Consider the following 49,931-nt stretch of genomic DNA (forward strand, 5'->3'; position numbering starts at 1 on the left):
TCCAGTTGAATAACTCAAATAATATTTTCCATTAAATACGTGTATCCAAGCTGCTTCAAAGAATCTTCTTTCATGATCTGAGGAAAGTAATAACTTACCCGCTTTGTCCACAATTTTCACATCCTTCAAAGATTCAGCCAATTCAATCATATTGCCTTTTAGTTTAGCAATTTTTGGCATTAATGCGGGAGAATCATTGGCTGGCTGAGTATCGTCTAGCTGATATTTACCAGACTTCCATCTTTGTAATTGACCACCCCAAATTCCACCCACATACAAATAATGATCTCCATTTTTATCCTTGAATACACATGGATCAATGCTGTAAGAACCTTGGATATAGTCTTTTTCTGCAATAAAAGGCCCTTCAGGCTGATTACTTTTCGCAACTCCAATTCGAAATACACCTTCTTTATCTTTGGCAGGAAAATACAAATAATAATGACCATCCTTTTCTGCTGCATCGGGAGCCCAAAGCATTTTAGATGCCCATGGGATATTTTCAAGAGCCAAAGCAACCCCATGATCTTGTACTGATACTTGTGGTGAACTTTGAGAAAAAACATAGTAATCTTTCATGGCAAAATGACTTCCCATGTCATCTTCTTTAACTCCTGCTTCAATATCATGCGAAGGATAAATATAAATTTGACCATTAAAAACATGTGCAGAAGGATCCGCTGTATATAGATGTGTGACCAAAGGTGGATGTTTGGGATTACTATATTTAACTTGACTAAAACTGGTGATTGTAATTAATCCTAAGACAAAAAATAAAAGGTATTTCATTGGTTAAATTATTTATTTATAAAGATATTAATTCTTTAATTTTACCCTTCAATTTAACGAAAATATATTAAAATGAAAGATCAGCTAAATCTTATCAATACAGCTTTATTATCGTTTGGAATGTCTGGTAGAGTTTTTCATGCACCTTTCATTCACCTTCATCCAGGTTTTGCTTTATTGGGCAGCTGGGAAAGAAGTAAAAAAGCCATTCAAGAATATTATTCAGATGTGGAATCCTACGAAAGTTTAGAAAAAGTCTTATCAGATGCATCCATCGAATTAGTAATTGTAAATACTCCCATATATACACATTTTGAATATGCAGAAAAAGCACTAATGGCAGACAAACATATTGTAGTAGAAAAAGCCTTTATGTGTAATTCGGAAGAAGCCATAAAAATCAAAGAATTAGCCCAAAAAGTAAATAAACAGGTTTTTGTGTATCAAAACAGGCGCTGGGATTCTGATTTTTTAACGGTTAAAAAAATCAAAGAAAGTGGCATATTAGGCGAAATCGTGGAAGCAGAATTCCATTTTGATCGTTTTAATCCCAATTTGTCCCCTAAACTACATAAAGAATTGGAGGGACCTGGAGCTGGTATCGTCAAAGATTTAGGAGCCCATGTGATTGATCAGGCATTATCTATATTTGGAATGCCGGATAAAGTTTATGCCGATTTAAGAAAATTAAGAGTAAATACCCAAGCTGAAGATTATTTTGAAATACTCTTATTTTATCCTCATTTAAGAGTACGACTAAAAGGGGGATATTTCATCAAAGAGGCAGTTCCCTCCTTTCAATTGCATGGTCGATTAGGAAGTTTTGTAAAATCAAGAGCTGATAGACAAGAAGCTGATTTACAAAGTGGGAAAATTCCTTTTGGAGAAAATTGGGGAATGGAAACTGAAATTGATTTTGGTGTGTTAAATACTGAAAAGGAAAGAACCAAAATTGTTTCGGAAAAAGGGGAATATATGGCATTTTACGAAAATGTATTTGACACGCTCAGAAAAAATGGGCAGGCAGCCGTTTCAGCACAAGATGGAATCAATTGCTTAAAGGTCATTGATGCAGCATTTTTAAGTAATCATGAGCAGAGGGTGATTGAGTTGAGCTAAGAGGTAAGAGGTAAGAGGTTTTCTCTTTTCTCTTTTCTCTTTTCTCTTTTCTTATTGTTAAAAAAAATAGAAATAAAACTGAAGATAATGACAAACAAAACGGAAACCTTATTCAAGCAATTTGAGCCAGAATTGATGAAAAAAATCCAACAAGTTGGTTTAGTTAGGAAATTTAAGGCAGATGAATACTTAATGAAAACAGGACAAAACATTCGTTCTGCTGTTTTGGTATTGAGTGGAATTATCAAAGTATTTAGAGAAGATGATGAAGGAAATGAAGTATTCATGTATAATATTCATCCAGGGGAAGCCTGTGCCATTTCGATGACATGTGCGGTCAGAAATTTGTCTAGTCAAGTGATGGCCAAAGCCTTGGTCGACACAGAGGTTTTAGCCATACCTGTAGAATTAATGGATGAATGGTCAGGTAAATATAAATCGTGGTATCAATTTGTTTTAGAAACTTATCGCTCAAGGTTTGAAGAATTATTGGATACTTTAGATCAAATCGCATTTAGAAACTTGGATGAACGTTTGCTTTGGTATCTAAAACAACATCAAAAAAGTCTAAAAACCAATATATTAAAGGCTTCATTTACGGAAATTGCGCTTGAGTTAAACTCTTCCAGAGAGGTAATTTCCCGTTTAATGAAAAAATTAGCAGAAAAAGGACATATTAAAATCGATAAGCAGAACATTGAGATATTGAACTTGAATATTTAAAAGAGGTAAGAGGTAAGAGGTAAAAGCTAAGACCCGATGGCTGAGCGGAGTCGAAGCCAGAGTGTGTAAGAGGTAAAAGGTAAGGTAATAGGTAATAGGCTCTCTTCTCTCTTCTCTCTTCTCTCTTCTATCTTCTCTCTCCTCTCTCCTCTCTTCTTAATGTTTAAAAAAACAGAAAACTGAAATAAAAATTACTCTGTGATAAAAATCACGAATTAAGCTAAAAAAAGGGTTGAAATTTGTGTCAGCAAAAACAAAAAGTAGACATGGAAATAATTGGATATTTAGCTTCATTACTCATTGGGATTTCTCTGGGACTTATTGGGGGTGGTGGATCCATATTAACAGTGCCAGTTTTAGTGTATCTTTTTGGTGTCAATCCAGTACTAGCCACAGCTTATTCATTATTTATTGTTGGTGCGAGTTCATTGGTGGGAGCCTTCCCCAAATACAAACAAGGATTAATCAATGTTAAAACTGCTATCATTTTTGGAATTCCTTCCATAGCAGCAGTTTATGCAACTCGAAAATTCATTGTTCCTCTAATTCCCAATGAAGTTTTCAGCATTGGTGAATTTGTGGTAACAAAACCCCTATTGATGATGGTCTTATTTGCCATTTTAATGGTGGCAGCTTCTATTTCTATGATTCAAGGGAGATGCGAACAATGTGAAAAAGAAAAATTAGGAACTTATGTAGCTGAAGAACAAGTGTTTAATTATCCAATGATTTTATTGGAAGGAACAGTTGTGGGCATGTTGACAGGCCTAGTAGGTGCAGGAGGAGGATTTTTGATTATTCCCGCCTTGGTCATGCTGTCTAAATTATCCATGAAACAGGCCATTGGAACATCGTTGATGATTATTGCAGCCAAATCATTGATTGGTTTTACAGGCGACTTAGGTCATCAGATCATCGATTGGAAATTATTATTAACCGTAACAGGACTTGCTATTATAGGTATATTCTTGGGAGATATTTTAAGTAAAAAAGTAGACGGAAATAAATTAAAAGTAGGATTTGGGTGGTTTGTATTGGTGATGGGTATGTATATACTAATTCAACAATTAGCCTTTCCAATGAAATAAATTAGATAAACGATTCAGACAAATTAATACAATGAAAGTAGAACAAATTTATACCGGATGTTTAGCACAAGGTGCTTATTACATTGAAAGCAATGGAGAGGCGGCTATCATTGACCCACTTCGCGAAGTACAACCCTACATCGAAAAAGCGCAACGTAACAAGGCTACCATTAAATATGTATTTGAAACGCATTTTCACGCAGATTTTGTTTCTGGCCATATCGACTTGTCTAAAAAAACGGGGGCTCCTATCGTTTACGGACCCAATGCCGCATGTGCATTTGATTGTATTTCAGCGACTGATGGCCAAGAGTTCCCATTAGGTGATGTGAAAATCCGTGTAATTCATACCCCTGGGCACACCATGGAGTCGACTTGTTTTTTATTAATTGACGAAAATGGGAAAGAAACGGCATTATTCTCAGGTGATACTCTATTCATTGGAGATGTAGGCCGTCCGGATTTGGCACAAAAAGTAAAAGCAGATTTAACAGAAGATATCTTAGCAGGACACTTATTTGATTCTTTACGAAACAAAATCATGCCTTTAGCAGATGATATCATCGTTTATCCTGCCCATGGTGCTGGTTCTGCGTGTGGAAAAAACATGAGCAAAGAAACAACGGATACTTTGGGAAATCAAAAGAAAACGAATTATGCTTTAAATCTAGCTTTGACAAAAGAAGCATTCAAAAAAGAAGTTTTGACAGGTTTAGTGGCTCCTCCATCCTATTTCCCATTGAACGTTTTGATGAATATTCAAGGATACGATTCCATCGATAAAGTATTGGAAAGAGGGCAACATGCATTGAGTCCAGAAGCTTTTGAAGCAGCAGCCAATGAAACGAATGCGTTGATTTTAGATACTAGAGAACCGCAAACTTTTGCGAAAGGATTTGTACCCAATTCAATCAATATCGGCATTGATGGTTCATTTGCGCCATGGGTTGGTACAATGATCCCTGATATTAAGCAAGAAATACTATTGGTAACCGATGAAGGGCGCGAAGAAGAAGTAATCACACGTTTAGCTAGAGTAGGTTATGATTTCACCATTGGCTATTTGAAAGGCGGATTTACTTGCTGGAAGAATTCGGGAAAAGAATATGATCAAATTGAATCCATTGACACCAATGATTTATTAAAAAGAGAAGCTGCTGGTGAAGGAATTATTTTAGATGTTCGTAAAAACAGTGAATATTTATCTGAACATTTGGTGGATGTTGAAAATGCTCCTTTGGACTTCATCAATGACAGTATGTTGAAAATCAATCGAGATAAAACCTATTTTGTGCATTGTGCAAGCGGTTATCGTTCAATGATTTTCATTTCTACCTTGAGAGCAAGAGGTTTCACTAATTTAATAGATGTGAAAGGTGGCTTTAAAGCCATCAAAGAATCAGAAAAATTCAAATTAACAGATTACGTTTGTCCTTCAACTTTATTATAAAATGGATGATTTATTAAAAGATCCATCTACTACGGTAGTGGATGTAAGAGAAACTGGTGAATTTGCGAGTGGACATTATTCAGGAGCGATCAATATCCCTTTAGGCATTATACCCTTGCGATTAGACGAATTCAAAAGCATGAAAGGTCCAATTGTGGTGTATTGCAGAAGTGGAAACCGTTCTGGAATGGCGTTGATGTTATTAAAACAAGCAGGCATTGAGGAAGTTTACAATGGTGGTGGAATTAACGACATGCTACAATACGAAGACTAAAATGTGGACTAATTATATCAAAAAATGGGGTTTAATGCGTATTATCCGTCTTGTAATAGGCGGATATGCGCTTTATGAAGCTATTTTGGCGCATGATAGCATGATGGGCCTTTTAGGATTTGTATTAGTAGGCATGGCACTTTTAAATGCAGGTTGTGGAGCACAAGGTTGTGGAGTCCCTACTAAGCCTCAAATCAACAAGGATTCAACGGATGAGCTGGAATTTGAAGAGGTCCGTTCAAAATAAATTTTATATTTACTAACTTACCAGATTATTAACAAAAGAAATATTAACTATATGATCGAATCAATCTTGCAACCCTGGCCATGGTACACGGCAGGAATTATTATCGGACTGATTGTCCCTACCCTATTAATTTTAGGAAATAAACATTTTGGTATTTCAGCCAATTTAAGACATGCTTGCGCAGCCTGCTTTCCAAGTAACATTCCTTTTTTCAAATACGATTGGAAAAAAGAAAGTTGGAATTTGTTCTTTGTTGGGGGTATTTTTATTGGTGGCGCTATTTCTGCCATTTACTTAAAATCGGATGCTCCCATTATTGTTCATCCGGATTTAGCGAGCGAATTAGCCAAATACGGAGTAACTGATTTTTCGGGTTTGGTCCCTGCACAATTATTTTCTTTTGAGAGTTTGTTCTCGCTGAAAGGATTCATAATGATGGTAGGCGGTGGATTTTTGGTAGGCTTTGGAACAAGGTATGCCGGAGGGTGTACTTCTGGACATGCGATCATGGGACTAAGCGATCTTCAGTGGCCTTCATTAATTGCTACAATCAGCTTTATGATTGGTGGATTCATCATGGCTAATTTCATTTTACCCTTCATTTTAAGCTTATAATAATGAAAACGAAACAAGAAGAAACAGATTTTGAAGTACGTTCATTGGATACGATGTGTGTCAATGAATCAGAATTAAATCACCCTTGGTACTATAATTTCAAATACGCTGCAGTTGGAATCATCTTTGGAATTGTGTTTGTTAAAGCCGAAATCATCTCTTGGTTTAGAATCCAAGAAATGTTCAGATTACAAAGTTTTCACATGTATGGCGTAATTGGAACAGCGGTTGTGGTGGGTGCTATTTCCGTATATTTAATCAAAAAATTAAAGATAAAAACGATTTACGGGGAAGAAATCACCTTCACTCCCAAAAAATTTAATAAAGGTCAAATTTATGGAGGACTCCTATTTGGTTTGGGTTGGGCAGTAACAGGTGCTTGTCCAGGACCACTTTTTGCCCAAGTAGGAACAGGAGCATTTGCTATTTTAATTGTCATTCTTAGCGCCATAGCTGGAACTTGGGTCTATGGTAAGTTTAGAGATAAATTACCGCATTGAGGTAAGAGGTAAGAGGTAAGAGGTAAGAGGTAAGAGATAAGAGGTAAGAGGTTGCACTTTTCTCTTTTCTCTTTTCTCTTTTCTCTTTGCCATAGATACTGATAAATATCATTTTTCTAATCATCAATGACACTCAACTTATTTGATCAATCCATTGAACAATTCAGAAAATTACCCTTTCAAATTCCCCATTTGGAAGGGTATTCTTATTTATGGAATAATGAGTTAAATGGTTATGATATTCAAATTCCACAAGGTGAATTATTTTATTCGGAAGGATTTTTCAATCAAGCCATAAGCGATAAATATTGGGATTATTTATTAGAATTAGAGGGGAAAAATACAAACAAGGTTGATTGGCGGAATAGAAATCTAAATGAATTGACGTTTAAGAATATTCAATGGAGCCAAGATGTCTTGAAAATGTATGGAAAAACCATTTTAGCTCCCAGATATTCTGCTTGGTATGGTGATGAGGGTAAAAATTATTCCTATTCAGGTTTACATCTCACTCCAAAATCATGGAATGAGGGTCTACTCGATTTAAAACGACCCATTGACAATATCGCACAAACCACGTTTAATTCGGTTTTATTAAATTGGTACCGGGATGGAGAAGATTATATGGGTTGGCATTGTGACGATGAAAAAGAATTAGGCCAAAATCCAATCATTGCCTCATTAAATTTAGGTGCGACAAGACGATTTTTATTTAGAAAGAAATCAAATAATTCAGAAAAAATTGAATTTCATTTAAAACATGGCTCATTATTAATTATGAGAGGTGAAATACAACATTTTTGGCAACATGCTGCCCCGAAAGAAAAAGCAGTTAAAGAAGCTCGAATCAATCTGACATTTCGAGTAATCAAATAATTATTCGTATTATTAGGTGATTTTATCATCACAGCAAGCCATCATGAAGTCGATCAATTTTAAACAAGTAATAATTTCTTTCAGACGTCCTTTAAGGGATATCTTATTTGTTACCATTGGTGTATTTTCTGCTGCGTTTGGATTCAAAGGTTTTTTATTGACCAACCATTTCATAGATGGAGGTGCTACTGGAATTTCACTATTGATTTCAGCCATCACAGAAATCCCTCTTTCTATCCTGATTTTAACCATTAATTTTCCCTTCGTCATCCTAGGTTACAAAATAATGGGGAAACAATTTGCCATAAAAACAGCCCTGGCAATCGCCGCATTAGCATTAGTACTCGCAACCATCAGCTTTCCTAACATCACTGACGACAAATTACTTGTGGCGGTCTTTGGTGGATTTTTTCTAGGAGCAGGTATTGGATTTGCTGTTCGAGGTGGTGCTGTGATTGATGGAACCGAAGTGCTTGCTATCTTTTTAAGTCGGAAATTAGGTACCACATTAGGTGATATTGTAATGGTGATCAATATCATAATCTTTGGTGCAGCAGCCTATTTCCTTGGAATTGAAAATGCCCTCTATTCCATGATTACCTATATCTCGGCATCTAAAACGCTTGATTTTTTGGTAGAAGGAATTGAAGAATACATTGGCGTAACCATAATTTCTACCAAAAGCGAAGAAATCAGGAAGATGCTTATCAATCAATTAGGACGTGGAGTAACTGTCTACAAAGGACAAGGTGGATTTGGAAAACGAGGCGAACGCAACGAAATTGACATCCTTTATTCAGTATTAACTCGTTTGGAATTAAATAAATTAAACACCGAAATAGAAAAAATTGATGCAGAGGCCTTTGTTGTGATGCACAGCGTGAAGGATACAAAAGGTGGAATGCTAAAAAAACGTCCACTGAAACATTGAAATATAAAACAATTTGTTTGTTTGATCGTTTATTAATTAAATTGATTCAAGATGAAGTATATCGCAATTAGTCTATTTCTCGTGTTAAGCTTTCAAGCTTGTAGTCAAACAAAAAAAAGCAATAACGATTCAATTCGCCTAAGTAAAATGACAAAAATACCACAAACCGAAGCCGAGTGGAAGGCCAAATTAAGTGAAGAAGAATACTATATTTTGCGTCAAAAAGGTACAGAAAGACCATATACTGGCAAATTTTTGATGCACAACGAAAAAGGTGTTTATACTTGCAGAGGTTGTGGGGCTCCTTTATTTACCTCCGATTCTAAATTCGATTCCCATTGTGGATGGCCAAGTTTTGATAAAGAAATCAAAAAGGGAGTCATCAAAGAAACCGTTGATAACACCCTCGGCATGCGTCGAATTGAAATTACCTGCGGAAAATGCGGTGGTCACCTTGGCCACGTTTTCGACGACGGCCCTACCGAAACAGGCCTAAGATATTGCGTCAATTCCGTTTCAATTGGGTTTGAGAAAGCAGAGAAGTAAGAAGTAAGAGGTAAGAGGTAAGAGGAATGAAGAATGAAGAATGTAGAATTAAGAATGTAAAAATTACATCTTACCTCTTACCTCTTACCTCTTACCTAATACCTCTTACCTCTTACCTAATACCTCTTACCTCTTACCTAATACTAAAACTCCCTCCCCAATTCCTTACGCAGACGCTCATTTTCTTCTTCTAGCTTCTTAACGTATTTGATCAAATATTCGTCAGAGTGGTAATGCACGGAACTAGCTTTTGTGCCGATTCCTTGAATGACATTGTTATTATTAACATTAAAAACCTGAGTTGCGTCAAAGTTCATCAATTGAGAAAGCTCCACGCCTAAAATTCCTGCAATTTGTTGGATTCTATTCAATGTAACGTCTATTTCACCTCTTTCCAACTTAGAATAACCACTTAAAGAAAGGTCCAAATCTGAGGCCATTTGTTGCCGAGAAATGTTTTTCATTTCTCTAATTCGCTTGATATTCTCGTAGATTTTAGGTTCGGTTTCGAAGTTATCTTCCATGATTTTAGCACTTTTAGTGTACAAAAAGTAATTTGAGAGTTAAATTAATCAGTTTATTTTAAATTAAAAACTAATAAGAAATATTTGCTGGGTAATTATCACTAGACAAATTCCCTAATTGACATAATTGGAAGTTCGACACTAAACAAACACGAAAAAAAACAGATCAATAGTAAAATTATTTATCATTTTAAGATATTAGTATTTCTAGCTCTTTTACGTTTTTGCAGGGATTGCTTTGCTAACAACAATGGACTGACCTCCTCTTGAATGGAGAAAATTTTCATCACATAGAGCAAATCCAAAACCCTCAAAACTTGTATGAGCGTTGGAACTGTAACTGATTCTCCTTTTTCAAGTAAACTCAAAGTAGATCGACTAATATTAGCAGCCAGAGAAACATCCTCTTGAGTCTTGTTTTGCAACAAACGATGATGTTTTACAAATGCCCCAATGGTCTTCGCCAATGAATAATCACTCATTTCAACGCACTCTTTGTATTGAATATCATTCATAAAATAACATTTAAATCTTTAATGACTGATTTACCATACAAATTTAGCTATAAAATTTACATATTTCAAAAATAGATTATTTTAATCGTCCAAAAGCTTTGAAATCATTAGAGATTGCCCAACTTCGAAGCCCTCTACATCAAATTCCATAAAATCCTTCAAAGTAGCAACAATTAAAAGCCTCAATATGCGCCATATCAGCCAAAATATCAATTAAATGATATTTTTTTAGATTTTATTTCATAAAAACCAAAAAAAATATACCACTTATATTGAATAAATAGTATTTTTAGTGGTAAAATAGTCGTATTTTATGATAAAAAACAGAGAAAAAAATGGAAAATTTGTAAAATCTATTTTTTAATAAACCTCACTAATAAATTTTTCTTTGTATTGATTCATTATTGCAAATGTTTTATTCAATCATAAATTAAATGCATAATAATTTATTTAAATAATTTCCAAATGAGTAAAAAAAATCTTTTAACGGTTTCAGATTTATTTTTGGGCCTTTTAGCAATTTTATTAATAAGTGTAAGCTTTTATCAAACATGGCTTGGCTTAGATCAGATATTTGGTACAGCATCCTTATTAATTTCACTTGTTTTATCATTACTTCTTTTATACCTCTTATGGGAAATTAGACAATCAAAATTAAACGGACAACCCACTTCAAAATTAAAAGGTATCTACATATTTGTAGCACTTTTTTGTTTTATAGCAAATTTTAATGCTTTGTATACAAGATTTATGCGAACAGATATTTTCACAACTGAATTGAGGACAATTAATGACAAATTCAACTTTTTAGATGCTGATGTAAAGAAAAAATTAAATTATAGTATAACTGACCAGAAAAAAAGACAATTAATTGTTTCAAAGACGGAACAATTAATGATACAAATTGCAGATAAATCGAATCCAGGTTTTGGTGAAAGAGCAAAACAATTAGCATATGATATTGAAAAATTACTTGGTCAAAAGTTAACCTTATTAAATGTTTCAAAAGGAGATTATGAAGATTTAGCAAATCGAATGGGGAGTCAAATAATTGATATGATGGATCAACTTTCTCCAGCGGAAAAATCACTAAAAGATGATACTGAAAACGCCAAATTATATTGGAATAAGCAAATAGAAAAATTATTATTAATGTCCAAAAAGGATATTGACGATATTGCTCAAGGAGAGATTGATAAATCTTTACAACAATATAATGATTTAGTGAACAAGGCAAAAACAGTACTTGGAGAAGAGAAAATAAAAATAGAATCCTATACTTCTCAAACACAGGAAGTAGGTAAAATTGGATATGCATTTGGGCATGCAATTAAAAATTTTGGCATGTACCAATTTGTAGTTTTATTAGGTTGTTTACTATTAGACTTCGTAATTCTATTTATTATAGATTTGACTACTAAACCTTTAAACCAGAGAAATTCTACAGTTTTTAATGGTAATTCTGAAACAATTATTTAATTAATTATGAATAATATAAACGATGAAAATAACGAATTATCATTTGATCAAGATGATAATGCTCCCAAACCATTAACATTAAAAAGAATAAAGCGTTTAAAAAATGAATTGGGTGAAAATTTCGATATACCCTCAAATGACCATAATAAAGACAATTTGGAAAATTTTGTTCCAATTGAAACCTCGAATCAAAATCCATTTATACAAGATAATAATAGTAATTATGTTTTCTTTTTTGGCACTGCTTCATCAGGCAAATCTGTCATATTATCTTCTATGCTTTATTATTTAAACTCTCAAGCTGGTGTAATTAGGCCAAGAGCTGATAGACCTATGGAAAGGGATGCCAATGTTTTATTTTTTGATTTTCTAGAGAATTTAAAAAAAGGAAATTTACCAAGTAGAACAGTTAGAGATAAGGTTACAAGATTAGATATGGTTTTTGAGCCCAACAATCAATCAAAGAAAACTCCACCTATAAATTTATCATTTTTAGAAACCTCTGGTGAAAATCATTATGAAATCAGAAGAGGAGGTGAATTTCATAGCAGCATTGATGATTATTTAAGTGCAAATATTCCTTTAAATATAATAATTGTCACAAGTTATGATACTGCTCACCAAGATGATTCTTTGATAAATTCATTTTTTAATAAGCTGGAAGTAAAAAGAAATAGTTTAAAATCTGCAAAAGTTTTATTAGTTATATCTAAATGGGATTTATCTGGAAATAGAACAGTCGCAAGTGAAGAGTTGTTGGATAAGTTTGTCCGAGACCGATTACCGATGTCATATAGTCGCTTAAATACGTATAACATTTCAAAATCGTACTATACAATAGGTAATATTGAAAAAAATGAAATTGGTGAGGAAAAATTAAGAACATTAAACTTGCATACAGCTGGCTTATTATCAAAATGGTTATATAAAAGTATCACTGGATATGATATTGATTTTGAAGGTACTATTGGAGAACGAATTAAATGGGCATTTTCAAATATTTCTTTAAAAGGATAAGTAAACATGCAAAATATTGATTTTTTATCTTTCGGAACATTTGGTTCCCCTAATGGATTTAATCAAACATCATCTAATAATTTAACATATAAGAGTTTTGATTTAAACCCCAATGCAATAAAGTTATTCCCAAACAGTATTTTATATTCAATAAGGAAAGAAGATACGCAAGGGATTAATTCATTGGCATATAGTATTTATACATTTGCAAAAGAACGAAATTCTGACCGATCTGGGACATTTATCGGATCTAGCTTTATTTTTAATGGAGAAATCCCATCTGAAATTCAGATAATAAATGGACTAAATAACTTTCACCAAAATATTATTCAGAATGAAAAGAATGTAAAAGGAAATGTAATTCAAGTAAGTAGTTCAAATGATTTAGAACAATTTGAACCAATAAATTTTAATGAACTTATTAGTAATCAAAAAATTGTAAAAAATTTAAACTATTCTAAATCTAATAAAGATTTTGCAATTTATATTGAAGAATATGATAATAGATTAATTAGTTTATTAGAAAATTCAATTGAACTTTTGAATGAATATGACACAATATTCTTCACTAAAAGCAAAGAAATTGCAAAATACATTCAAGAAAAAAATTTAATTGAAATTACTAACAACGATGGATTTTATAAAAAAATTGATTTTTATCGTGAAAAGAAGAAAGAGGAAATACTACAAAAATTAAATCAAGGTATTAATCAATTAGAAAGAACAAAAAACATCATAAACTCAGATTTTGAAAAAATAATTGAACAAATAGATTTAAACATAAGAAATCACAAAAAAATCTTTCAAGAAAATCAAAGTATATTACAAACAAATCAGCAACAGTTAAGATTAACAGAAGAGGAAAAAGCGACTGCAAAAAGAAACTCAGAAAAGTTAATAGAAAAGATTGAAAATAGCCTAAATGATTTGAAATCTGGAAAATTAGGTTCAGAAAATATTATTTCAATAAATGAAAAATATAAAGCTGAATTTGAGAAAATTAAAAATAGCATATCTCCATATAGAGTCGAAAGAGTAACTTCCTTTCAAAAAGAACAAGAGAAAAATATCTTTAGAGAAGCAGAAAAAAAAAATCATAGACCTGTACAAATTGAAAATCCTGCAAAAAATGAAAGTTCTTGGTTAATAATATTGGTATTTGTTTTTTTATTCATTTCCATTATGTTAAATGGTTATTTTTTCCTTAAAAAACTTGAATTAGAAACTAAAATAGAAAACTATAGTGACTTAATTGAAGAAAAAGATATAATAATAAACGAACCTAATCAACCCATAGAAGTTGAAAAACATGAAAATGGAGACATCTGGAAAGATCCAAATTCTACTTTGAATTCAAATGACCTTAAAAAGGTCAATAACAAATTAACAAAGAATGAACCCATACTAATTGACAGTGTTATTGAAATAATATTTAAATTAAATCCAACTGATATAAATAAACCATACGGTCAAAATAAAACTCAATATCGAGACCTATTGTTAAATAAAAATCCAAACAGTTTTCAAAAAAGTGACAATAGTTTTTATTGGAAAAATGAACTTAAGGAAGTGCCAATTTATAAAAATAATTAATGAAACTAATTATTTCAATATTTCTAATACTATTATTTGGATGCACTCATCCTGAAAGTGAAGAATATAATCGTGATCGGAAAACCTATAAATTCAATTCTTCTAGTAGAGAAGAGATGAAAAAAGACAACTTTTCTGAAGAAAATTTAATTAGAAAAGCATTAGAAAATCAGAAACAAGTATCAGTGATTAAAATGAAAAAAAAAGGAGGAGTCTATTTCATTCCTGTACTAGTTAATGGTGTCGAAATGTCATTCATATTTGATACAGGTGCAAGTTCTATTTCAATCTCTGAAACAGAGGCAAAATTTCTCTACAAACAAGGTAAAATAACAGAAAACGATATATTAGGATCATCAAATTTTTCTGATGCAAACGGAGACATTTCAGAAGGTATAATTATAAATTTAAAAACAGTACAGATTGGTGATTTCATAATTAAAAATGTTGAAGCTTCAGTAGTACTAAATCAAGTAGCACCGCTTTTATTTGGGCAATCGGCATTATCTAGGTTTGGAAAAGTTTCAATTGATTATAATAATGAAGAGCTAACGTTAGAATAAATCGTTTTAAATAAATTTTAATTATTTAAATCTAAAATTTAGCTTCTCATAAAATTCCAAGTTGTCTAATTCAATAAAGATAATAAGTACATTAAATGAAAAAACTAATCTTACTCATATTACTCCTGTTCTCATTTACATCCTTCTCCCAATCCTACAACTTGCAATCAGGGATAAATTATTTAAAGGAGCAGAAATACGATGAAGCTATGTCTTTCTTGAAAAAAGAACTAGCACAAAACCCGAAAGAAGGAGTAGCACATTATTACATTGGACTCATCCATGTCAAGAATAAGGCTTACTCACAAGGTTTGACTTCGATTAATCAAGCTATCTCATTGTTAAATCCCAATGATACACTTATTTCTAATGCATGGAGTTTAAAAGGAAATATTTATTATCAAATTGAAGATTATGAAAAATTTGAAACGAGTTTCGCAAAAGCATTAGAGCTAAACCCTACTGAACCATTTATTTTATATGGAAGAGCTTACGGCTATGTCAAATTCAACAAATATGAAAAAGCCTTGGCAGACCTATTTAAAATCATAGAAATCAACGAAGAAAATATCGTTGCGAGAGGTCTAATTACACGTATTTACTTAAAACAAGAAAAATACGAAGATGTCTTTAAAAATTGTGACCGAATCCTAAAATTAGATCCTGACTTTACGGATGCGTATGAAATTAGATCTTATGCTTATTTCAAATTAAGTAAACACGATCTAGCAATTATCGATGCTTTTGAAGCGATGAAATTAAATGAAAATGATACTCGTATACAAAGTAATTTTATCAGATACACCAATAAAAACCTCACTTTAGGCCTTGCCAAAATTTCAACGTTAATCAAAGAATTCCCACAAAAAGATAGTTGGCTATATGTCCGTTCACAAATCTACCGAAACAAAAAAGAGTACAAAAATGCCTTGGCTGATTTTGCAAAGATTTTTGACATGATTCCAGAAACGGAAAAAAGTTACTATTTGAGTGAGCGCGCCGAATTATATGGAGAAATGGGAATGCATGACAAAGCAATCATTGATTTTACCGAATCAATAAAATTGGATTCAAGCTCGGCGTACGATTTTGGACACAGAGGTGATGAATACCGTTTATTAGGAAATTATCAAGCAGCAATATTGGACTTTGATAAGGCTATTGAAATTAATCCTGAAGAACCTTGGTTTTATTACAGAAGAGGTTGGGTTAAGGATGAATTTTTAAAAGATCCCGAAGGTGGATTAGCCGATTATACCTCAGCTATCGAAATTGATCAGAATTATGCTTATACATATCTAAATCGTGGAAGATTATATGCAAATCACTACAAAGATACTTTACATGCAAATGCCGATTTTAGAAAAATTGTAGAATTAGACACAATAATTTCTCATCAAGGAAATGCTCGTCATTATGCATACCTTGAACTTGGAAAATACGATTTGGCAAAATCTTGGAACAATAAAATTCTACATGAATTTCCAGAAGAAGGAAATTATTATGATGCAGCTTGTCTTTATTCTAAAATGAAATTACCCACACAATCCATCGCATACTTGGATACAGCCTTCAAAAAAGGTTATCGGGATTTTGAACACCTATCGAAAGATGATGATTTAGAAAACATACGAAATTTGCCAGAATTCAAATCTCTTATTGCGCGTTGGAAAGCTAGTTTTGAAGTATCTAAGCCTAAAAATTCAAATAATGAAAATTCAGGGAATAAAATCATTGGCACCTACGTTATTCCTTTTAAACCCAAAGGGGGTGGAACCTATGAAGTAGAAAGTAAGATCAATGGTTTACCATTAAAAATGCTGTTCGACACAGGAGCTTCAGATATCTTAATATCTCAAATAGAAGTAGACTTCATGCTAAAAAATGGGTATTTAAAAGAACAGGATTTCATTGGTAGTGATAATTATTATACAGCAAGTCAGGAGAAAATTGAAGCAAAAACGGTTATGTTACGCCAAGTTGAAATAGGAGGCCTAACACTGAAAAATGTTCGTGCAGCAGTAATTGAAAACCGAAAAGCAGGTATGCTTTTTGGTCAAAGTGCTTTGAGTCGGTATGGTAAAATCACCATTGACAATCAAAAGAAACGAATTATCATAACGGGGAATTCTAAATAACATCTCAATTCCCCCCACCTACGCAAACAACATCGCTGCACCGAATACCCCAGCGCTGTCGCCTAGTTTGGGCTTGACAATTTTGGTGTGAACTTCGCCGGAATTAAAAATGTATTTCTTGATGCGCTCGTAGCCTTCTGTGTAAAGTAAATCAATATTGCCTACGCCTCCTCCTATCACAATTACTTCAGGATCTATCACATTGATCAACGTAGAGATCGCTCTGCCAAAATATTCCAAAAGACGATCTATCGTTGCCTCCGCGTGTTTATCTTCTTTGGCCTCCGCCAATCGCAGAATTTCTTTTAACTTTAATTTTTGACCCGATTTTTGCTCATAAAATTGTTCCAAAGCTGGACCAGAAATGACATTTTCTACACAACCTGCCTTGCCACAATAACAAGGCGTCCCTCCTTCTTCCAAAATATTGTGTCCCCACTCGCCACCTATTCCATGCAGGCCATTTACTATTTTACCATGCACCACCAAGCCTCCACCTACTCCTGTTCCCATGATCACTCCAAAAGCGGCTTCCGCATTGGGATTAATCTCTTTCACTGCACCTAGCAAGGTTTCAGCCAAAGCGAAGGAATTGGCGTCATTGGCCAATTTTACTTCTACGCCTAAAATATTCTCCAAATCCCTCGCCAAATACTTTCCATTCAAACAGGTTGTATTGCAATTTTTCATGGTCAATGTCCTTGGATTCATTACTCCTGGTGTCGCGAATCCAATTTGCGTCGGCTGAATGGCTATTTTTTCAATTACTCTGTCCACCAATACCTTAATTTGATGCAAAATATGCTCATAACCTTTGGCGGATTCCGTGTCAATTCGTTCCCGAATGATCACTTTTGATGGATCTTTTTTATCCAAAACCGCACACTCAATTTTTGTCCCTCCTAAATCAATGCCCCAAAGTAAATTTTCCATAGTTTTTAATAGGTTTATCTTCGATTATCATCATTTTCCAACATACTCAAATAACTCATGTACCTGCTGGCAGCTATTTCTCCTTCCTCCACCGCTGCTCTTACTACACAACCTGGCTCACTCAAATGCATGCAATTATTGAATTTACACTCCCCCAACAAGGCACGCATTTCAGGGAAATAATGTGCTAATTCATCTTTTTCAATCTCTAAAATACCCAATTCTTTGATACCTGGACTATCAATCAAATAAGTATTTTCTCCCAACTCCCACATGGTAGCGTACGTAGTAGTATGCACTCCTTTTTGCGCAAAATCTGAAATAGCTTTGGTTTTAATATTCAAATCAGGTGCAACAATATTCAATAAACTGGATTTCCCTACCCCAGAATGACCTGACATCAATGAAACTTTCCCTTGAAACATTTCTTTGAATTCGTCAATACCCTCATTATTGGGTATAGAAGTGAACAAAATGCCATACCCTAATTCTTGATACAATCCCGCCCATTCAAATACTTGGTTCTTTTCATCTTCGTCCAACAAATCCATTTTATTAAAAACAATTTGAACGGGTATTCGAAATGCCTCTGCTGTAACCAAAAAACGATCCAAAAAGCCCAATGAAGTTTTCGGAAATTTATAGGTCATGATAAAAATAGCTTGATCCACATTCGCAGCCAATAATTGTCCTTGCCCTGTTTTATGCACCGATTTCCGAATCAAATAATTCGTTCTTGGTAAAATTTCCTCGATAACAACCGTTTGATTGGCCTCATCTTCAATGAAAAATCGAACCCAATCACCTACCGCTATGGGATTAGAAGTCTGAGGACCTTTTAATTTAAATTTGCCCTTTAATCGGCCAGAATAGACTTTACCTGCTTCTGTTCTGATTTCATACCAAGACCCAGTGGAGCGAATAATTAATCCCTTTATTAAATCATTACTCATATATTAACCTCTATAAAGTTCATAATTTGATCTGTCGCACCAATATTTTCCTGAATATAAGCGATCGATTTCTTTTTAATCAATTGCCTACCATCATCATTCTTGTTCAATGCTTCCAATTTCTCTTTCAATTCCTCCGTATTTTCAATGGGAAAAGCGATACCTAAATCCCTTAAATCGCATGCCTCTTTAAATTTGGTGTAATTTTTATTCCCAAAAAACAAGGCTGGCCCAAATACTGCTGCTTCTAAGGTATTGTGTAAACCTGCTCCAAATCCTCCTCCAATGTAAGCGAATTTTGCTCCTTGGTAGAGAGAAGATAATCGTCCAATCTCATTGACTATCAATACTTTATTAGATGATAGATTGCTTAAATTTTCTCCTTTGGAATAGATACTCGAACTATTCAATTGATTTCTCCAAGCTTCCAATTCTTCAGGATGGATTTCATGAGGAACAATGATCCATTTTAAGTCCAATTGCGTCTCATTAATAATTGGAATGAGCACTTGCATATCCGCTTCCCATACAGAACCTAAAACAACAAATTCAGATTGATTCAAAAATTTGTCCAATAAATCCCAAGATTCCACTTTTCGGGCTAATTGATTCACCCGATCAAAACGCGTATCACCAGCCACCACCGTATTTTCGATGCCGATCTTTTTCAATAACTCTTTGGAGTAAAAATCTTGCAGGAAAAGTTGAGAATAACAATGAAGCATCTTTCGATGTAATCCTCCATACCATTTGAAAAACACCGAATCTTCCCTAAAAATGGCTGAAACGAGAATGGTTGGTATATTTCGCTTTTTCAAACTTGTTAAATAAAAATACCAAAACTCATATTTCACAAAAACAGCAAAGTCTGGACGAACAATATCTAAAAATTTATTTGCGGCAGATTTATTGTCCAAAGGCAAATAACTCACAAAATCGGCCAAGGGGTAATTTTTCCTAATTTCATATCCCGAAGGAGAAAAAAAAGTCAATAAAATAAAATGATTCGGATATTTTTCACGAAAATTTTCGACAATCGGTCTCCCTTGCTCAAATTCTCCTAAAGAGGCGGAATGAATCCAAAATACGGGTTTTTGATTGTTTTGAAGATGTTTTATTAAACCTAACCACACAATATCCTGACCATCCGACCACAATTTAGCCTTCGCGTGGAACTTTGAAACAAGCCTAAGGGTTTGTCGATATAAAAACAAGCTAAAAGAATAAAGCCAAACTCTCAAGTTTTTCTTAAATTTGATGTTGAATCAATAAAATTACAAAATAAGACCAATATCCGCATCATCCTTATGAACTGGAATAATTTAACAGAAGAAGTACAATTGGATGAAATCATCACTGATTCACATCAAAAGCCTATCCTTATCTTCAAACATAGCACCCGTTGCTCGATATCTTCTACTGCACTTAATCGCTTAGAAAGAGCTTGGACTGAAGAAGAAAGTCCAGCCTATTTATTAGATTTAATTTCTTACCGCCCTATTTCACAAAAAATTGCTGAAATTTTTGAAATTGAACATCAATCGCCTCAAGTTTTGGTTATCTCAAATGGAAAATGTAGTTACTCAGCTACGCATTGGGATATATCTTTGGATGAAATTAAACCTCATTTGAATTAATTTTATGAAATCTAGCATTCCATTTTATTTTTTGCTACTGTTTTTCCCATTGCTTGTCAATGGTCAGAGAAAGACAGTCCAGGTTGAAGCACCCAGTGTCAGCAAAAACAAAATAAATAATGCTAGCAACAAAAAAAGCAATCAGCAAAATGTAGCCATTCCACCTACCGAAAAAAAGGTATCAGATAGAATCAATACTTGGGCTATCGGAGTAAGCACCGCTACCAATTCTGGATTAATTGGCGGGATGAATGTCCGAAAAATTTGGGGCAAAAGAAATCAGAATTTGAATGTTTTGAACCTTGATTTAGCCCATATCAGAGATTACAGAGAATTCAATTCTCCTTATTCTTACAATGGACAAACGTACACAGAAGGTAAATTGAATTATTTATTTACTGTGAGGCCTGAATTTGGCAAAGAAATTACTTTACTCAAAAAAGCTAGTCAGGGTGGCCCCGCATTAAAAGGCATATTTTCGACAGGCCCAACGTTAGGATTGCAAGCTCCTTACATGGTTGATGTTGCCACTTCGACCAATAATCCATACGGCAACCAATCAACCATTTCTGTTACGATGAAAGATTTTTTGGAGAACAAATATCCTAGTGCTGGAGTTGTAAGAGAATCTGGAATGTTTACAAGTATTGGGAAAAGTAAATTTGTACCAGGCTGGCATGTTAAATCAGCATTTAATATTGAATTTAATTCAGAAAAAAGTAGTTATATGGCAATTGAAGTAGGATTTATTATTGATATTTTCAATAGTCCTATTGAAATGCTAAACCAAAGTACCCAAAGGCCTGTTTATACAACTGGTTATTTAACTTTTTTATTAGGCAGGACTAAATAGAAATTATTTCTTAGCAACATGATTGAATTACCTCAAATAAATCCAAGTACCAATACCAACCGCAAACCAGATTGGTTGCGTGTTAAATTGCCTATTGGCGAGAAATACACCAATGTTCGTAAAATTGTCGACGAATACAAATTACACACCATTTGCCAATCAGGAAATTGTCCAAATATGGGTGAATGCTGGGGTGAAGGTACAGCAACTTTCATGATTTTGGGAAATGTATGCACGCGCTCATGTACTTTTTGTGCAGTAGCAACCGGAAGACCTCAAGAATACGACGTTGATGAGCCTCGACGTGTCGCAGAAGCGATCCGATTAATGAAGGTGAAGCATGCGGTAATCACCTCAGTTAATAGAGATGAATTAAAAGACAAAGGTGCAGAAATTTGGTACCAAACAGTTCGTGCGGTAAAAGAAGAATCCCCAAGTACAACCATCGAAACCTTAATTCCAGATGTCAAAGCGAATTGGGATGCTTTAATTCGCATGATTGAAGGTGGACAAGAGGTTGTTTCGCACAATATGGAAACAGTAGCTCGTTTATACCGTTATGTTCGCCCTCAAGCCAAATATGAAAGAAGTTTGGAGCAAATTAAACGAACCAAGGAGTTCGGAAAAAGAAATAAATCGGGTATCATGTTAGGTTTGGGTGAAACTAAAGACGAGGTTTTTCAAGCAATGGATGACTTAGTAGCCCATGGTTTAGATGTTTTAACATTGGGCCAATATTTACAACCGACTAAAATGCATCATGAAGTTATTGAATGGATTCATCCAGATACTTTTGCCATGTATAAGGAAGAAGGTTTAAAACGAGGATTGGCCTATGTAGAATCAGGTGCTTTAGTCAGATCAAGTTATCACGCAGAAAGACATATATAACAATATGCGATTACCAGCTCCCCATCAAAACGAATATGTATATATCATTGCAGGTGCAGGCTTAGCAGGATTATCTCTTGCTTATTATTTGAGCAAAAGTACCTTAGGAAATGTAAGTGTTTTAATCATAGACGAATTTCAAAAGAATACCAATGACAAAACCTGGTGCTATTGGTCTGATGAAAAAGAAGAATTTGATGTGATTGCTGAAAAAGAATGGTCAAGAATCAGCGTTTTCCCTAAAATCGCTCCTAGCGATTTATTCGACATCACACCGTATAAATATAAAAAAATCAAGAGTGAGGATTGGTATAATTATATCAAAAGTGAATTGTTAAAAAAATCAAATTTTCACTTTTTACAAGCTAAAATTCAGCAAATCAATTATGCCGGTATAGGTGTAAATGTAGAAACTAGTAAAGGAAATTATTTAGCTAAAAAGAAAGTTTTCGATAGTATTTCTCCTTTCCCCATTGATTTAGACAACCCATTGCACATCAAACAACATTTTTTGGGTTGGAATATTGAAAGTAATTTCCCTGCCTTTAAAGCTGACAGTGCCCATTTATTTGATTTCAGAGTAGCCAGTGGAAGAGATTGTGAATTCATGTATGTTTTGCCTGTAAATTCCCATACTGCCCTATTTGAGCATACATTTTTTTCAGGCACTTTGAAAGATAAAGAATATTATAAAGATAAAATTCGAGCTTATTTGGCTGCTTATTATGATTTAAGTGAGGAAGATTATCAAATCAAAGAAGAGGAATATGGAATTATTCCGATGATGGAATTAACCAATAAGCCTCAATATTTGTTTCAAAAATGGATCAAAATTGGAACAGCAGGTGGTTTTGTGAAATCAACTTCAGGTTACAGTTTTTTAAGGACACAAAAAATTTGTAAAAGACTTGTTCAAAATCTTGAAAATGAGAATTTTGAGGCGCCTTTAATTAAAAAGAGTCTATTCAAAAGTTGGATTGATCGAATATTTTTAAAAGTTCTAGCAGAGTCTGAGATTCATGGAAATGAAATATTTGAGGCATTATTCAAAAATAACTCACCTGTTTTAATCCTTAAATTTCTAGAAGAAGATACCCATTGGTTGGAAGACTTAAAAATCATGTCGAGTGTTCCAACTTCACCATTCTTCAAAGCAGTAATTGCAGATTTCACTCAAAAGAAATCAAGAAACTAAATAGTTTTGCTTGTTGCTAAGATTAATCTTAAATTTGTACGTTTTTAAATAAAAAAATTCGCTAATGGCATATTTATTCACCTCTGAGTCCGTTTCAGAAGGTCATCCAGACAAAGTAGCAGATCAAATTTCTGACGCCTTAATAGATCATTTTATGGCTTTTGACCCAAGCTCGAAAGTAGCTTGTGAGACTTTAGTAACAACAGGTCAAGTTATTTTAGCTGGCGAGGTAAAAACCAATGTTAATTTAGATGTTCAATCCATTGCTCGTCAAGTAATTGATAAAATTGGTTACAATAAATCTGAATACATGTTTGATGCAAGATCTTGTGGTATTCTTTCAGCTATCCATGAGCAATCAGCAGATATTAATCAAGGTGTTGACCGTTCGAATCCAGAAGAACAAGGTGCAGGTGACCAAGGAATGATGTTTGGATATGCAACTACTGAAACCGAAAATTACATGCCACTTGCTTTGGATTTGGCACATAAAATTTTGCAAGAATTATCTTTGATTCGTAATAATGAACCTAATGTAATCGGCTATTTACGTCCGGATGCTAAATCTCAAGTAACCATTGAGTACAGCGATTCACACGTACCTCAGCGTATTGATACAATTGTGGTTTCTACTCAACACGATGATTTTGATACAGATGAGATGATGTTGGCGAAAATCAGAAAAGATATCATTGAAATCGCTATTCCACGTGTAAAAGCAAAATTAAAGCCTGAAATTCAAGCTTTGTTTAATGATAAAATCACTTATCACATTAATCCAACAGGTAAATTTGTCATCGGTGGACCACATGGAGATACGGGATTAACAGGTCGTAAAATCATAGTAGATACCTATGGAGGAAAAGGTGCTCACGGTGGTGGTGCATTTTCAGGAAAAGATCCATCCAAAGTAGATAGATCAGCAGCCTACGCAACGCGTCACATCGCGAAAAACTTGGTAGCAGCAGGTCTATGTGATCAGGTTTTGGTACAAGTTTCCTATGCAATTGGTGTTGCTAAACCTTGTGGTTTGTTTATTGATACATACGGTACTGCGAAAGTCAATTTAACAGATGGTGAAATCGCCAAAGCTGTAGAAGGCATTTTTGATATGCGTCCCTATTTTATCGAACAAAGATTAAAGTTAAGAAACCCTATTTATTCTGAAACTGCGGCTTATGGTCACATGGGAAGAAAAAATGAAATAGTTACTAAGTCATTTCAAGGGAACAATGGACAAACGGTTGTCAAAGAAGTAGAATTGTTTACTTGGGAAAAATTAGATTATGTAGATCAAGTCAAACAAGTATTTGATTTGTAATCAATAAACTTGATCATTAGATTAATACAAAAAAAGACCATTCGGATTCCCCAAATGGTCTTTTTTATGTTTAATTCATTACTCAAAAGAGATATTTGAGTTTTTTGCAGTTATTTGGTTAGCTTTTGCCTTGAAGCGTTTTATTTGTTCTGCTATGGCATTCAAAGCTAAATCTAATGCTTCTTCAAAGGACTTTGCTTTTTCTTTGACAAACAATACAGCACCAGGTACTGATATCTTAATTTCTAACATTTTCTCTTTTACTTTCCCTACTCCTTGTTCAATTTTTAGAAAAACTTCTCCACTCGTTATTCGATCGTAAAAAGTATCTAATTTATTCAACTTAGTCTGAATGCTGTCCAATAATTTACGGTCCGCATTAAAGTGAATGGCATGTACTTGCACTTTCATAATCATAAAATTTAAATGGTGAAAAAATGCTTTTTGAATCTATAAAGCAACAAAATATAAGAACGTGGCAGATTCATAAGAAATGTATATTTTTTTTGAAAAGAAGTCAAGTGGAAAGGGAAATATTTTTTTAATGAATTTTCTGTTAACATTTGGCGTAGAGACACACGGCCGTGTGTCTCTACGCCCATGAACCCCATTCCACCCGAATTAATTTGAATTCAATACCCACTTCTTTGAAAAAATCGTGCCAAAAATATTGAATCGCTGATAAATGATCATTGGGCGATTTAACTTCAATAAATGCATACTCCTCTCCTTTTTGAATAAACAAATCAGGAAAGCCTTTGGAATGGCTAGATAAATTCATCCAAATTTGTTTCACAACGGCCAAAATAGCTGAGCTATTCAAGGCATAAATCACTTTTTCCAACAATTCGAAATCAATAGTTGTCCAATCTACCAATGGATTAATTTGCATTTGATGCTTTTTAGATTGAGCGATCAAATGTTCCATCAAATCCAATTTATTCTCAATCATGGATAAAAGCGATAAAAATTCGTTTTTTTTGGACAACAAAAAATCATCTTTGGCATAATGACTAGGTGCCGATTGAAAGGGATGATGATAAGCCTGATCTTTTGAGTCAAAAATAATATCCCAAAACCAAAGTCCAACCAAATTTTTCCAAACTCGATTCTCACTAAAACTGGCATAAAAACCTTTGTTTTGAAAATAATCAATCACACCAGCTTCCACATTCGACTTCCATTGAATGGAAATCGTTATTTTTTCCGCTTCTTTCAGTGATTTAGTCACTTTTTTAATCGACTTTTTAGTGTCTATTTTGGCTAAAAAGTCGGTAAAAAAATGAATTTCTTTAGGTGTTATGCTGACTTCCAAACCCAATCGAGCCCAATAAGTAGCCTTTTCCCAATTTTTCATTTTTTGATAAATCCGAACAATTCGCTCAATGACATTGGATTGAAGGCTATGCTGGTAAACTTCTAAGGCTTTTTCCAATTCATTTTGTCGCTCTAAATATCGACCAAGCTCAAAAAGTGTTTTTTCAAATGAATAAGATGCCAATTCGCTTAGTTCATCCTTTAATGGTAGAATTTCATTTTTCCAAGAAAAATAAATCGTTTCTGTGACATTCTCCTGAGGCATCATTTCATACAACCATTGTCGCCAAACGCTGATATTCCATTTCTCAACCGCCTCTTTTCGATGATTAAAATAGGGTACAAAATGTTCCTCTTCTATTTCAACAAAACTACGATGACCTAAATCTCGAACCACAAAATCGGTTAAATCTCTACTTCTACTCCCAAAAAATAAAAACTGCAAAAAGGAATAGGTCGTTAACCGCAAAGGTTGAACAATCTGCGGGGAAATCATTTGTATCTCATTCAAAATTAAAGACGCTGATATATGCTCTAAAATCAATTGAACCAAATCTTCTTTTTTCAAAGAATTTAAGCCCTTTATGCTCGTTATATGTTGCTTCGAAATTTTTAAACATTCTTGCTTGTTAAAAGCACGTAACAAAGAAGGTAAGTGTTCTACCTCATCCTTTTCAAAAACTTTCAAAAATTCACTAGCAATCAACTCATCTAGTGCCAAATCTATCGATGAAATTTCAGGATATACCAATGATTCTACACGAAACCAAGGTGTTCTTCGAGAAGCAAGCCGAATGAATAAACATTGACTTTCAAATGATAATGATTGAAAATGGATCAAAAACTCTTTTTCTGAATCTGAAAGCAAATTTTGATAATGCTTTTGCACATAAAGAAGAATGTAATTGAAATAATCCCAATAATAGGTAGGCTTTAAAATAATGGGATTTTCTTGATTCATTGGGTATAAAATTATATATTTTCAATCAAAATTGTACTATTTTGATAATAATTTCCATATTTTAAACAGAAAATTAGATTATTTCAACATATTCAGAAACTTAGGTATATTTGCAAGCCTGATAAAAAGGCCATGCTTGTCATTCTTTATAACGAAACAAAAATAGTATGCAAACCGTTTCCAATTTCAATTTTTCTGGCAAAAAAGCCCTAGTTCGTGTCGATTTCAATGTACCATTGAATGATAGATTCGAAATTACTGATGATACTCGTATCAAAGCAACCATTCCTACGATACAAAAAATCTTAAAAGATGGTGGATCTGTTATTTTAATGTCGCATTTAGGTCGTCCAAAAGATGGTCCTACTGAAAAATATTCATTAAAGCATTTGGTTACTCCTCTTTCTATCGTTTTCGGTGTTAAGGTACAATTTGCATCTGATTGCATTGGTGATGAAGCTGTTGAATTATCAAATAATTTAAAAGCTGGAGAGATTTTATTGTTGGAGAATCTTCGTTTTTACAAAGAAGAAGAAAAAGGAGATGAAGCTTTTGCTCAAAAATTAGCTCGTTTAGGGAACGTTTGGGTAAATGATGCCTTTGGAACTGCTCATAGAGCGCATGCTTCTACGGCTGTGATCGGTAAATTCTTTACTGAAAAAGTGAGTGGATATGTGATGCAGGCTGAGCTTGATAATGCACAAAAAATATTAGAATACGCTGATCGTCCTTTTACAGCAATTATGGGTGGTTCTAAAATTTCCGATAAAATTTTAATCATCGAAAAATTATTAGATAAAGTAGATAATTTGATTATTGGTGGTGGAATGACTTATACTTTCACTTTAGCTGCAGGAGGCAAAATTGGAAAATCCATTTGCGAACCAGATAAAGTGGAATTAGCAAAGAGTTTGATAGAAAAAGCAAAAGAAAAAGGAGTAAATATTTACATGCCTTTAGATAATGTTTGTGCGGATGATTTCAACAATAATGCTAATAGACAAACAGTTGATACAGGATTCATTCCAGACGGTTGGGAAGGATTAGATATTGGACCTAAGTCAATAGAATTATTCCAAAAAATTGTTTCAGAATCAAAAACTATCCTTTGGAATGGTCCGATGGGAGTATTTGAATTCCCTAATTTTGCAATTGGTACAAATGCCATTGCAGATGCAGTAGTTAAAGCAACGGAAGAAAATGGAGCATTTTCATTAATTGGAGGTGGCGATTCAGCTTCAGCTGTAAACAATGCCGGTTATGGAGATCGTGTATCTTATGTTTCAACTGGAGGAGGTGCTCTTTTGGAGTACATGGAAGGAAAAGTTCTACCAGGAGTTGCCGCTTTGGAAAACTAATTCAAAAAAAAGATTAGATATATTTTAAAGGCGAGGAAAGAATTCCTCGCCTTTTTGTATTTTAGCTTATTCAATATCCCCTATTTCGTATGATTCATTTTTCTAATCCAAACCAATTAAATTCAAATCAAGTTAGTTTGGATAGCCGACAAATCAATGACCCACAAAATACGGCATTTATAGCTGTCAAAGGGATTCACCACGATGGTCACCAACACATAGAACCTTTGTATTTAAAGGGAGTAAGAGAATTCATTGTAGAAAAGGCGGGTTGGAGTAATTTATTGGCTGAAAAAGCAAAAAAATGGGAAAATGCCGATATTTATGTCGTTGAAAATAGCATTCAAACACTCCAAAAAATTGTGATAAAACATAGAAATAAATTTGATTTAACCGTAATTGGCATAACTGGCTCAAATGGAAAGACATGTGTCAAAGAATGGCTATATAGTCTCCTATTTGACAAATATCAGGTAGTAAAAAGTCCAAAGAGTTTTAATTCACAAATTGGAGTTCCATTATCAGTATTAAAAATTCAAGAACATCATCAATTAGGAATTTTTGAAGCAGGAATTTCTAAAATGAATGAGATGGATAAATTGGCATCCATCATACAACCTAAATATGGCATTTTAACACATTTTGGGGAAGCGCATGGACAAAATTTTGATTCAGATATAATCAAACTAAAAGAAAAACTGAAATTATTTGAGCATTCCGAAAGGTTAATTTTCAGACAAACAGAAAAATACGGTCCAAGTATTATTCAAATTATGAAGGAAATAAACCCTTCATGCGAATTAATTCCATGGAGTACCGAAGATACCGGCGCAGGAATTTTATCATTTTGGCAAAAAAGTGCCTCATTTTATCAAATTAGATTAAAAAAAGCAGCCCAAAGTGAAACATTTTTAGAAATTAAAACAGAATATAGTGATGAAGCATCACTAGAAAACCTGACTAATTGCTTAATCATGGCTCATTACTTGGGCTTAGAGGCTACGGAAATACAAAACAAGGTAAAATCCTTACGACCAATTTCCATGCGCTTAGAAATAAAGGAAGGCATTAGGAATAATCAAATCATTGACGATTCGTACAACAACGATTTAGATGGACTAAGATTAGCATTACCGATATTAAAAAATAGCAGTAAAAAGAAAAAGGTAATCATATTCAGCGATTTGCTGGAAACAGGAATTGAAGAAAATCGACTATTTCATGAAATAAACGCCTTATTAAGCCAACAAAAAATAGATCAAATCATTGGAATTGGACCACAGATAATTCGAAATAGTACTCAATTTAATCAAATAACAACTTTTAAGACAACAGAGGATTTAATCCAATCAGGAGCCTTGAATCAAATCAATGATTCAGCGATATTATTAAAAGGAGCTAGAAAGTTTAATTTTGAAAAATTAGTTCAGCAATTAGAAACAAAAACCCATTGTACTCAACTAGAAATCAATTTAGATGCCTTACAACACAATTTAACCTACTATAAAAAAGAGATCGGTGAAAACACTAAACTCATGGGCATGGTTAAAGCCTTTGCTTACGGAACTGGTGCCATAGAAGTAGCAACAGTACTGCAAAATCAGGGAATTGACTACTTAACCGTGGCGTATACAGATGAGGGTGTACAATTGAGAAAAAATGGTATTTACACACCAATAATGGTGATGAATCCACAAATACAAGAATTTGATTTACTCACAGAATTTGCCTTAGAGCCAGAAATATACAATTTTGAGACCTTATTGGCACTTGATGAATTCAGCAATACACAGGGCAAAAACATTAAAATACACATCAAATTAGATACAGGCATGAAGCGTTTGGGATTTGAACCACAACAAATTCCTCAATTAAAAGCATATTTAAGTGAGATGCCTCAATTGTGGGTGGTAAGTATTTTGAGCCATTTGGTAGCTTCAGAAAGCGAAAGACATATCAATTTTACTAAGAAACAAATTAATCTATTTCAAAAAATGTGCGTAGATATACAATCTAGCCTAGGATACCAACCCTTAAAACACATTGCAAACTCCGCAGCCATTCAAAAACATCCAAAATCTCGTTTTGATATGGTTCGTTTGGGAATTAGCTTATATGGAATTAGCAACAATGAAATAGAAAAAAAATCACTAGAAACAGTACTAAAGCTGAAAACCTATATCTCACAAATCAAGGAGATCAAAAAGGGAGAAACAATTGGCTATGGCAGAAGAGGAAAGTTAAAAGGGAATGGTAAAATTGCCACTTTAGCATTGGGATATGCAGATGGATATTCTAGAAAGCTAGGAATGGGAAATGGGGAATTTGAAATTAATGGACAATTGTGTCCGACCGTTGGAGCCATTTGTATGGATATGTGTATGGTAGATATCAGCCATTTACAAGAAGTAAAAGTCGGAGATGAAGCCATTGCATTTGGCGGAAAAGTACAAATTGAAAGTTTAGCAAAAAAAGCAGAAACTATTCCTTATGAACTCATGACAAACATCAGCGAAAGAGTCAAACGAGTATATGTAAGAGATTAAATTCCTTATAAAATCAACCCATATTTTCAAGTAATTTCCTAGGACTAATTCCAATGAACTAGGAATAACAAATCGATTGTATTCAATAATCGGATCAACTAATTCATCCATATTAGTTTAATTTTTAGCGCAAAGACTATATTTCCTTGTAATACTTTATTCATTGTATTCAGAATATTATTTAGCCATAATACTAAATATTAATTGCCTATATAAATAATTAATTACCTTTAAAGCTAAATATAATTAGCCTTACAACTAATTAATTGTTTGACAAGCTAAATACCGAACTAAACACCTTCCAATATTCGATAAAACCAATATTTTGGAATTCATCCAAAATATTACTAAATTAGCTAAATAGATAAATAATAAAATGATTGAATTAATTGCCAAGGCAATCGGCGATGAATCTAGGAAGAAAATTATCGAATTATTATTGCCTGGGGAACTCGCTGCTAGTACTATATTTGAGCAATTCACCTACGCAGCCCCTACCATTTCAAGGCATCTTTCAGTACTAAAAGAAGCAGGAATTGTAGTGACAAGACGCGAAGGAGTATTTATTTATTATTCCTTAAACAAAGACACATTTAAGGAATTAAATGAGTGGCTTAGCCCCTTCCTACCCGCACCTGAAAAGGTTAAAATTAAAGTGAAAGATAGAAGCTTAGAGTCTAAAATTTCGAAAAAAGAAAATCCCTTTGATAAATTCCAAAGCGAATTTTAATATTAAAAAAGTACAATTATATGAATAGGTTTGTTTTCATCATTCGAGGACCCATTAACGGAATTTCCAAACAAGAAATTATCGCATCGGAACAAGAATTAGAGCATATTAAAAATTGGTTGAAAGGATTGAAAAATACTTACAATGATATGTTGTTCCAAAAGCTTGGCCCCAACCAAATGGTCATAAACTTAAACGGTGAAATTGAAAATAGAATTTTGAATCAAATAGATGGAGGAGAAATTAGTCAAATCGTAACGCTAATTCTTGATAACATGGAAGAAGCTAAAAAAATAGCCCAATCCTTCCCCTTTCCCAATACATTTTACTCTTTAGAGCTTCGAGAGCTTATTTAGCAATAAAAAAGCCTCAAATTTCGTCAATTTGAGGCTTTTTTATTTAATCGCTTGAGAATCAAATATTTCGACCCTAATTACAGATTGATTTCTCCTACCATATTCTCAGGCCTTACCCATTGATCAAATTCTTCTGCAGTTAAATAACCCAAAGCTACCGCTGTTTCTTTCAAAGTAGAACCATTCTTATGTGCCGTTTGAGCAATTTCCGCTGCTTTGTAATATCCGATCTTGGTATTTAAAGCTGTCACCAACATCAATGAATTATTCACGTGTTTAGCAATGTTATCGTACAGTGGAGCAATTCCAACTGCGCATTTATCATTGAAAGCCACACAAACATCTCCTATCAATCGTGCAGAATGCAAGAAATTATAAATCATCACTGGCTTAAACACATTTAACTCGAAATGACCATTTGATCCACCGATACCGATTGTTACGTCATTCCCCATCACTTGAGCTGCTACCATTGTCATGGCTTCACATTGTGTAGGATTCACTTTTCCTGGCATAATAGAAGATCCTGGTTCATTGTCAGGAATATAGATTTCACCGATTCCAGAACGTGGACCCGAAGAAAGCATACGAATATCATTACCAATTTTCATTAAACTCACTGCAACAGTTTTTAAAGCCCCGTGCGCCTCTACAATTGCATCGTGCGCCGCCAATGCTTCAAACTTGTTTTCAGCCGTTCTAAATGGCAAACCTGTTAGTCCTGCGATGTGCTTCGCTACATTTTCTGCATAACCTTTGGGTGTATTGATTCCTGTACCCACAGCCGTTCCACCTAAAGCTAATTCAGCTAAATGATCTAAGGTATTTTCAATCGCTTTTATACCATGATTCAATTGAGAAACATAGCCAGAAAATTCTTGTCCCAAAGTCAAAGGAGTCGCGTCCATAAAGTGCGTACGACCAATTTTAACCACATTTTTGAATTCTTTTGCTTTAGCAGCCAAAGTATCTCTCAATTTTTTAATGCCTGGAATAGTCGTTTCCATCAAAATCTGATAGGCCGCTATGTGCATAGCAGTAGGAAACGTATCATTCGAAGATTGCGATTTATTCACATCATCGTTTGGATGTACAAACTTTTGCTCATCCATTAAATTTCCGCCTTGAATGACGTGCGCGCGGTAAGCAATCACTTCATTGCAATTCATATTCGATTGGGTACCAGAGCCTGTTTGCCAAACTACCAAAGGAAATTGATCCGCCCATTGTCCAGCTAAAATTTCATCACATACTTGCGCAATTAAATTTTTCTTTGATTCTTCTAAAACACCCGCTTCAAAATTGGTGATTGCAGCCGCTTTTTTCAAAAATGCAAACGCACGAATAATCTCTTTCGGCATTTTATTGATATCTTGGGCAATAGGAAAGTTTTCTATTGATCGTTGAGTTTGAGCTCCCCAATATACATGAGCAGGTACTTGCACCTTTCCCATTGTATCTTTTTCAATTCTGTACTCCATAAGGTCGGTTTTCTGTTAAATTTGTAAAAGAAAACACAAAAATACGACCAAAATTCAATTAATTTGAACAAAAACTAAATTTATATGATAACAGTTTACGGCATTCCGAATTGCAATACGATGAAAAAAACGTTCGATTGGTTGAAAGAAAATAAGATCGATTTTCAATTTCATGATTACAAGAAAAAAGGCATCGATCAAGCAACTTTACAAGCATTTATTCAGCAGCTTGGAGAGAACGTTGTATTAAATAGGCAGGGTGCTACTTACAAACAATTGTCGGATGATCAGAAGCAATTACTTATTAACTCAGATGAATTATTTCGTTTTTTAACCGAGAAAACCTCCGCCATCAAACGGCCGATTATAGAAAAAAACGGACAATTTCAGGCAGGATTTGACATAGAAAAGTTGAGCCTATTTCTTTAATAAAAAAAGGCCTTAGGTTTTAATCTAAGGCCTTTTCCATTAAATCTTATAAAAGATCCACTTTCCTATCTCTTTCCAAGTCATTTTCTTTCCATACATCAAAATACCCACTCGATAAATACGAGAGGATACCCAAGAAGTTCCTAAGAAACCAAGCACTAATAAAACCATCGACAAAATCAATTCCCACGTTGGCACTCCGTATGGTAAACGAACCATCATATTAATGGGTGATGTAAACGGGATAATAGAGGCCCAAAATGCAATGGTACTATCGGGATCTTGAAGAGTGAATTGCGCAAATAAAAATGAAACAATAATAGGTAAAGTAACAGGCAAAGTAAATTGTTGTGCTTCGGCAGCTGATTCTACAGCAGAACCAATTGCAGCGAATAAAGAACTATACAACAAATACCCAAACAAATAAAAGAACAGAAATGAGCCTATAATCAATGGAATATTGGTTGATTGAACCACTTCGTTAACAACCTTAATTGGGTCAAAATTTTCGCTATTTTGAACCTCTTGTACCGTTTTCTGTGCATCAGCGCTTAATTTACTATTAGCATTTTGAACTATTTTTTCTTTAAAATTATCTCCATAGATTTTCGACGCAACGCCTGTAAATGCAACCGTCAAAACAATCCAAAGAGCAAACTGGGTAAGACCAACTAATCCTACGCCAATAATTTTACCTAACATCAATTGATAAGGTTTTACAGAAGAAACAATAACCTCAATGATTCTACTGCTTTTTTCTTCAATCACTCCATTCATCACCTGACTGCCATATATGAGTACGGTAAAATACAACAGAAACCCCAAAATGCCCGCTAAAATCATCACTCCCTCACTACTAGAGCTCGTTTCACCACCCGAATTCGATAAGGTCAATGTGCTACTGTTAACATCTACTTGAGTACTTTCATATATTTTACCTTCAATTCCAGCATTTTTCATCAAAACTTGGCGGACTTTTTCCTGAATTTTACCCTCTATTTCACTTTTCAAAGTCAAACTCAAGGTCTTTTGAGCATACATGACCAATCCTTTGGGATTAGCCAAGACATCTTTAGGAATAACAACTAATGCATCGTAATCCGTTGAATTGAGTTTAGATTTATATAGAAGCACATCTCCACCTTTTATCAAATCGAATTGAATAGAAGTTGATTGCAAATCTTCCTTTTGAAAATAAGTACTTTGATCAATCACCTGAATTTTTTTCAATTCAGCTTCTCGAGTGGCTAACCAAATTGGTATAGCATATATGGCTGTTATAAGCAATGGTGTTAATAATGAAGCAATCCAAAATGATTTTTTTTGAATTCTTGTCAAATATTCTCTTGAAATAATTAATAAAATTTTGTCCATGGTTAGTTTAATTTAAGATCCTACAACTTGTATAAAAATATCGTTAAAACTTGGAATGATTTCTTTAAAAGCTAATACATCCACTTGAGTAATCAATTCTGATAAGGCTACATTGGTCGTAACATTTTCATTTAATTTAATATTGACAACATTTTTTTCTTGTTGCAAAACAGTGAAATTATTCCATTCTTTCGGCAATTCGCCTGCGAAAACGACTTGATATTCATTCTTTTTAAACTGATTTTGAATATCATTTTTATTGCCAGTTAGTACTACTTCTGCATGATTAATCAATGCAATTCCATCACATAATTCTTCTACTGATTCCATGCGGTGAGTAGAAAATAAAATACTAGTACCTTCTGCTTTTAATTGCAAGATTTCATCTTTCAACATGTTGGCATTGATTGGATCAAATCCAGAAAATGGCTCATCCAAAATCAATAATTTAGGCTTATGAACAACAGTAGAAATAAATTGAGTTTTTTGCTGCATTCCTTTAGATAGGTCTTCAACAGGTTTGTTCCACCAATCTTTGATATCTAATTTGATAAACCATTCTTTTAAACCGGCTATTGCTTCTTCTTTTGTTAAGCCCTTCAGTCTGGCCAAATAAACCAACTGTTCCCCTACCTTCATTTTTTTATAAAGCCCTCTTTCTTCGGGTAAATATCCGATTTGTTCAATATGTTTTTGCGATAAAGATTCTCCATTGAAATATACATTCCCTTCATCAGGAGCTGTAATCTGATTGACAATCCGAATCAAGGAGGTTTTACCTGCTCCATTCGGGCCTAATAAGCCAAATATTTGACCTTCAGGGATATCTAAATTAATTTGATTTAGTGCTAGGTGATTTTCGTAACGCTTGGTTACTTGTTGAATTGAGAGTATCATATTAGATGGGTTATTGAATAGGCTAAAATAATCAAAAGAAATTTACCCCAAATAAAAATTTGATGAACGGAAGAATTTTGGTTTTGAGAGAAAAGAGAAAAATAGGAAATAGGTAAGAGGTAAGAGGTAAAAGGTAAAAGGTAAAAGGTAAAAGAAAAAAGCCACCTCTTACCTCTTACCTCTTACCTCTCCCCTTCTTTTTTCGAAATAAAATCCCAAATGACAATTCCCATGCTTACAGATACATTCAAAGAATGCTTAGTGCCGAATTGTGGAATTTCTAGGCATAAATGAGCTTTTTGAATATATTCATCGTTTACACCAAATACTTCATTGCCAAAAACAAAGGCATATTTTTGATTTTCTAGCGGTTTAAAATCCAATAATGAAGTAGAATTTTCAACTTGTTCGATGACAACAATTTGATAATCCTGTTGGATTAAATCAGCGATACAAGATTCAGGATCAGAAAAATATTGCCATTCCACAGATTCATCAGCACCTAAAGCGGTCTTGGAAATATCTCTATGCGGAGGCTGTGCGGTAATTCCACAAAGATAGATTTTTTCACAACGGAAAGAATCTCCCGTTCGAAAAGCAGAACCTACATTATTCATACTTCGAATATCATCTAATACAATAATGTAGGGGAATTTATCTGCCGATTTATATCCTTCAACATCGAGCCTATTCAGCTCGTCCATGGATAACTTTTTATTCATATACTAAGCAATCCAAGTAAACGGATAAGCTAATTCAGGCACCTTAACACGATCTGCCAACTTTTCTAAACGAGCAGGAAGATTAGCAACATAATCTCTAGCCTTCTCAGCTGCGTCATTTAATCCACCCATTTTCTCAATTTCCCATTCCTTGATTAAACCTTGCATAATCGTCACATAATCCATGGTTGTATATACACCAATTCTTTGTGCAGCATCCGAAAAATGTTCAAACAAAGAACTTTTTTGACCGTTTATTTCACGCAGAAAATGAGCAGGCATAACGATTTTCTTCTTCATCATGTCGGCAAATGCTAACATCATTTCAGAAGGATCTAATTTAAATATTTCAGATACAAATTTACGATATGCCTTTGCATGTCGAAGTTCATCTGCAGCAATTTGAGCGCACATTTTGGATAAATTTGAATTACCAAATTGCTTTGCCAATGTAGCAGTACGACGGTGAGAAACATTCGTAGCTTGTTCTTGAAAAGAAGTGTAAACAAAATTTCTGTAAGGATCAGCGGATGTTCCAATATTGAATCCATCAGCAATCAAATATTGTGTAGATATTGCCACTGCGCGCATATCCACCTTTCCCGATAAATACAAGTAGGTACCCAATAAATTTCCATGGCGATTTTCCTCAGCTGTCCAACTTCTTATCCATTTTGCCCAACCATTTTCTTGATCCAAATGATCAACAGTCTCCATACCTAATAACCATGATTCGTAAGTAGGTAAAGCTTCTTCTGTAATGGTATCACCCACTAAAACAGCCCAATAGTCATATGGCAACTCATTAGCCGCTTCTTGAAGTATTTTTACTTCTTGCAGAAAATTCTCTTTTGTGGAATCAGGTAGCATATCTGAAGGCTGCCAATTGCTATCAATTGGATTCAAATATTCTTTCATGTAGTCGTCCATGTTCTTACCTAGTTCATTCATTACTTCTAAACGACTTGTAGATTGTGACATAAAATAGTTTTTAGGTTAACAATTATCTATTAAAATTGAGAATTATTTCAATTCCCAAATTCGCATTTGCTTTATTTCCGTTTCACCATTAGTCGAGAAAAACTCCACATCTTCTGTTAATCCTTTAGGAAAACGCAAAGAACTAATTGAAATTGTCCCATCTTGGGCCAATACTTCAACCAATGATTTATCAACAAAAATACGGATGTTTTTTTGCAAACCACTTATTGCGGGTGCTTTATCATTTGAATTAAATCCATTTCCTAAATCCAAACCTGATTTAGTCCGGTCAATGTACCAATTCGATTCTTTTTCATCAAAACCTATAGAAGTTTTCTCCTTATTTATTTTACCCTGTGCATCAGAACTAATCAAATTAATCCCCCAGTTATCCGACTTTGCATGGGTAATAATTAAATCAATCACGTAGGTTTTCCCGTTAAGAAATTTAATCCCATTTAACTTTTTATTCTTTTTAATGACAATATCTTTCACCTGAAAATCGGGTGCTTTACGATCCAAATCTGGCTGAAATTTTTGCTTCAATCTTAAGCCATCCATAGTGGGCTGTAAACTAACTTTTCGAATAGATGACATTTGTCCTTTCCAAGGAAATGTCGGCTGCTCTTTGGCATATTGCCAACTCAATGCCCAACCCAACCAAAGGTTTTCATTTTTAGCCGTGTTGTAAAAAGGAACAGCAGCGTAGAAATCTTTACCAAAATCGACATATAATTTAGTTTCTTTTGGATTATCATTTACAAACTTTACTCCATCAAAATGGCCTACAAAATATTGCATGCCAACAAATTTATTGGTTGGCCCTTGGGAACTAATACTTAAAACCCATTTCTTCTCTCCCATTCTTCCTTCTATAGGTAATTCCATCAATGAGGGGCATTCCCAAATCATATCCATATCTCCTTGACCTCCAAAATCGCTTAAATGAGTCCAATTAATTAAATTTTTTGAACCATAAAATTGAATCGTATATTCTCTGGGTTTTGAAACTACCATCACATATTGTTTGGTTTTTTCATGCCAAAAAATATTAGGGTCACGGAAGTCTTTGTAATCAATATTCAAAATAGGATTACTTGAAAATTTGGTCCAAGTCAGCCCTTCGTCATTGGAATAAGCTAAATGCTGTTCTTCTCTTGTATAGGGATAATCTGCTGTATAAATCGCAATAAACAATGGCTTTTTAGGATCACCAAGGCCTGAAACATGGTCTTTATCAACAACAACACAGCCCGAGAATATATACTCTTTGCCATTGGGGATGGCTACAGGAAGTTCTTCCCAATGTAATAAATCTTTCGTTCTTGCATGCCCCCAAGACATATTTCCCCATTCATTCCCTTTGGGATTATGTTGAAAAAACAAATGATAATAACCATTATAGAAAAGCAAACCATTTGGGTCATTTGTCCAATTTTTTTGTGGAGAAAAATGAACACTTGGACGCCAAAATTCAGTAGGATTGGGTCGAGAATTCACATCTTGAGCGATTGATGTTTGATAAGAACACACAATTGCGCAGACAATTAAGTTATTTAAAAGCTTGAAAATTAGTTTCATTTTCGGAAATAGTTAAATAAAAAGCATTTTTAAAATCAGGAGAAAACCAATCTCCCAAATTATAATAAGTTGAATGACCATTTAATGGAAATTCTATTGGATGATGTCTATGGCCAAAAATATAGGCATTTACTTGAGTATTCGCTGCTACGTGTAGATTAAGCTTTTCTCGCACATAGGTTAAAATATAGTCGGTTTCAGGATCAAATGGAACAAATCCCTCTGTGATCGCATTTGTTTTTCTTGTATTGGACCACAAATGTGCTAGTTTAACACCTAAATCAGGATGTAACCAAGAAAAACAGAATTGTGCCAATTTACTAGTAAATACTTTTTTCAAAGCTTTAAATCCATAATCTCCTGGACCTAAACCATCCCCATGTCCTACAAAAATTGTTTCTTGATGGTTGTCAAAATGTAGATCAAATTGGGTGGGCTCTCTGTAAATTTTAGCGGCAATTTCTTTTTCAAAATAATCCCACATCCATAGATCATGGTTACCGACAAAAATATGAATATCAATACCTGCATCAGACAATTCAGCCAGTTTACCAATAAAACGAACAAATCCTTTGGGAACTACTTCTTTGTATTCAAACCAAAAATCGAACAAATCTCCAACTAAAAACAATGCTTTAGCATCTGACTTGATTGCATCAAGCCAAAGCATTAATTCTTTTTCTCTCAATAAACTTTGTTCTACATTCGGAAAACCCAGATGGAAATCTGAAGCAAAATAAATTTTTTTACCAGATGGAATCGTAATTTGGTGAGTCATAACAAAAAAATGGGTGAGAAAACTCACCCATACAAATTTACAAATTTATGCCAAAGTATCTCCTGCTGGAGGAGCATCACTATCAGTTTCTTCCGATTTAGCTTTTGGTTTTCTTTTTGGCTTTGCTTTTAAAGCCTCTTCTTTTTCTGCTAAATCTCGAACATCTTTGGCATCTTTTCGCTTCTTTTCTGTTTCACCTTTGATGAACTCTTGATAAGATGTTAATTGCTCAAATGGCCTTGGTCCTACTAATTCCTCTAAATCACTTTGGAAAAGAACCTCCTTTTGTAACAACTGCTCTGCCAAAATTGTCAACTTATCTTTTTTATCTGTCAACAACTTTTTTGTACGTTTATAAGCTTCAGCGATAATCTTGCGAACTTCTTCGTCTATTTCTCTAGATGTTTGCTCTGAATAAGGTTTATTAAACTGATATTCGGAACCTTTTGAATCATAATAAGAAATATTTCCTAATTTATCATTCATACCATAAATCGTAACCATCGAATAAGCTAATTTCGTAATACGCTCAAGGTCATTTTGTGCTCCTGTGGTAATTTTTCCAAACACAATTTCCTCTGCCGCTCTACCACCTAAAGTGACGCACATTTCGTCCATTAGTTGCTCGGTACGATACAAAAATTGCTCTTTAGGTAAATACTGAGCATATCCCAATGCAGCCACTCCACGAGGAACAATAGAAACTTTTACCAAAGGATTAGCATGTTCTAAAAACCAACCTGCTATGGCGTGACCTGCTTCGTGAAAAGCTACAATTTTCTTTTCTTCAGGAGAAATCAACTTGTTTTTCTTCTCTAAACCTCCAATAACACGATCCATCGCTTCTTGAAAGTCGGACATATCAACAGCTGATTTATTTCTACGAGCAGCTATTAAAGCAGCTTCATTACAAACATTGGCAATTTCAGCTCCTGCAAAACCTGGAGTTTGTGCGGACAACTCTTTTGGATCCACATCATCAGCAAGTTTTAATGGCTTCAAGTGAACCTTAAAAATAGCTTCTCTTCCAATGATATCGGGTTTATCAATCGATATCTGACGATCAAAACGACCTGGTCTTAATAAAGCAGGATCTAATACATCTGGGCGGTTAGTTGCAGCCATGATGATAATTCCTGAATCGGTCGCAAATCCATCCATTTCAACCAATAAAGAGTTTAATGTATTTTCACGCTCATCATTTCCACCTGGCATAGAACCTCTACCTCTTGAACGACCTACGGCATCTATTTCATCAATAAAAATAATACAAGGCGCTTTTTCTTTGGCTTGTTTAAATAAATCACGAACACGTGCAGCACCAACACCCACAAACATTTCAACAAAATCAGAACCTGATAATGAGAAAAAAGGGACACCCGCTTCACCTGCTACAGCTTTTGCCAATAAAGTTTTACCTGTACCTGGAGGGCCTACCAACAAGGCTCCTTTAGGAATTTTACCCCCTAAATCAGTGAATTTTTTAGGAAACTTTAAAAACTCAACAATCTCTTGAATTTCTTCCTTTGCTTCATCTAATCCGGCAACATCATTAAAAGTAACACGTACTTTCGATTCACCTTCGATTAAGGTAGCGCGACTCCTACCTATATTGAAAATTTGACCTCCAGCACCACCTCCTGCGCCTCCCATGCGGAAAAACAAGAAATAAAAACTCAAACCCATTAGGATTAAAAATCCCCAAGTTCCCAACCAGTCTATTGGGCTAGTTCTTGTTTCAGGATTAGCCATTATTTGTTCATTTCGAGGAAATGCTTTTTGACGATCTTCTAAGAAACGCTCAAACCCTTCCTTTGAAATTACTTGAAATTCAAAATGTGGCCCTTTATTTGATGAAGTAATTGATTGTGGAGTATTCTTAAAATATTTAGATACAAAACTTGGTTTCAAGGTTACTTCTACCTCCTTATCATTCACAATGGTCACAGTTGAAACTTCTTTTTGAAGTAACATGGATTCAAATTGTTTTTGAGAGATCGATTGCAAGGTTGTCTGTTTTGTCAATAAAAACATACTCGCAATTGCAATTATTAAACCAACAACCATCCAACTTTGCATTCCACTCACAGGTTTTTTGGGTAAACGAGGGGGCAATGATGGACGTTTGGGTCCTTTAGAATTAGTTAATTTTGCCATTGAATATTTGATTTGGGCTTAAAACGTTTTTTACAAACATTTTAGTTTCTTCTTTATTGAAAATATTTTAAAATTATCAAATTTAATCAGGTATTACCGTAAACTTCGCATCACCCCAAAGCTCCTCTAATTTAAAAAATGAACGTTTATCCTTCAAAAATACGTGAACGATGACATCATAATAATCCATCAAAATCCATTCTCTATTGGCTTTTCCTTCAATGGAATGAGCATGAATTTTACCTGATTCCCAAACTTCTTTATCAACAGATTCTGCTATTGCATCAATTTGAGTATCTGATGTACCTGAACAAATAACAAAAAAATCAGTAAAGGCATTATTTACTTCGCGTAAATCTAAAACCATGATTTCTTGTGCTTTTTTCTCTTGCATTCCTTTTACTACCCAATTCACAATTTCTTCTGATATCTCTACTTTGGCAGCTTTTTTTGGACTTTTCCCCATAAATTATTTTAATCTAAAATTCGTTTAATTCAATCTTTAACGAATAAAAATTTATTTTTGTTCTATTAAACCTAAAATTACAAATAAATATTGAACAAATATCAAGCACCTACAGAGTTCATTGGCAAAAAGTCAAAATATCTATTAACTTGTTCTTCCACGAATTTACTGGCTCTGGAAGAGTCATTGGAAAATAATTTAGAGGAAGGATTTGCATGGATAGCGGGCCATCAAACGGCAGGAAGAGGACAAAGAGGAAATACATGGGCAGCAGAGCCCAATGAAAACCTTTTAGTGTCTTATTTATTAAAACCGACCTTTCAACTTTTAGAAAACCAATTTTATCTAAGTAAAGCTATCGCATGTGGCATTTTAACAGGTCTACAAGATTGGTCTAAAAATACCCTTGGAGAAGAACTTCCTTTACGCATCAAATGGCCTAATGACATTTATTTAGACAATCAAAAAATTGGCGGAATTTTGATTGAAAACAATATTCAATCAGGGAAGTGGGCTTTTTCCATTGCTGGAATAGGTTTAAATATCAACCAAATGGATTTCGAAGATATTCGAGCAAATTCACTGAAAAAATGGATAAAAAGTCCATTTCGCTATGAAGTGGAAGAAATCTATCAATTTATTTCAATCGGAATTGAGAAATATTATCAATTATTCCAATCCAATGCTTTTGCAGTTATCGATTTAACTTATCACAAAAATTTATTGAGAATTCAAGAATGGCATTCTTATAAAGACGAAAATGAAATATTTGAAGGCAAAATAATACAAGTAAATCCACAAGGATTACTATTAATGGAGAAAGAAACAGAGGTGAAAACATATGATTTAAAGGAAATAATTTTTATTTTCCCATCTTAAAATAATCCTCTTTCATGATTCTAGAATATAAAAGTCAATTAGAAAACTTTCTTCATTGGTCAAAAGCAACTCCGAGTTCTATCTATTTGAAACAACCGATTGGAGATAAATTTATCGATTTTAGTTTTATTGAATCTGAGGATCAAGTAAAAAAGATAGCACATTTTTTACAAAGCAAATTAAAAGATGGGCCAAAACACGTGGGTATTTTATCCAAAAACTGTGCCCATTGGATTTTAGCAGACTTGTCAATCATGATGGCAGGGGCTGTTTCTGTTCCTTTTTACCCAACTCTATCTGGAGAGCAGTTGCAGGAAGTCTTATTGCATTCCGATTGTCAAATTTTATTCGTTGGAAAATTAGATAATTGGCAAGAAATCAAAAATTTCATACCAAAAAATATAATAATTATTTCAACAGACGAGATCTTAGAAAATGACATCTATCTTTGGAAAGATCTAATAATTCAAGAGGAGAAATTAGAGATTTTACCAAAATACAATCAAGAAGATATTATTACAATTGTCTATACTTCTGGTACAACAGGTACACCTAAAGGAGTAATGATTCCATTTAAATCCATTCCTCTTGCGATTAATGCCGCGAAAGAAGTGGCATTTTTATCCTTACCTAATTCACGATTTATCTCTTACTTACCCTTATGCCATATTGCTGAGCGTAATTTTGTTGAATTTGCTGCCACAGCTGCTGGAGGCACCATTTATTTTGTAGAAAATTTAAACACTTTTAGAAATAATTTACTTGCTGCAAGACCTACGCACTTTTTAGCAGTTCCAAGAATTTGGGCCAAATTTAAAGAAGGAATCATTCAAAAAATAGGAAGTGAAAAAAGATTGTCACAATTATTAAATGTACCTATCTTGAATACTGTCTTGAAAAAATTCATCAAAAAGTCTTTGGGATTGGATCAAACCAAATTGTTGATTACTGGGGCAGCACCTATGCCAAGTGAATTACTGATTTGGTATCAAAAATTAGGTATGGAGATCCAAGAAGCTTATGGAATGACTGAAAACTTAGGAATTAATTCATTAATGCCCAAGAAGCAAATTAAATTAGGAACAGTTGGTAAAGCTTGGAGTTTATGTGAAATAAGAATCAATGAAGGAGATCAAGAGATTCAAATGTATGGAGAACATATTTCCAAAGGTTATTACAAAGAACCTCAATTAACAGCCGATTTATTTAATGGCAAATGGTTAAAAACAGGTGATGTAGGTCATATCGATGAAGACGGATATTTGAGTATTATTGGGAGAGTAAAAGATATTTTCAAGACTTCCAAAGGCAATTATGTTGCTCCTGCACCCATAGAAAACCACTATAGTCAGCATCCTTGGATAGAACAAATTTGTGTTGTCGGAATCAATTTACCTCAACCTATTGCATTGCTGATTTTAAACACTCAAGGAAAAGAAAATAGCCCTAATGAAATCATTGCAGAGCTAGACGAACTTAGAAAAAATATCAATATCCATTTCAAAAAGTATGAATATGTCTCAAAAATTATCATTTTATCTGAAGACTGGAATATTGAAAATAATTGCCTAACTCCTACTCTAAAAATCAGAAGACCGAATATAGAAAAACGCTATCAAAATCAGTTAGAAAATTGGTTTAACCAAAATGAAAGCATAATTTTTAATTAATAAATCATAGGAATAAATAATTTCATTACCTTGTAGTAATGAGTATGCAGTTATCTAAAAAAATCCTATTTTTTATCAAAATACCATGGTGGTTATGCTTCCTTGGGTATTTCTCTTTTGGCCAATCGATACAAATAGAAAGCATACAATTCAAAGGAAACGATAAAACTAGAGCTTCCATATTAAGTAGAGAATTAGACATTTCGGAGAAAGATTCTATTGAAATTGAATCGATTGATAAGCGCTTAGAGTTTAATCGAAGGAAATTAATGAATACCAATTTATTTATTTGGGTGAAGGTAGATTATCACCAAACGAATAATGGTAAGTTGGAAATATCATTTGAATTTTTGGAACAATGGTACATATTGGCCTATCCAGTTTTTCAATTAGCAGAGAGAAATTTAACAGATTGGTGGACAAGAGGTCATAATTTCGACCGAGTAGTTTATGGAGCACATTTTACCCATAACAATTTCAGAGGAATGTCTGAAAAGATTCAAATACGGGCAGAAAGCGGATTTACAGAGCGATTAGACTTTAATTATACAAATCCATATACTGACATAAAAAAAACCTTAGGAATCGCCTTAAATCTCAATTATCAGACTACAAAAAGTTTAGCTTATATTTCAAAACATGATACGTTGAAATTTATTCAAGCCAATAATAATATGAGAGAAAAATGGTCGGGTGGTATCAGTTTAAGAAAACGTTTCAAGTTTTATGATTTTCAAACCATTGAATTAAAATACAATCATTCAATTCTAGCAGATACAATATTAAAGCTTAATCCAAAGTATTTACAAGGAAAAACAAATGAGCAGAACTATTTTCAAATGGGGTATCAATTCTCTTATGATTTTAGAGATTTTGTAGCTTACCCATTGAGAGGAAAGAAAATAGACATTGGATTTATCAAATATGGTCTATTTAAACAAGATGAAGTCAGTTATTGGGAAATTTTAGGTGCAGCGGCTTATTTCTTTGATTTAAAGAATAAATTTTTCTTAACGAATCAGGTAAAAATAAAATACACACAAGAAGATCAGACCATCCCCTATTCAAATGTCCGCGGATTAGGATATGGGAATGAATTAGTTCGCGGATATGAATTAAATGTAATTGATGGGGATAGTTATTTTTTATCAAGAAATACATTGAAATTTGAGTTATTTTCCAAAATATTACCCATCAAATTCATTCCCTGGAAACAATTTAATCAATTACCCTTATCGATTTACCCAACGGCATTTTTTGACTTTGCTTATGTGAATCAACCAAAAACAATGAATTATAATAGTTCATTAGCAAACAAATGGATTTATGGTTATGGATTAGGCTTTGATATTGTAACCTATTATAACATCGTTTGTAAAATCAGTTTCCCAGTCATTAATGGGAACAAATCTGGATTTGTGGTTAATTTAGGAAGGGAATTTTGAGAAGAGAGGTAGGAGGTAATAGGTAATAGGTAATAGGATTTCCACATTCCTCTTTCCTCTTTTCTCTTTTCTCTCTACCAAACAAAAAAAGCCAACCCATTTCTGGATTGGCTTTGAGATAATAACTTGGAGCTTACTTACTTTCCCGGGTTTGATCCCAGTATCATCAGCGGTGCGGGGCTTAACTTCTCTGTTCGAGATGGGAAGAGGTGAACACCCGTCCTATCGGCTCCATAAATCTTGCAAGGCTTAGCCTTTTTCCATATTGTGAGTAAAAATAAATAGTCATAGCATTTCAATTATTTTAAAAATAGTAAGCTTTCGGGTAATTAGTACTACTCGACTTTGACATTACTGCCTTTACATCTGTAGCCTATCAACCGTGTCGTCTACACGGACCCTTCATGGAATACTCATCTTCAGGTCAGTTTCGCACTTAGATGCTTTCAGCGCTTATCTGGTCCCGACGTGGCTACTCAGCTATGCCCTTGGCAGAACAACTGATTTACCAGCGGTCAGTCCAACTCGGTCCTCTCGTACTAAAGTCAGAACCTGTCAATATTCCTACGCCCACAACAGATAGGGACCGAACTGTCTCACGACGTTCTGAACCCAGCTCGCGTGCCACTTTAATCGGCGAACAGCCGAACCCTTGGGACCTTCTCCAGCCCCAGGATGTGACGAGCCGACATCGAGGTGCCAAACCTCCCCGTCGATGTGAGCTCTTGGGGGAGATCAGCCTGTTATCCCCAGAGTACCTTTTATCCTTTGAGCGATGGCTGTTCCATACTAAACCACCGGATCACTATATCCTACTTTCGTACCTGATCGACTTGTCGGTCTCACAGTCAAGCTCCCTTTTGCTATTGCACTCTACGCACGGTTACCAAGCGTGCTGAGGGAACCTTTGAAAGCCTCCGTTACTCTTTTGGAGGCGACCACCCCAGTCAAACTACCCACCAAGCAATGTCTCCGTTTAACGGATTAGAATTCCAGTACAAGAAGGGTGGTATTTCAACGTTGGCTCCCCGATGCCTAGCGACACCGGCTCACAGCCTCCCACCTATCCTACACATCCAGTACCAAAACTCAATGCTAAGCTATAGTAAAGGTTCATGGGGTCTTTCCGTCCCGTTGCGGGTAAACGGCATCTTCACCGTTACTACAATTTCACCGAGCTCACGGCTGAGACAGTGCCCAGATCGTTACACCATTCGTGCAGGTCGGAACTTACCCGACAAGGAATTTCGCTACCTTAGGACCGTTATAGTTACGGCCGCCGTTTACTGGGGCTTCAGTTCAATGCTTCGCCTTGCAGCTAACATCCCCCCTTAACCTTCCAGCACCGGGCAGGTGTCAGGCCTTATACGTCATCTTTCGATTTTGCAAAGCCATGTGTTTTTGTTAAACAGTCGCCTGGGCCATTTCTCTGCGGCCACGATTGCTCGTGGCTCCCTTTATCCCGAAGTTACAGGGTTAATTTGCCGAGTTCCTTAGCCGTGATTCACTCGAGCGCCTTAGAATATTCTTCTCGACCACCTGTGTCGGTTTACGGTACGGGTTACTTAACAGTTATGCGCATAAACTTTTCTTGGAAGATTACTCGCTACACTCGTTTTGGCATTGCTGCCGCCTCTCAAAGGCACTATTCCGTCAGTACCTGGTAACCCATTCTCTCCGTCATCTAATTGCCCATTAAGTAAGTACAGGAATATTAACCTGTTGTGCATTAGGCTGTCGCTCTCGCTAGGCCCTTAGCCCCCGACTAACCCTCAGTTGATTAGCATAGCTGAGGAATCCTTAGTCTTTCGGCGTGAGGGTTTCTCGCCCTCATTATCGTTACTCATGCCTACATTTGCTTTTCTGAACGCTCCAGCAAAGCTTGTCGCTTCACCTTCTCCGCAGATCAGAATGCTCCCCTACCAGTATATAAATATAATCCAAAGCTTCGGTATTTTACTTGATGCCCGTTTATTATCGATGCCCGCCTCGCTCGACCAGTGAGCTGTTACGCACTCTTTAAATGAATAGCTGCTTCCAAGCTAACATCCTGGCTGTCACTGCAATCAGACTTCCTTAGTTCAACTTAGTAAAAATTTTGGGACCTTAGCTGTTGGTCTGGGTTCTTTCCCTCTCGGATTGGGACCTTAGCACCCCAACCCTCACTCCCGGGTATATTTTAAGCCATTCAGAGTTCGTCAGGATTTGGTAGGATTTGACTCCCCCTAGTCCTATCGGTAGCTTTACCTGCTTAAAACTTGACCCCGAGGCTGTTCCTAAAAACATTTCGGGGAGTACGAGCTATTTCTCAGTTTGATTGGCCTTTCACCCCTACCCACAAGTCATCCAAATACTTTTCAACGTAAACTGGTTCGGTCCTCCACTCCGTTTTACCGGAGCTTCAACCTGCTCATGGGTAGATCACAAAGTTTCGCGTCTACTCCCACTGACTAAGCGCCCTATTCAGACTCGCTTTCGCTCCGGCTGCTCACGTCTACGTGATTAACCTCGCCAGTGAAAGTAACTCGTAGGCTCATTATGCAAAAGGCACGCCGTCACCCCACGAAAGGGCTCCGACCGCTTGTAAGCGTATGGTTTCAGGGTCTTTTCACCCCCTTACTCAGGGTACTTTTCACCTTTCCTTCACAGTACTCGTTCACTATCGGTCTCTTGGTAGTATTTAGCCTTACCGGATGGTGCCGGCAGATTCAAAGGGGATTTCTCCAGTCCCCCCCTACTCAGGATACTCCTACAATTTAATAAACTTACCATTACAGGGCTCTCACCTCCTTCGGCCTGCCTTCCCAGACAGTTCATGTTCATTTATAAAATCGATATCGAAGTCCTACAACCCCAGTCTTGCCGCAACAACACTGGTTTGGGCTAATCCGCGTTCGCTCGCCACTACTTACGGAATCACTTTTGTTTTCTCTTCCTCTGCTTACTTAGATGTTTCAGTTCAGCAGGTTTGCTCCTTGTCATTCGACAGGTACTAGATCTTCAATCTAGTGGGTTGCCCCATTCGGAAATCTT

The 49,931-nt window shown here is 34.7% G+C and carries 46 protein-coding genes and 2 rRNA genes (2 of these 48 running past the window's edge); 29 read left to right on the plus strand and 19 right to left on the minus strand.

The window, feature by feature from the left end:
* Positions 1 to 789, minus strand: the 5' portion of a protein-coding gene (locus V7S79_RS03750; protein ID WP_459489214.1) for a glycoside hydrolase family 43 protein. It extends 249 nt beyond the left edge of the window; only the first 789 of its 1,038 coding nucleotides appear in the window; its start codon is at positions 787 to 789; its stop codon lies beyond the left edge, outside the window.
* Positions 790 to 861: 72 nt separating this feature from the next.
* Here V7S79_RS03750 and V7S79_RS03755 point away from each other — a divergent pair, with 72 nt between their 5' ends.
* From V7S79_RS03755 to msrB, 11 genes are all read left to right on the plus strand, one after another.
* Entirely contained in the window at positions 862 to 1,908 is a 1,047-nt protein-coding gene (locus V7S79_RS03755) for a Gfo/Idh/MocA family oxidoreductase (RefSeq protein WP_459489215.1), read from the plus strand.
* Positions 1,909 to 1,995: 87 nt separating this feature from the next.
* Positions 1,996 to 2,631 (plus strand): Crp/Fnr family transcriptional regulator, encoded by a 636-nt coding sequence (locus V7S79_RS03760; RefSeq protein WP_459489216.1) that lies wholly within the window; start codon positions 1,996 to 1,998, stop codon positions 2,629 to 2,631.
* Between the two features lie 266 nt (positions 2,632 to 2,897).
* Positions 2,898 to 3,719 carry a sulfite exporter TauE/SafE family protein gene (locus V7S79_RS03765; protein WP_459489217.1) on the plus strand — a complete coding sequence of 274 codons (822 nt, stop codon included), beginning with the start codon at positions 2,898 to 2,900 and terminating at the stop codon, positions 3,717 to 3,719.
* A 31-nt stretch (positions 3,720 to 3,750) separates the two neighbouring features.
* Entirely contained in the window at positions 3,751 to 5,169 is a 1,419-nt protein-coding gene (locus V7S79_RS03770) for an MBL fold metallo-hydrolase (RefSeq protein WP_459489218.1), read from the plus strand.
* Between the two features lies 1 nt (position 5,170).
* Positions 5,171 to 5,443 carry a rhodanese-like domain-containing protein gene (locus V7S79_RS03775; protein WP_459489219.1) on the plus strand — a complete coding sequence of 91 codons (273 nt, stop codon included), beginning with the start codon at positions 5,171 to 5,173 and terminating at the stop codon, positions 5,441 to 5,443.
* A 1-nt stretch (position 5,444) separates the two neighbouring features.
* Positions 5,445 to 5,690: a hypothetical protein gene (locus V7S79_RS03780; RefSeq protein WP_459489220.1), complete on the plus strand. Its 246-nt coding sequence runs from the start codon at positions 5,445 to 5,447 to the stop codon at positions 5,688 to 5,690.
* A gap of 51 nt (positions 5,691 to 5,741) precedes the next feature.
* Positions 5,742 to 6,305 carry a YeeE/YedE family protein gene (locus tag V7S79_RS03785; protein WP_459489221.1) on the plus strand — a complete coding sequence of 188 codons (564 nt, stop codon included), beginning with the start codon at positions 5,742 to 5,744 and terminating at the stop codon, positions 6,303 to 6,305.
* A 53-nt stretch (positions 6,306 to 6,358) separates the two neighbouring features.
* Positions 6,359 to 6,805: a DUF6691 family protein gene (locus V7S79_RS03790; protein ID WP_459489270.1), complete on the plus strand. Its 447-nt coding sequence runs from the start codon at positions 6,359 to 6,361 to the stop codon at positions 6,803 to 6,805.
* 126 nt (positions 6,806 to 6,931) lie between these two features.
* A complete protein-coding gene (locus V7S79_RS03795; protein WP_459489222.1) occupies positions 6,932 to 7,681 on the plus strand; it encodes an alpha-ketoglutarate-dependent dioxygenase AlkB family protein in 750 nt (249 codons plus the stop codon).
* A 43-nt stretch (positions 7,682 to 7,724) separates the two neighbouring features.
* Positions 7,725 to 8,612, plus strand: a complete 888-nt coding sequence (locus V7S79_RS03800) for a YitT family protein (protein WP_459489223.1) — start codon at positions 7,725 to 7,727, stop codon at positions 8,610 to 8,612.
* Between the two features lie 51 nt (positions 8,613 to 8,663).
* Positions 8,664 to 9,158, plus strand: a complete 495-nt coding sequence (gene msrB, locus V7S79_RS03805) for a peptide-methionine (R)-S-oxide reductase MsrB (protein WP_459489224.1) — start codon at positions 8,664 to 8,666, stop codon at positions 9,156 to 9,158.
* 143 nt (positions 9,159 to 9,301) lie between these two features.
* Here msrB and V7S79_RS03810 read toward each other — a convergent pair whose 3' ends face one another.
* A complete protein-coding gene (locus V7S79_RS03810) occupies positions 9,302 to 9,682 on the minus strand; it encodes a helix-turn-helix domain-containing protein (protein ID WP_459489225.1) in 381 nt (126 codons plus the stop codon).
* Between the two features lie 185 nt (positions 9,683 to 9,867).
* Positions 9,868 to 10,197 (minus strand): helix-turn-helix domain-containing protein, encoded by a 330-nt coding sequence (locus tag V7S79_RS03815; protein ID WP_459489226.1) that lies wholly within the window; start codon positions 10,195 to 10,197, stop codon positions 9,868 to 9,870.
* A gap of 465 nt (positions 10,198 to 10,662) precedes the next feature.
* On the opposite strand from V7S79_RS03815, the gene V7S79_RS03820 reads away from it, so the two are divergent.
* The 5 genes from V7S79_RS03820 to V7S79_RS03840 all read left to right on the plus strand — a co-directional run bounded on the left by V7S79_RS03820 (position 10,663) and on the right by V7S79_RS03840 (position 16,987).
* Positions 10,663 to 11,676, plus strand: coding sequence for a hypothetical protein (locus V7S79_RS03820; RefSeq protein WP_459489227.1), 1,014 nt, complete (start codon positions 10,663 to 10,665; stop codon positions 11,674 to 11,676).
* A gap of 6 nt (positions 11,677 to 11,682) precedes the next feature.
* Positions 11,683 to 12,693, plus strand: a complete 1,011-nt coding sequence (locus V7S79_RS03825; RefSeq protein WP_459489228.1) for a hypothetical protein — start codon at positions 11,683 to 11,685, stop codon at positions 12,691 to 12,693.
* Positions 12,694 to 12,699: 6 nt separating this feature from the next.
* Positions 12,700 to 14,286, plus strand: coding sequence for a ligand-binding sensor domain-containing protein (locus V7S79_RS03830; protein WP_459489229.1), 1,587 nt, complete (start codon positions 12,700 to 12,702; stop codon positions 14,284 to 14,286).
* Positions 14,286 to 14,849 (plus strand): retropepsin-like aspartic protease family protein, encoded by a 564-nt coding sequence (locus tag V7S79_RS03835; RefSeq protein ID WP_459489230.1) that lies wholly within the window; start codon positions 14,286 to 14,288, stop codon positions 14,847 to 14,849. The genes V7S79_RS03830 and V7S79_RS03835 overlap by 1 nt, the downstream gene beginning before the upstream one ends.
* A 95-nt stretch (positions 14,850 to 14,944) precedes the next feature.
* Positions 14,945 to 16,987 (plus strand): TPR end-of-group domain-containing protein, encoded by a 2,043-nt coding sequence (locus V7S79_RS03840; RefSeq protein WP_459489231.1) that lies wholly within the window; start codon positions 14,945 to 14,947, stop codon positions 16,985 to 16,987.
* A gap of 18 nt (positions 16,988 to 17,005) precedes the next feature.
* On the opposite strand, the gene V7S79_RS03845 is transcribed toward V7S79_RS03840, so the two are convergent.
* From V7S79_RS03845 to V7S79_RS03855, 3 genes are read right to left on the minus strand one after another with little or no spacing between them, the layout of a single operon-like run.
* Positions 17,006 to 17,920 carry an ROK family protein gene (locus V7S79_RS03845; protein ID WP_459489232.1) on the minus strand — a complete coding sequence of 305 codons (915 nt, stop codon included), beginning with the start codon at positions 17,918 to 17,920 and terminating at the stop codon, positions 17,006 to 17,008.
* 14 nt (positions 17,921 to 17,934) lie between these two features.
* Positions 17,935 to 18,873: a ribosome small subunit-dependent GTPase A gene (rsgA, locus tag V7S79_RS03850; protein ID WP_459489233.1), complete on the minus strand. Its 939-nt coding sequence runs from the start codon at positions 18,871 to 18,873 to the stop codon at positions 17,935 to 17,937.
* Positions 18,870 to 20,114, minus strand: coding sequence for a 3-deoxy-D-manno-octulosonic acid transferase (locus V7S79_RS03855; protein WP_459489234.1), 1,245 nt, complete (start codon positions 20,112 to 20,114; stop codon positions 18,870 to 18,872). The genes rsgA and V7S79_RS03855 overlap by 4 nt, the downstream gene beginning before the upstream one ends.
* A gap of 66 nt (positions 20,115 to 20,180) precedes the next feature.
* On the opposite strand from V7S79_RS03855, the gene ytxJ reads away from it, so the two are divergent.
* The 5 genes from ytxJ to metK all read left to right on the plus strand — a co-directional run bounded on the left by ytxJ (position 20,181) and on the right by metK (position 24,770).
* Positions 20,181 to 20,510, plus strand: a complete 330-nt coding sequence (gene ytxJ, locus V7S79_RS03860) for a bacillithiol system redox-active protein YtxJ (protein ID WP_459489235.1) — start codon at positions 20,181 to 20,183, stop codon at positions 20,508 to 20,510.
* A 4-nt stretch (positions 20,511 to 20,514) separates the two neighbouring features.
* Positions 20,515 to 21,363, plus strand: coding sequence for a hypothetical protein (locus tag V7S79_RS03865; protein ID WP_459489236.1), 849 nt, complete (start codon positions 20,515 to 20,517; stop codon positions 21,361 to 21,363).
* Positions 21,364 to 21,381: 18 nt separating this feature from the next.
* Positions 21,382 to 22,254 (plus strand): lipoyl synthase, encoded by an 873-nt coding sequence (gene lipA / locus V7S79_RS03870; RefSeq protein WP_459489237.1) that lies wholly within the window; start codon positions 21,382 to 21,384, stop codon positions 22,252 to 22,254.
* A 4-nt stretch (positions 22,255 to 22,258) separates the two neighbouring features.
* The gene (locus V7S79_RS03875; protein WP_459489238.1) at positions 22,259 to 23,449 is read left to right on the plus strand and encodes a lycopene cyclase family protein; all 1,191 of its coding nucleotides are present in this window, start codon (positions 22,259 to 22,261) and stop codon (positions 23,447 to 23,449) included.
* Between the two features lie 64 nt (positions 23,450 to 23,513).
* Positions 23,514 to 24,770, plus strand: coding sequence for a methionine adenosyltransferase (metK, locus tag V7S79_RS03880; RefSeq protein WP_459489239.1), 1,257 nt, complete (start codon positions 23,514 to 23,516; stop codon positions 24,768 to 24,770).
* A 78-nt stretch (positions 24,771 to 24,848) separates the two neighbouring features.
* Here the strand turns inward: metK and V7S79_RS03885 are convergent, their stop codons facing one another.
* Positions 24,849 to 25,181, minus strand: coding sequence for an HPF/RaiA family ribosome-associated protein (locus V7S79_RS03885; RefSeq protein ID WP_459489240.1), 333 nt, complete (start codon positions 25,179 to 25,181; stop codon positions 24,849 to 24,851).
* Positions 25,182 to 25,362: 181 nt separating this feature from the next.
* Positions 25,363 to 27,048, minus strand: a complete 1,686-nt coding sequence (locus V7S79_RS03890) for a VRR-NUC domain-containing protein (protein WP_459489241.1) — start codon at positions 27,046 to 27,048, stop codon at positions 25,363 to 25,365.
* Between the two features lie 167 nt (positions 27,049 to 27,215).
* Here V7S79_RS03890 and V7S79_RS03895 point away from each other — a divergent pair, with 167 nt between their 5' ends.
* The 4 genes from V7S79_RS03895 (at position 27,216) to V7S79_RS03910 (ending at position 32,038) form a co-directional block, all read left to right on the plus strand.
* Positions 27,216 to 28,406: a phosphoglycerate kinase gene (locus tag V7S79_RS03895; RefSeq protein ID WP_459489242.1), complete on the plus strand. Its 1,191-nt coding sequence runs from the start codon at positions 27,216 to 27,218 to the stop codon at positions 28,404 to 28,406.
* 89 nt (positions 28,407 to 28,495) lie between these two features.
* On the plus strand, positions 28,496 to 30,952 hold the full coding sequence (locus V7S79_RS03900) for a bifunctional UDP-N-acetylmuramoyl-tripeptide:D-alanyl-D-alanine ligase/alanine racemase (protein WP_459489243.1): 2,457 nt from the start codon (positions 28,496 to 28,498) through the stop codon (positions 30,950 to 30,952).
* A gap of 376 nt (positions 30,953 to 31,328) precedes the next feature.
* The gene (locus V7S79_RS03905) at positions 31,329 to 31,682 is read left to right on the plus strand and encodes an ArsR/SmtB family transcription factor (protein ID WP_459489244.1); all 354 of its coding nucleotides are present in this window, start codon (positions 31,329 to 31,331) and stop codon (positions 31,680 to 31,682) included.
* A gap of 20 nt (positions 31,683 to 31,702) precedes the next feature.
* Positions 31,703 to 32,038 (plus strand): hypothetical protein, encoded by a 336-nt coding sequence (locus V7S79_RS03910; protein ID WP_459489245.1) that lies wholly within the window; start codon positions 31,703 to 31,705, stop codon positions 32,036 to 32,038.
* Between the two features lie 77 nt (positions 32,039 to 32,115).
* Here V7S79_RS03910 and fumC read toward each other — a convergent pair whose 3' ends face one another.
* On the minus strand, positions 32,116 to 33,519 hold the full coding sequence (fumC, locus tag V7S79_RS03915; RefSeq protein WP_459489246.1) for a class II fumarate hydratase: 1,404 nt from the start codon (positions 33,517 to 33,519) through the stop codon (positions 32,116 to 32,118).
* An 84-nt stretch (positions 33,520 to 33,603) separates the two neighbouring features.
* Here fumC and V7S79_RS03920 point away from each other — a divergent pair, with 84 nt between their 5' ends.
* Entirely contained in the window at positions 33,604 to 33,948 is a 345-nt protein-coding gene (locus tag V7S79_RS03920) for a Spx/MgsR family RNA polymerase-binding regulatory protein (protein WP_459489247.1), read from the plus strand.
* Positions 33,949 to 33,987: 39 nt separating this feature from the next.
* Here V7S79_RS03920 and V7S79_RS03925 read toward each other — a convergent pair whose 3' ends face one another.
* The 8 genes from V7S79_RS03925 to rsfS all read right to left on the minus strand — a co-directional run bounded on the left by V7S79_RS03925 (position 33,988) and on the right by rsfS (position 42,904).
* Positions 33,988 to 35,322, minus strand: coding sequence for an ABC transporter permease (locus V7S79_RS03925; protein ID WP_459489248.1), 1,335 nt, complete (start codon positions 35,320 to 35,322; stop codon positions 33,988 to 33,990).
* 12 nt (positions 35,323 to 35,334) lie between these two features.
* Positions 35,335 to 36,219, minus strand: coding sequence for an ABC transporter ATP-binding protein (locus V7S79_RS03930; protein ID WP_459489249.1), 885 nt, complete (start codon positions 36,217 to 36,219; stop codon positions 35,335 to 35,337).
* Between the two features lie 182 nt (positions 36,220 to 36,401).
* Positions 36,402 to 36,941, minus strand: a complete 540-nt coding sequence (locus V7S79_RS03935; protein ID WP_459489250.1) for a TrmH family RNA methyltransferase — start codon at positions 36,939 to 36,941, stop codon at positions 36,402 to 36,404.
* A 3-nt stretch (positions 36,942 to 36,944) separates the two neighbouring features.
* Positions 36,945 to 37,922, minus strand: coding sequence for an acyl-ACP desaturase (locus tag V7S79_RS03940; RefSeq protein WP_459489251.1), 978 nt, complete (start codon positions 37,920 to 37,922; stop codon positions 36,945 to 36,947).
* A 42-nt stretch (positions 37,923 to 37,964) separates the two neighbouring features.
* Positions 37,965 to 39,503, minus strand: coding sequence for a glycoside hydrolase family 32 protein (locus V7S79_RS03945; protein ID WP_459489252.1), 1,539 nt, complete (start codon positions 39,501 to 39,503; stop codon positions 37,965 to 37,967).
* The gene (locus V7S79_RS03950; protein WP_459489253.1) at positions 39,475 to 40,281 is read right to left on the minus strand and encodes a UDP-2,3-diacylglucosamine diphosphatase; all 807 of its coding nucleotides are present in this window, start codon (positions 40,279 to 40,281) and stop codon (positions 39,475 to 39,477) included. Before V7S79_RS03950 ends, V7S79_RS03945 begins: the two co-directional genes overlap by 29 nt.
* 45 nt (positions 40,282 to 40,326) lie before the next feature.
* Positions 40,327 to 42,438 carry an ATP-dependent zinc metalloprotease FtsH gene (ftsH, locus tag V7S79_RS03955; protein ID WP_459489254.1) on the minus strand — a complete coding sequence of 704 codons (2,112 nt, stop codon included), beginning with the start codon at positions 42,436 to 42,438 and terminating at the stop codon, positions 40,327 to 40,329.
* A gap of 82 nt (positions 42,439 to 42,520) precedes the next feature.
* Positions 42,521 to 42,904 (minus strand): ribosome silencing factor, encoded by a 384-nt coding sequence (gene rsfS / locus V7S79_RS03960; RefSeq protein WP_459489255.1) that lies wholly within the window; start codon positions 42,902 to 42,904, stop codon positions 42,521 to 42,523.
* 90 nt (positions 42,905 to 42,994) lie between these two features.
* Here rsfS and V7S79_RS03965 point away from each other — a divergent pair, with 90 nt between their 5' ends.
* The 3 genes from V7S79_RS03965 to V7S79_RS03975 are packed head-to-tail and all read left to right on the plus strand — an operon-like array spanning position 42,995 to position 46,898.
* Positions 42,995 to 43,783: a biotin--[acetyl-CoA-carboxylase] ligase gene (locus tag V7S79_RS03965; protein WP_459489256.1), complete on the plus strand. Its 789-nt coding sequence runs from the start codon at positions 42,995 to 42,997 to the stop codon at positions 43,781 to 43,783.
* A 14-nt stretch (positions 43,784 to 43,797) separates the two neighbouring features.
* The gene (locus V7S79_RS03970; RefSeq protein WP_459489257.1) at positions 43,798 to 45,453 is read left to right on the plus strand and encodes an AMP-binding protein; all 1,656 of its coding nucleotides are present in this window, start codon (positions 43,798 to 43,800) and stop codon (positions 45,451 to 45,453) included.
* A gap of 44 nt (positions 45,454 to 45,497) precedes the next feature.
* A complete protein-coding gene (locus V7S79_RS03975) occupies positions 45,498 to 46,898 on the plus strand; it encodes a BamA/TamA family outer membrane protein (protein WP_459489258.1) in 1,401 nt (466 codons plus the stop codon).
* Between the two features lie 124 nt (positions 46,899 to 47,022).
* Here the strand turns inward: V7S79_RS03975 and rrf are convergent.
* Positions 47,023 to 47,134, minus strand: a 5S ribosomal RNA gene (gene rrf, locus V7S79_RS03980).
* 73 nt (positions 47,135 to 47,207) lie between these two features.
* Positions 47,208 to 49,931, minus strand: a 23S ribosomal RNA gene (locus V7S79_RS03985) (it continues 107 nt past the right edge of the window).

The organism is Aquirufa sp. ROCK-SH2, assembly GCF_054558315.1.

Excerpts from the sequence above, each read along its gene's own strand:
- V7S79_RS03935 (WP_459489250.1), bottom strand. The coding sequence starts at position 36,941 with ATGAATAAAAAGTTATCCATGGACGAGCTGAATAGGCTCGATGTTGAA.
- V7S79_RS03885 (WP_459489240.1), bottom strand. The coding sequence starts at position 25,181 with ATGAAAGTGCAAGTACATGCCATTCACTTTAATGCGGACCGTAAATTA.
- V7S79_RS03875 (WP_459489238.1), top strand. The coding sequence starts at position 22,259 with ATGCGATTACCAGCTCCCCATCAAAACGAATATGTATATATCATTGCA.
- rsfS (WP_459489255.1), bottom strand. The coding sequence starts at position 42,904 with ATGGGGAAAAGTCCAAAAAAAGCTGCCAAAGTAGAGATATCAGAAGAA.
- lipA (WP_459489237.1), top strand. The coding sequence starts at position 21,382 with ATGATTGAATTACCTCAAATAAATCCAAGTACCAATACCAACCGCAAA.
- ytxJ (WP_459489235.1), top strand. The coding sequence starts at position 20,181 with ATGAACTGGAATAATTTAACAGAAGAAGTACAATTGGATGAAATCATC.
- V7S79_RS03975 (WP_459489258.1), top strand. The coding sequence starts at position 45,498 with ATGCAGTTATCTAAAAAAATCCTATTTTTTATCAAAATACCATGGTGG.
- fumC (WP_459489246.1), bottom strand. The coding sequence starts at position 33,519 with ATGGAGTACAGAATTGAAAAAGATACAATGGGAAAGGTGCAAGTACCT.
- V7S79_RS03835 (WP_459489230.1), top strand. The coding sequence starts at position 14,286 with ATGAAACTAATTATTTCAATATTTCTAATACTATTATTTGGATGCACT.
- V7S79_RS03765 (WP_459489217.1), top strand. The coding sequence starts at position 2,898 with ATGGAAATAATTGGATATTTAGCTTCATTACTCATTGGGATTTCTCTG.
- V7S79_RS03950 (WP_459489253.1), bottom strand. The coding sequence starts at position 40,281 with ATGACTCACCAAATTACGATTCCATCTGGTAAAAAAATTTATTTTGCT.
- V7S79_RS03760 (WP_459489216.1), top strand. The coding sequence starts at position 1,996 with ATGACAAACAAAACGGAAACCTTATTCAAGCAATTTGAGCCAGAATTG.
- V7S79_RS03830 (WP_459489229.1), top strand. The coding sequence starts at position 12,700 with ATGCAAAATATTGATTTTTTATCTTTCGGAACATTTGGTTCCCCTAAT.
- V7S79_RS03780 (WP_459489220.1), top strand. The coding sequence starts at position 5,445 with ATGTGGACTAATTATATCAAAAAATGGGGTTTAATGCGTATTATCCGT.
- V7S79_RS03890 (WP_459489241.1), bottom strand. The coding sequence starts at position 27,048 with ATGAATCAAGAAAATCCCATTATTTTAAAGCCTACCTATTATTGGGAT.
- V7S79_RS03790 (WP_459489270.1), top strand. The coding sequence starts at position 6,359 with ATGTGTGTCAATGAATCAGAATTAAATCACCCTTGGTACTATAATTTC.
- ftsH (WP_459489254.1), bottom strand. The coding sequence starts at position 42,438 with ATGGCAAAATTAACTAATTCTAAAGGACCCAAACGTCCATCATTGCCC.
- V7S79_RS03920 (WP_459489247.1), top strand. The coding sequence starts at position 33,604 with ATGATAACAGTTTACGGCATTCCGAATTGCAATACGATGAAAAAAACG.
- metK (WP_459489239.1), top strand. The coding sequence starts at position 23,514 with ATGGCATATTTATTCACCTCTGAGTCCGTTTCAGAAGGTCATCCAGAC.
- msrB (WP_459489224.1), top strand. The coding sequence starts at position 8,664 with ATGAAGTATATCGCAATTAGTCTATTTCTCGTGTTAAGCTTTCAAGCT.
- V7S79_RS03945 (WP_459489252.1), bottom strand. The coding sequence starts at position 39,503 with ATGAAACTAATTTTCAAGCTTTTAAATAACTTAATTGTCTGCGCAATT.
- V7S79_RS03815 (WP_459489226.1), bottom strand. The coding sequence starts at position 10,197 with ATGAATGATATTCAATACAAAGAGTGCGTTGAAATGAGTGATTATTCA.
- V7S79_RS03770 (WP_459489218.1), top strand. The coding sequence starts at position 3,751 with ATGAAAGTAGAACAAATTTATACCGGATGTTTAGCACAAGGTGCTTAT.
- rsgA (WP_459489233.1), bottom strand. The coding sequence starts at position 18,873 with ATGAGTAATGATTTAATAAAGGGATTAATTATTCGCTCCACTGGGTCT.
- V7S79_RS03775 (WP_459489219.1), top strand. The coding sequence starts at position 5,171 with ATGGATGATTTATTAAAAGATCCATCTACTACGGTAGTGGATGTAAGA.
- V7S79_RS03810 (WP_459489225.1), bottom strand. The coding sequence starts at position 9,682 with ATGGAAGATAACTTCGAAACCGAACCTAAAATCTACGAGAATATCAAG.
- V7S79_RS03910 (WP_459489245.1), top strand. The coding sequence starts at position 31,703 with ATGAATAGGTTTGTTTTCATCATTCGAGGACCCATTAACGGAATTTCC.
- V7S79_RS03795 (WP_459489222.1), top strand. The coding sequence starts at position 6,932 with ATGACACTCAACTTATTTGATCAATCCATTGAACAATTCAGAAAATTA.
- V7S79_RS03930 (WP_459489249.1), bottom strand. The coding sequence starts at position 36,219 with ATGATACTCTCAATTCAACAAGTAACCAAGCGTTACGAAAATCACCTA.
- V7S79_RS03755 (WP_459489215.1), top strand. The coding sequence starts at position 862 with ATGAAAGATCAGCTAAATCTTATCAATACAGCTTTATTATCGTTTGGA.
- V7S79_RS03845 (WP_459489232.1), bottom strand. The coding sequence starts at position 17,920 with ATGGAAAATTTACTTTGGGGCATTGATTTAGGAGGGACAAAAATTGAG.
- V7S79_RS03895 (WP_459489242.1), top strand. The coding sequence starts at position 27,216 with ATGCAAACCGTTTCCAATTTCAATTTTTCTGGCAAAAAAGCCCTAGTT.
- V7S79_RS03970 (WP_459489257.1), top strand. The coding sequence starts at position 43,798 with ATGATTCTAGAATATAAAAGTCAATTAGAAAACTTTCTTCATTGGTCA.
- V7S79_RS03840 (WP_459489231.1), top strand. The coding sequence starts at position 14,945 with ATGAAAAAACTAATCTTACTCATATTACTCCTGTTCTCATTTACATCC.
- V7S79_RS03865 (WP_459489236.1), top strand. The coding sequence starts at position 20,515 with ATGAAATCTAGCATTCCATTTTATTTTTTGCTACTGTTTTTCCCATTG.
- V7S79_RS03785 (WP_459489221.1), top strand. The coding sequence starts at position 5,742 with ATGATCGAATCAATCTTGCAACCCTGGCCATGGTACACGGCAGGAATT.
- V7S79_RS03825 (WP_459489228.1), top strand. The coding sequence starts at position 11,683 with ATGAATAATATAAACGATGAAAATAACGAATTATCATTTGATCAAGAT.
- V7S79_RS03820 (WP_459489227.1), top strand. The coding sequence starts at position 10,663 with ATGAGTAAAAAAAATCTTTTAACGGTTTCAGATTTATTTTTGGGCCTT.
- V7S79_RS03940 (WP_459489251.1), bottom strand. The coding sequence starts at position 37,922 with ATGTCACAATCTACAAGTCGTTTAGAAGTAATGAATGAACTAGGTAAG.
- V7S79_RS03800 (WP_459489223.1), top strand. The coding sequence starts at position 7,725 with ATGAAGTCGATCAATTTTAAACAAGTAATAATTTCTTTCAGACGTCCT.
- V7S79_RS03925 (WP_459489248.1), bottom strand. The coding sequence starts at position 35,322 with ATGGACAAAATTTTATTAATTATTTCAAGAGAATATTTGACAAGAATT.
- V7S79_RS03905 (WP_459489244.1), top strand. The coding sequence starts at position 31,329 with ATGATTGAATTAATTGCCAAGGCAATCGGCGATGAATCTAGGAAGAAA.
- V7S79_RS03900 (WP_459489243.1), top strand. The coding sequence starts at position 28,496 with ATGATTCATTTTTCTAATCCAAACCAATTAAATTCAAATCAAGTTAGT.